Raw genomic sequence first — 43365 nt, 5'->3', positions numbered from 1 at the left:
TTTCTTGTCCGGTAGCGGGGGCGCTACGGACAGGCTGTTGCTACGGATAGGAGGGGGTTAGTTGAGTTTATTCCCCAAGTCCGTAGTTCAAAACTACTGACAGCTACCTTTTATTGAGGTTAAAGTACGGGAAATGAGGTTAGAGCCACTCGCTTGAATATGTGGCAGCTATCTATTTACAAAACTCTCTTTTTTCTTAAAATTTCTTTTTTAATCCTACTTTTCTTTTTTGATTTTGAGTGTTTTTGTGAATTAATATATTCACTAATTTTTTTTTCATCTTCTTTGGACAATGGTTTTTGCCCACCGACAGAATCTACATCTAATTCTTTAATTTTATTTTTTTTCATTTTCAAAATATTTATTGATTAGTTTTAAAGCTGCATCAGTTTGACTAATCATTATCTGATTACCGATATGGACTGCTTCTAATGTTTCAACGTAATGTTTGATAAGTTGTGATTTTGAAATGAATGAAACATTCCCTTCATGTCCTCTTTGAAAAGACAATTTACATGCAAAAGCAATCAAATTGCCTGGTACACCTTGATAAACTTTTGATTTACCTTTATTAAAAGGTGCATTTTCAATTAAATGAACAAATACATGGTCTGCTTTTACTTCAAGGCTCATTAAACCTTGTATAATGTTTGGATTGTTTAAAATAGAAAGTTTATAAATATCCCTTTCCGGTTGTTTAAACTCAAATTTCCAATCAAAAACCCAACCTTCTTTTTTGGCTACTAATTTGAAGTCTTCATTACTGCATAATATTACATCAGTTTGAAAACTATCACCGGTAACCACGTTTTGAATTGAATTTGTCAGATAATCAACTTCAAAATCAAGCCCTTTTGGATCTCTATGATTCATGTATAAATACAATTAACTTAAAAGAAAAACATCCCTTAAATATAACTAAAAGCTTTGAATTCTATAAAATTACAACTTTTACTCAATACATTCAACCATAGTTACCAAATCCCCAAGTCCGTAGTTCAAAACTACAGCTGTTGCTACGGACAGGCTCTGTAGCAATGGAAGTGGCAGCCCATATTCTAAATAAACTAAGTCTCAAAGAATTAGGAAAAAAGGAAAGCAACCCTCTACCTAAAAGCTAAAATTATACCCAAGTAAAAAATTCCTTCCGGGCATTGGATTATTTCGTTCAGTGACTCTGGTCAGGTGGTCTCGATAGGATTCATTCAATAGGTTTTCAGCGCGAACAAAAAACAAATGCCTGCCATGAAAATCAAGCCTGTACCCGGCATTAAGACCTAAAAGAAAGTATTCACCACTCGGCTCCTCCAAAGGCGCAGTCTCCATTTGTGATGCAACATACCTAAGAGCTACAGAAGCATAAAACCGATTGTTGTCAAATCCAAGCTCTCCTCCAAATCGAAAAGGTGGAATAAATGGCAGGTTTTTCTCAAATTCTTTGCCGCTTCTTCCTCTTACATAATCCGCTACAAAGTTTGCATATAGGTTCTCTGTCATATTCAATAATACCTGAAACTCTCCTCCACTCAAGTTTGCGCGATTACTTTCGTAAATAAAAATCGGCAAACCCGAACCGGAATCTATTTCCCCGCTTGGTTGATAGGTAATAAAGTTTTCAATAGTATTTGAGAAAACAGCAAACTCCAATGATAATAATGAATAATTCCATTTAATAAACAAATCTGAACCAAGAGAAGATTCTACTTCTAAATCCGGATTGCCAATTTCATAGGCTCCGGCACCTATATGCGCTCCATCAGAAAACAACTCTTCCGTTGTAGGGTTTCTAAATGAACGGGCAAACTGTCCGCCAATCTCCAGACCTCTAAGTGGTTTAAAGTTGAATCCGGCAGAAGCTGAATAGTTAAGCATTGATCTTTCAAAAACCGGCATGTCCGGAAAAATATCCCTGTTAGGCCGGGTTCTTAAAAAATTATATTCCAATCTGCCTCCAAATTGCAGCCTGAAAGTTGGAAAAAGTGGGATCTCCTGAAAAGTAAATAGCGCCACATTCATATTTCCGTCACCCGGTGAAAAAGCCTCGTCACCACCTATCTCCATTGTCCGGCCATACACATTCAAACCAATAGCCCCCTGATCGAAAATCCAATACGGTTTGTGTTGCAATATCAATGAAGAACTCAGGCTCAGCTGCTCAAATTCCAACTCAACATCTTCGTCTAAACTTCCGTCCGGCTCTATCTCCATTTCTATTTCTTCCTGATAAAAGCGGGAAGCATGTATTCTGAATTCAATGTTTTCTATAAAGCTGTTTGTCCGAAAAACCGTTTTTCCCTGTAATGCTTGTCTGTTAAGGCGAATTTCTACAGATTCATCCGGATCATCTATTGCTTCCGGTAATCCATAAACCATATCTGTTGCGCTAAAGCTCAATCCTGTACTACTATTTTTCCCTCTAAAACCGGCTCCAAGCGCACCTTCATACTGAACAAGTTCAGTTCCCGGCAGTCTCCCTTCAGGGGTATTCATTTCTCCGGCTGAGCGATACCCAATCCTACCAGTGATAGCTGCATTGTCCCATCCATAATTAAAACGTCCCATGCCACCAAACATATTATTGACCGTTGCTCCCTGCAATCGCAATTTGCCTCCGGTTCCCGGCTTCCAATTTTGAGGTATATCGGCACTTATCATGTTTACGATGCCTCCCAAGGCATTGGAACCATATAACAAACCGGCCGGACCTCTGATAATTTCAATACGTTCCATAGCCATTGGGTCAAGCGTAACTGCATGATCATGGGCGGTAGCTGATAAATCACCCATGCGCTCACCGTTTTCTAAAACCAAAACCCTGTCGCCATCAAATCCACGAATCACCGGACGGGCATTGACTACCCCGAATGAACGCATAGAAATCCCTGCCATCCCATCTAAAGCCATTCCCAAACTGACATTTGTATTTCTTTGTAACTTTTCTCCACTTAAAACTTCCGCTGCCTGAAATTGAAAGCCTGTGCCGGTAGGTGATGCTGATATGAAAACTTGATCCAGCCCAATTTCACCGGGCATCAAGGCTATCGTTAAAACCTCTTTATCATATGGTATAGTTACTTTAAACTCTTGAGGAACATAGCCAACATAGGTGAATTGCAAAGTATATTCTGCCTCTTCCGGGAAAAATAACTTTAACTTGCCGTTTAAATCCGTACTTCCAACTAATCTTGTTTCTTTTACCATGACAGAAACACCCGCTAAAGTTTCTCCCGAAGATTTATCTTTTGCCAGTATATTTAAAGTGTTTTCTGCTGAAACATTCATGGAAAAGGAAAACAAGAGGAAAAAAAATCCTGTAATTACACACAACATATTTTTCATGTCTATAAACTTTTTATTTCTTACAAAGTTAATAATAGTTTTTTTCATTGCAAAATATTTTTTTAGACTTGTCTAAAAATTAGCGCAGAAAATGTTTTTCTTTATCAATGCTTTGAAAAAAAGTCAGCTTGGTGCTACTAAAAGTAAAAAGAAAAAAAAGCAGTGTACTTATTCATATCGCTGCATGAACTTTTCATACAAACGTTTTTGCTTATCATCCAGGTCAACTACCCGGCCCTGAATAAAAGCATGAGTGATATCATTGGTGCGCATATCCATAACATCTCCTGTAGAAACAATAATGTTGGCATCTTTTCCGGACTCCAGACTACCGGTTCGGTCATCAATACCTAAAATTTGGGCAGGATAAAGTGTTAATGATTTCAGCGCTGCTTCTTTTGAGAGTCCGTGTGCAGCAGCAGAGCCTCCCATAAACGGAAGATTTCTTTGTTCCCAGGAACCGGTTAAACTAAGTGCAAAGGTTACGCCCGCTTCATAAAGTTTTGCAGGTGCACTGTAAACCATGGCTATATCATCATCCTGTCGGAGTGGTAATGAATGAATTCTTTTATAAATAACTGCCACATTCTTTTCTGCTAAAAGATCTGCAACCAAATGAGCATCGTCAGCACCTACAATTACTCCCTCCAGGTCAAACTCTTCCAAAAACCGCACAACAGCTTTAATTTCTCTGGCTGATGAGGCAGCAACAAACAGTTTTTTGTCCTTAGTAAAAAGGCCCCTCATTGCTTCAAACCTAAGATTCTTAGGCCGGTGGTCTTCTTTTTTTGCATATGCTCCGGCTTCTCTGAAGTAGCTAAAAATATCATCCACCTGTTCCATATAATCATCATTGGCGTGTATTCCACCCGGCTCAGCCCACCAACCTCTTCTCACATACATCGACGGCCAGTTAAGATGGACGGCATTGTCTGTCTCGTAGGCCGCGTCTTCCCAGTTCCAGGCATCCAATTGAACTACAGACGAAGTTCCCGGTATTCGTCCACCCTGAGGCACAATCTGAGCCAACAACATGCCATTATTGCGAATAGTAGGAATAATTCTGGAATCTGTATTATATGCTATTAATGAACGTACATTCGGGTTCAGGCTACCGGTTTCATCAAAATCTCTGGTCGCTCTGACAGCACTGATTTCCACTAAGCCCAAAGTCGTATTACATGCAATTAAACCCGGATAAATATGACTGCCCTGAACATCTATAACTTCAGCATTTTGGGTAGGAACATCCGCTGTTGGACCAACATGTGTGATAATACCGTTTTCGAAGCGCACAGCTCCATTGGGAATGATATCCCCGGAGACTGTGTGCAAAATCCCATTTCTAATAACAACAGGTTCTGTCTGTGGTTTTCCCGGAGCAGGCACCTCTCCTCCACCCTTTACTGAAGAAACTATAAGAAAACAAACTAAGGAAAAAAATAACTTGCGCATTAGTATATCATTGAAGAATCATAAAAACATGAAAAAGGCAATCGTCAAACAAATTTAACAGAAAGATTCAATATTTAAGTCCTACTTCAAAACTTTTAAATGAAAATCTAAGATATAAGCAGATAAGTAAGTTAAAAAATAAAGCAAAAATGATTTGCCCTTAAAAATTATATCCCGTCTGAATAAAAAAAGCATAAGATTTATTTTTTGCAAATGCGTTAATTTTATAACTTTATAGGAATATATTCTGTTTTATATATAAATTTAACACAAATGATAAACAGAGCACTTGAAAAAGAGATTTTAAAAGAGTTGTTTAAAAAGAAAACTATTCTTATTCATGGGCCGCGCAGAGCCGGTAAAAACACATTAATCCATAATGTTTTTATCAAAACCAATTACAAATGGTTGTTTTTGGATGGGGACGATTTTGATGTACGCAATTCTTTAGAGTCTGCAAATCCTGATTTTTTAAACGCCTTATTTAAAAAGCACAATGTCATTTTTATTTATGAGGCTCAGCAGATAAACAACATCGAATATTTAATAAAAACTATCCGCAAAAAATTTCCTAAAAAGCAACTGATTATAAACAGCTCTGTACAATTAGATCAACTAAATAATTTTATCGAAAAAAACAATAAACACCTTAAGACATATCACTTATGGCCTTTAAGCTTTGAAGAGATTCAAAAAGGAGAGGACATACAAGCGGAGGAATTAGATGAATTATTGATTTACGGTCTTTATCCGGAAATTCATCAGGATGATGTGGATAAGGATATCATACTTTACAATCAATTTAAGCAAACGCTATACAAAGACATACTTCCGTCTGCAAAAATCCGCAAACCGGACATCATGCATAAACTAATCAGGGAGCTGGCGAATAAAATAGGACAGGAGATAAACTATAAGCAATTGGGTTCTTTATTGAATGTAGATGCTAAAACGATAAGCAGTTATATCGAAATTCTTGAGAAGTCTTTTATCGTTTTCAGAATTCCGGCTTACAGTAAAAAACAGGAATATGAAATCAAAAAAAACCAAAAAATCTATTTTTATGACAATGGATTACGCAATGCAGTTATTGAAAATTTCAAGCCCTTAGCCGAAAGAAAAGATTTAAAATATTTGTGGGAAAACTTTCTGGTCAGCGAAAGATTAAAGCTGCTTAGCAACAACAATACAGAAACAGCTAAATACTTTTGGAGAACTAAACAACAGCAAAAAACAGATTATATTGAGGTTTCCGCTAAAAGCATGAAGGCATATAAATTTGAATGGGACCCAAAAAAGAAAATCAAAGCATCAAAAACATTTGAAAAAACATACCAAACGAAAGTATTGGGAATTACCAGAGATAATTTTAAAAGCTTTTTGCTCCGCCCCGTCAGTAAAGAAAAAAGAGGTCTTTTGGCTATACTTTCATAACTTTTTAGGCTCTTAATCCTTTATAGTTATGTTTAAAGTCGTTTTTTTCATTGCGAATAGCTTTTTTCAACAACTTTTACATTTCTCCTTTTCCGGAATCTTTTTGTTAAAAAAATCACTTTTTCCAAAAAATGTATTTATTTTACTGAATTGTATACCTTGCTAAATCAACCAAAACGATGATGAAAAATATAATTACAGCCGTTCTCATTTTATCCATGTTTAGTTTCTTTTCCTGTAATAAAGACGAAAATGATGAATATGGACCGAAAGACCCTATTTGTGATGATTCACGCACACCCATAGTTTTTATTCATGGCCTGCTGGCTTCAGGAGATACCTACGCCAATCAATTTATGCGCTTCAGCTCAAATAAATATTGTGAGAATTTGATGTTTGCTTTTGATTGGAACACCTTAAACCAAAATGCCGATCACGAAACGAAACTTGACTTATTTATTGATGAAATATTAGATAAAACAGGTGCAGACTTTGTTCATTTAGTTGGGCATTCATCCGGAGGGAATTTATCTTACAGCTACTTATCCGACACTCAAAGAGCTTTGAAAGTAGAAAAATATGTTCACATAGGAAGCGGGGAAAGACCCGGACCGGCCGGTGCTAATGAAGAAGTTCCTACTATGAATATATGGTCACCGGATGATAAAATTGTTTCAAGCAGTAATATTAACGGTGCAGAAAATGTTGTAATTCCGGGAAAAGACCATTATGAAATAGCCACTTCTTTTGAAACTTTTGAAGCTATGTTCACCTTTTTTAATCCGGATAAAACACTTGAAACAACGGGAATAACTCCGGCTACAAAGGCAGCTGTTTCGGGTAAAGTTGTTACTTTGGGAGAAAATAATCCGGTAAACGGAGCAACTGTTTCCATCTATGCATTAAACAGTAATACAGGAGAAAGAACAACAGAGGAACCTCTTTTTGTTATAAATAGTCAAAGTGACGGTAAGTGGGGTCCGGTGGATTTGCAACCGGGAATTCAACATGAATTTAAAGTCAACACAAACATAGCCGGTCAAAGAAACTTTCATTACTTCAGACAAGGTTTTGAACGCAATAACAGTCTTGTATATTTACGGGCACTCCCGGAATCAGGCTCCATACTTGACTTGGTTTTAAATGATTTGCCGGAAGATGACAATCAAAGCCTACTCATTGTTTTTTTAGCAAATCAGGGGCTTGTATATGGCAGGGACAATTTAAAGATAGACGGCTATGAGCTGGCAACAGAAGAGTTTGCCGATCCTGATGAAAATGTAATCGCCTTGTTTTTATATGATGGTAACAATAATGCTCAAACCGACCTGACTTCTCAGGGACTTTTTGGAAATTTTCCTTTCCTGGAAAGCATCGACATGTATTTTCAAACTCAGCAAAAACAGTTTATTGAGTGTGAGTTCAATAATGAAATACTGAGAGTGCCTAATTTAAAATCAGAATCGGAAGGAGTCGTGATAGTCGTCTTTGAATAAATCAATCAAAGCCCATTCTTTTTCGGGCATTAAAAAACTTTTCAGGAATTTCACCCTGACAAGCCATTAGATATTCATTGTAAGAGCAGGGTATCGTTTTGTGTTGTGAGAATTTTTCTGCCGGCTCTTCATAATGTTGTATCCACCAGCGGCCGCTTTTTTTACTTTTCCAAAAAACAATATCTCTGTCAAGCGTTTCATTCGTAACCATATATTGAATGAAGTTGTCCATATTTTCTTTTTCGGGATAGTCATTCTTTCGGTTGTAAAAACCTTCTATAAAATACCAACACATTTGAGCTGCAAGCATAGCCGTCTGAGCATCGGTATCCCTACTTTTATTATACTCAAAAATACTGATGGAACTGAGTTTATCACTAAGACCTGCATATCGACAAACGGCACATGCCTCTTCTCCGGTAAATCCGTTTGGAGTAGGCTCATTTACGCCCAAAGCATCTCCACTTTTTAAACTATTGAGATTAAAGCTTAGCATATCGGCATCTCTGACAATAGGCTCAGCCTCTTTAAAATCTTGTCTTAATTCCCCCAGACGATATGTGTTAAAACTAAGCTTTTCTAAAGTGTCAATATACTTAGGGTGTAAAAAATAACTTTGATACCCTAAAAGAGAGAAACTAAATAAAAAGTTAGGTTCAGAGATAAAAGTTTTTGTCAGATAAGAGTTGTTGTCAAAGCGCTCCATATAATCTTCGAGCTTTACATACTCATCTGCCAATACCATTTGGACATGTTTCTGCAATTTTACGTAGGCCAGATATTGGGCATAGGCAAAAAATTGAGCATTCCCCAATAAAATAACCGTTCCCTTTTTCTGTAAAACCTCAGCTAAAATAGAAGAAAGGTTTTCCAGATTTTTTTCTTCCCCCATATCAATCAGGTTTCCCAAATCAGCAATTTTGACTGACTTCCATGGTGCGACGAGTTCATAGAGTTTTTGCCGGATAACATTTGACTGAAAGCGATTGTTTTTTTCACCCTCAGCTTGCTTAAAATCCTCTGCTGCAATAATGTAAAGGTCAAATTGCTCGTTTTCTATGAGGTCATGGTCGAAAACCACTCTGTTTACCAGTTTGTTAATATCATTGTTACCATTAATTCGCCCGGGTTCAAATTCTTCTAAAAAGACTTTTAGCATAGGGATTTTTGGGTAAAATTAGTTTTTATTTACAAATAGGAAAACAAAAACCGAAACAACTAAATCAAAAATGATTAAATTTAGTGTATGAAATATTTTTTACTTCTTTTAAGCTTAGTTCTGAGTCCGATTTTTGCGCTTAATTTATATGCTGAAGATGTACGGGATCTTTTAATTTATAATTCAGATAAAGAGCTGATAGCCTATATTAAAGATAACAAACTCCACAGCTCAGAAAATAAGATTTTGTATAATGCTGTGGGCAAAATTATATTCACCGGTGACAATGACAGGCGGAGAAATATGAAATGGATGGTACAAATACCGAATTTTACGGGTTCCCGAAGTGGAAAACTCACCCGGCCAAACAGCTCCGGAGCTGACTATACTACTCATCGATCAGGATTTTTTTATGGCGACAGAATAATGGAGTTTAATGCAAATTTGATGCTTCGTTTAATTCAGGAAGAAGATTCTTTGTGGTTTAAAAAAGGACTTTCAGAAGAAAAAATCGGTTTTGGCATTTCATCGGCTGAGGAAATTCCGGTTACACACCTTGTAATGGCTTTTCAGTTTATAAAAGACTATGAAGTGCTGGATGCATTCGTAAAAGGTCAAATTGCTGAATGGAAACCTGAGGCAAAAAGCAGTATGGGCAGTGGTACTATAAGACCCTTGTGGGAAGGTGCCAGAGACGAGTTTATCTGGGACGGACAAGTTTTGAAAAAAAGATGGTCTGCCGGCGACCAGGAATGGACTTTTGACGGAACAATACTGAGAAATACCTGGACAGGCAGTGAAGATGAATATGAGTGGGATGGAAATATTTTAAAAAAACGCTGGGGAATGTCCGGTGAAGAATATGAATGGGACGGAAGAACTATGCGAAGAAGGTTTGACAGCAGGTACCAATATTCGAAAAGCGGAAACGTAATTCGGAGGGATTTCACCAGTGCAGACAGAGATGAATGGGAAATTCAGGGAGACATACCTATTCCGGTAATAATGTTAGTGATTTTCAGGATTGCTAAGTAATTTATTGCTTTACAAACTTTTTTTGAAAACTCTCTCCTCCCGAAATTACCTCTAAAAAGTAAACTCCTGCACTTAAATTATCGGTGTTTAAAGTAATATCGGTATTTTTTAATATCAGACTTTGCTCCTCATGAGCCAATACTTTTCGACCGCTAACATCTAAAATATTCATAACCACCGGTTCGCTTATTGAGAACAAAAAACGAACATTCAGTTCATCATTTGCCGGCACCGGATAAATCCGAAATGGATTTGCTCTTAGGTTGTTTTTTATATCCGGATCGGGAACGACTTCTTTTTCCATCACTAACCAAATATCCGGATCCAATTGGATAGAGTCTATTGAAAAGTTAATATTTTCAGCAAACACCTGTTCCGGAAAATTAGTATCAAAAACATAGTCTATACTATCTCCGGCCCCGAAAACCCTAACAGGTATTTTTAAAGGAAAAAAATCTACCGAGCTATGTGATGTTTTTTGTACAAAACGCATTGTCAGCTCTCCGGATTCATTTTGATGCCAATTAAGAGTTACTTGCGGGTGACCTTCAGAATATAACCAGTTTTCAAAAAATAAGCTAAGACTTTTACCGGATGTGTTTTCAAAATGATACTTTAAATCATCCGTAGTTGCAAAACCATAAGCAAGTTGCGGGTCGGAAATATAATTTCTGATGGCGTCAAAAAAGTCCTCGTCTCCTATTTTCCAACGAATCATATGAAGCAAAAAAGAAGCTTTGGAATAGGAGAGTCTCCCGTTAAAAATCCGCTGAACATTATCTGCCTCATATACATATACACTCCCGTCCGGCTCACTTAGTATTCTTTGAAGATGAAAGTTTTGATACGGGAGGCGATAAATTGGCTTTAAGAACTCATATGCCAGTCCGGCAAGATAGGTAGCAAAACCCTCATTTAGCCATATCTCACTCCAGGAAGCACAGGTGATTTTATTCCCAAACCATTGGTGTGCAAGCTCATGAGCTATCAGCTGATAATCATAACTACCCATAAAACTGATTGTTTGGTGCTCCATTCCTCCGGAAAAACCACATTGCACGTGGCCATATTTTTCATCAATAAACGGATATTCCCCAAATAAATCGGAGAAAAACTCTAAAAGGGCTATTGTTTCATCAACCTGAGTTCTAAAGCCGGCTTCAGAACTGGGATAAACATAATGCACCAATGGCATCTCTTTTCCATCGAGCATCACGGTATCTTCAAAAAACACATAGTCACCTACTGCAAAAGCAACCAGATATACAGCAATTGGGTATCTATGTGACCATTTCCAGGTTTGATAGCCGTTTGTTTCCGGTTTCACTTCTTTGAGCAAACCATTAGAAACAGCTTTGAAAGGTTCCGGAACACTTATATAAAAATCTAAGGAATCTATTTTATTAGCAAGATTGTTTACACTGGGCCACCAATTAGATGCACCAAAAGGCTGAGATAAAGTCCAGATTACGGGAGAGTTGTCTACAAACTCCCGGGAATAACTGCCAAATCCTCCGGAGGGCGGTTCACCACTATACCAAATGGTTACTGAATCTGTGATACCTGCCGGAAAAGTGGCAGAACCGGTAATTTCTATTTTATGCGCTAAATGTTGATACCCGACCGGCTGATTATTAATTTTTACCGAATCGACTTGCATTTCCTGATGCAAATCAATACTAAGAGTATTTGTATTTTCTTTCGGAATAAAATATTTGGTGACAGAGCCTTTCAAAAACGTTTCATTGGGATCAAGGGCGATTTCGAGTCGGGCAAAATGAATATTTAAATTCGTATTTGAGCTTGCCTGTCGTAAAAAGCTTTGAGTTTGGTATGTTGTTTTAAGCTCCGATTTTACAATATAATCAAAACCCCTTTCTATTTCCTTTAGTTTATCGTCAGCAATTAAACTCAGCGGAAAAATTGAAATGAAAAAAGTCAAAAAAAACAGGTCACAGAATTGCCTTTTAGCTTTTCCCATATATTTCTTTAAGTGCTGATTCTGCATCATCATATTTAAACTCAAAACCTGTCTGTGTTATTTTCTCGACAGAAGCTCTTTGACTACTTAACAATATAGATGCCATTTCTCCCAGAGCAATTTTTAGAACAAAAGCCGGGGTGGGAGCCAAAAGATGTCTTTTGTCAAGCACTTTTGCAATAATGCTTACCATTTCTTTATTCGTTACCGGGTTCGGAGAACCGGCATTATAGACTCCTTCAACTTTTTCTGTTTCCAATGTGTGTAAAAACATTCTTGCGAGGTCTTCAATATGAATCCAGGTGTAATATTGTTTACCATCTCCAAGATATGCTCCTATGCCCATTTTAATCGGCATATCTATTTTTTCCAATGCACCTCCGTCTTTTGCCAAAACAATTCCCATCCTGAAAATTGCAGTCCTCACTCCGGCTTCAGCTACTTTTAAAACTGCATTTTCCCAGCTAATACAAACATCTGATATGAAAGAGTTTTTCGGAGGTTTCTCCTCTTCGTTTATCCATTTATCTTTTTTATCACCATAATAATCGATGCCGGAGGCAGAAATAAACACCTGAGGTTTGAATTTTCCTTCTTTAATTAAGTCAGATAAAAAGTTCGTTGTTTCGACTCTGCTGCTTATAATTTCCTTTTTTCTGTTTTCTGTCCAGCGTTTATCAGCAATACCGGCTCCGGCAAGATGAATAACTCCAAAAACATTTTTCAAAGCCTCAGCATCAATTTCAGCTTTTTTTGGATTCCATTGAAATTGTTTTGGTTGAGCATTTATGTCGGGATTTCTACTTAACACACCTACTTCATAACCCTTGTCAGTTAGCATTTTACCGAGAAAAGTGCCAACTAAACCAGAGCCTCCCGTTATTAATATTTTTTGCTTCATAATTATCGACTATTTATCTAATTTTAAAAAATGATTTGAAGATATTTCAAAATTTCTATTTTTGCTTTATTATTTATGTACCTAAAATAGAAAAAAGTTAGACTTTTTATTCAAAGAATATTTTGTTAACTTTAGTTCACGTCAATTTTAGGTTATATTTGTTTGAATAAATTTTTAAGTAAAATCATCAGTAAACAATGAACAAGTTAAGAAGTGTTAAAGTTTTAGGAATATTAATGATTGCGGTTGCAGGCTTAATCCAAAGTTGTTCCACCGGAGCACAAAGAGATTTAAGCAAAAATGAAGTGGTTATTCATATGCTTGCAGATGCCGACATGCTATTGCCAATCAATTCAACCAGTGCAAACTCTACTTATATAGAGGGAAATATTTTTCAATCTTTGCTAGGCAGAGACCCCGAAACTCTGGAGTTAGTAGGAATTTTGGCTGTTGACCGCCCAATAATTGAAGAAATTGACGAAGGTGAATATGAAGGTGGCATGAGAATCACTTATGAAATTCGCCCGGAAGCGCGCTGGGATAATGGTGACCCAATCACGGCACACGATGTGGACTTTACTTTTAAAGCCATTAAAAACCCTAGAGTAAATAATGAACACCTTAAGCCTTATATGGATTTTATCAAGGAAATTGTCATAGACGAAGAGAACCCAAGGCTTTTCACTCTTTATTCTGACCAAAGATATATGTTGGCAGAAGAGTTTAGTGGCTACATCGTACTACCGGAATATGTTTACGATCCCAACGGCTTAATGAGAAATTATAGCTTAAAGCAACTTTCTGATCTAACAGAACTTGAAAAGATAAGAGGAGACAGGGCTATCATAGATTTTGCTGATAATTTCAACTCTGAGAGATACCAAAGAGAAATTGGATATGTTGTAGGTTCAGGTCCTTATGAATTTAAAGGTTGGGCAACCGGACAAAGAATTACACTTCAAAAGAAAGAAGACTGGTGGGGAGATGAACTGGCAGATCGTTACAGTTGGTTTCAGGCAAACCCACAAAGAATAGTCTATGAAATTATTAACGATATGACAACCGCCGTTACTTCTTTGAGAGATCAAGGTCTTGATGTGATTGCCGGCTTACGTCCAAGAGATTTTATAAACTTAACAGACGATAGCAGATTTCAGCAAAACTTTAACTTGTATTCTCCTATAGCATACAGCTATGTTTACATTGGTATGAATATGAGAATCCCAAAGCTGGAAGATGTTAGAGTTAGAAAAGCATTAGCTCATTTAGTTGACAAAGAACAGATTATTGAAGTAATTAATTACGGTTTAGCAGAGGAAACCATAGGCCCGATTCACCCGACTAAAGAATATTATCACGATGGATTGAGACCTATAGATTACAATGTAGAAAGAGCTCGTGAGCTTTTGGCAGAAGCAGGTTGGAAAGACCTTACCGGTGACGGTATTTTAAACAAAGAAATTGATGGTGATATGGAAACTCTCCGTCTTGAGTTTTTATACAATTCCGGTAATGATATCCGTAGAAATATTGGTTTGATTTTTAAAGAAAACGCACGCAGAGCCGGAGTAGATATAGATGTACAGGTAAAAGAGTGGACCGTGTTTATTGACTTAACAAAAAGTCATCAGTTTGAATTATTCTGTGGTGGCTGGATTAGTGGCCCGGGACTTGATGACCCTAAGCAAATCTGGCATACTGAATCTTCCAATAACGGCTCAAATTATGTGGGCTTTGGTACAGAGGAGTCAGACATGCTTATTGACAGCATTCGGGTTGAACTGGATCCTGAAGTTAGAAATCAGATGTACAGAAGGTTTCAGGAGATTGTTAGCGAAGAGGTTCCTTACATTTTCCTATATACTCCCAAAAACCTTTTAGCAATTCATAGCAGATGGGACAATGCGGAACCATCCATTTTACGTCCCGGCTACAACGAGACCTCTTTCAAGTTAAAGCCTGAATTTACAGAATCTTCAATGACTCAATAAATAAAGTGTATGTTTAATTATATCCTAAAAAGGATTTTAATATTTATTCCAACTCTTTTCATTATTTCACTTATTACATTTGCTTTAAGCAAAATGGCACCCGGTGACCCAATTGAGCAAATGCTTAGTGCCGGGTCTGAAGAAGGTTTGACAGACAGAATGGCCGGAGAAAGGCAGTATATAGAGTTGACCAGACGTTTTGGGTATGATTTGCCGAACTTTTATTTTTCACTAACAAGTGCCGCTTATCCTGACACCCTTTACAGAGTTTACAGAACACATGAGCGCAGTACGCTCTCCCGACTGATTGACAAGCATGGAAACTGGGAAGAGATACAGGAGTATTATAATTCAATTCGCACTTTGGAGTTTGCGCTTTTTAATGTTCCCAGAGTTGCTGAAAACTTTGAGGGTATCAGAACCATAAGAGATCAGGTAAACAGACTTTATCGTACTTATGATGACAGAAGAATTAATAACAGCATAAACCTCATTTTACAGGTTCAGGCAACCCAACCGGCTTTCGGAGCTATAGAGTCTGAGGTATTGGCTTTAAGTGAAAATTACAAAAATGTAGTAGAGAATCAAACACACTATAAAAAATATATACCAAGCATAAGTTTTTATGGTGTTAACAACCAATATCATCGTTGGCTATTCGGAGATAAATCCTGGTTATATTCTTTAACTTTCAGAGATGACAGTGCTCTGGATTTTCGATCAAAAGGGTTTTTCAGAGGTGATTTCGGTATTTCTTTTCAGGACAGACGACCGGTATCCTCCGTTATGTTCGAAGCTATAAAATGGACGTTTATTTTAAATTTTGTTTCTATAATTATTGCATACATAATCAGTATTCCTATTGGAGTATTGACAGCTGTAAAAAAAGACACAGCATTTGACCGGGGGGCAACCGCCATCTTATTTATTTTGTATTCCCTCCCCGGATTCTGGGTAGCAACTCTATTAGTTATTTACTTTACTACGAATGATTACGGGACATGGACGAACTTATTTCCAACTCATGGTTTAGGTAGTCTGCCCGATACAGCACCTTTCTTTGACAGATTCAGAGAAACTGCCTATCATTTAATATTACCTATTTTTTGTATCACCTATGCTTCATTTGCTTTTATAAGTCGGCAAATGCGGGGAGGCATGTTGGGTGTAATCCGGCAGGACTTTATCAGAACAGCCAAGGCAAAGGGTCTTGACGATAAAACTATTATTTGGAAGCATGCTTTAAGAAACTCTCTGATTCCAATTATTACAATGTTTGCTTCACTATTTCCTTTGGCAATCAGTGGATCAGTTGTTATTGAAACTATTTTCAGTATTCCGGGCATGGGACAGATTAGTTTCCTTGCGGTTTTAAGCAGAAATTATCCGATTGTATTTACTGTTTTAATGTTTTCAGCTGTTTTGACCTTAATAGGAAACTTAGTTGCTGATATACTTTATGCTATCGTTGATCCAAGAATTTCATTTACAAAGAAAGGCTAAATAAAGCTTTGAAAAATATATTTTCATGAAAGAAGAAAAATCAACAGAACCGGTAATAATACCGGCAAATCAAAACAAAACCGATCAAAGTTACTGGGCAATTGTCAGAAGACAGTTCAATAAAAACAGATTAGCTGTTTGGTCTTTACGGTTTTTATATTTTATTCTTTTTATTGCTTTAATGGCTGACTTTATAGCAAATGAAAAGCCCCTTTATGCAAAGTATGAAGGCAAAACCTATTTCCCTGTTTTTCGATCTTATTTAGTAAATGCAGGCCTGGCTGACTGGCAGGATGAAATCCGAAATGCTGAATGGAAAATTTTGGAATACGACCGGGTAGTTTGGCCGCCGGTACCATACAGGCCTACGAATATTGATTTTCTAAACAGTAATTATGTTGGTCCGTTTGACGATCAGGTAGTTCCTTCACCCCATTGGCGACATCGATTGGGTACAGATGAGCTTGGGAGGGATGTTCTTTCCGGCATGATACACGCCACCCGAATAGCCATGCTGGTAGGAGTGGTCTCCATGTCTATAGCTGCCTTTTTTGGTATTATTTTCGGAGCAATGGCCGGCTATTTTGGAGATAGTCGGCTTCAAATGTCGCGAATACGGCTTTTATTAAATATCTTTTTCTTAGTCATCGCAATTTTCTACTCCTTTGGTGTAAGAAGCTATATACTAAGTGATGCTCTCGGCGCCGGTCTAATGGCATTTTTGGGTCAGTTTTTAATAAGCTTGTTTATCTTCATGGGTATAATGCTGATTCCAAATCTATTGGCAATACCATTAAAGAAAGTTGCTGTGCTCGGTAAAAGAATAAATATAGCTCTGGATATCATTGTAATGCGATTTATAGAGATTTTAACCTCTATTCCTACATTGCTGTTGATATTAGCTATCGTGGCGCTAACACAACCCAGTATCATTATAATAATGGTAATTATTGGGATTACCGGATGGACAGGAATCGCCCGATTTATCAGAGGTGAATTGCTTAGAGTTAGAAGTCTGGAGTATATAGAGGCTGCTCAGGCTTTAGGTTATTCCGAAGCCAGAATTATTTTTAAACATGCGATTCCGAATTCATTGACGCCGGTATTAATTGCAATTGCTTTTGGTGTGGCCAGTGCAATTCTTATTGAATCTACATTATCCTTTTTAGGTATTGGTGTACCGGCAGAAGTTGTCACCTGGGGGTCTTTGCTATCAGATGCCAGAAACGTTCCGGATGCATGGTGGCTTGCAATATTCCCCGGTTTTGCGATTTTTATAACCGTAACTATTTTTAATTTAATTGGGGATGGATTAGCAGACGCTTTAGATCCAAGGTTGAAAAAGTAATTCTCAGCCTTTTTCTGAGGAGTATTATTTTTCTATAAAATTATAGAAGAAAGATTTTATAAATTCTTTCGTTATACAATCAAATGAGTTCAAAAGCCGGCTTTATTTATTTAATTCTCTTTGTGTTGATGTTCACTGAAATTTCAGCACAAGTCATCTCATACTCTTCTCCACAAAGATTATCTAACAGAAGTAGCGGAATTCGTATTTTAGGAGAAACAAAAGAAGGAATCCTTGTATACAAAGCCGGAAGAAGAACCGATGATATCGATATTTATGGAAGTGACCTTAGATTAAAGGCTGAAGTCCGTATTACTGCGAATTGTAACAACTGCTTTGCTCACCGTTTCTATATTTTTTACGATAGAGTTGTCATTTTCTTTTTGCAACAGGAAAGAAACTATTCAGTTCTCCACTACAGAGAATATACTGCAGGCTTAAACCCTATAGGCTCTGTTTCTGTGTTAGATACCATACCCGGAAATAAGGAATTCGTTTATGATAATTTGCGATTTTCGATTTCGGAAAACAGAGAATATATTTACTATGCTTATCCCGAACAAGAAAGCAGAAATACTACTTCCTATTATGTGCACGGCTTTACAAGAGACTTATCATACTTTGCCTCAGGCAGAATAGAAGCAAGTAAAATATTTGATTATGTGAACTTGCATTCTCTGCATGTAACGAATGAAGGAAAGGCTTTTTTGATTGAAGAAGCTTATGAAAACATTCGCTTAAGCAGAAGCCTGAATGAATTTGTTATCAATAAATTTAACCCGGAAAGTCCTCAAGCTATCAAAAGTTATACATTCATTCCCGAAAAAGAAAACAGAGGGAGAGTTGTTTTTAATGTAGACAATTTTAACCGGTCTTTCTTAGCCCATTCCTATTATAAAGATTCATCCGGCAATAATAATATTAAAGGAATTAACTATTTACGAATCGACAGCACATTTAGCATAGCTGTACAAACTTCAATTCCTTTTACAGGTGAAATAATTTTTAGCTTAACCGGAAGAGACACGCTGATAAGAAGCCAAAGTCTGTTAGAAACTTATAACTTATATCAGGTTGTTCCATTGTATGATGGCGGCTTTGTAACTATAGGTGAAAGCCGTCATGACAATTTGGAGTCATACAGAGGGTCTGCTACATCAAGCCCTTCACTAACACCTGGTTTCAGGTCTGTGAACATTAACTACTTCAACGATATTTTAGTAGTGGCATATGACAAAAATGGAAATTATTTATGGCACAATGTACTTATAAAAAAGCAGATTTCTGAAGATGACAGAGGCTTCTTTTCTTCATATTATTTGGTTAGAACTCCGGATAGATTACGTTTAATTTTTAATGAAGAAATATTTTATCAAACCAATATCAATGAATACATTATTGATGAAAAAGGTAGAAGCAATCGAAATAATATTTTTAATTCCGGTGACAGAAATATAATGCTGGCTCCTCGACTTGGAAGGCAAATCTCACCCAACACTGTAATTATTCCGAGTTTTAGAAGAAACAATTTCAGATTGGTGAAAATACGTTACTGATGATTTCACTGTTTAAAAATCAAGGTCCGCTCACTATCCCGGTTCTTTTCCTTTACACTCTTTGTCTTAAATTATTTTTATTTTTCTACAATGACGGTATTGCAGAAACACCTGAACTCAGTTCTCATTTATTTCTAACTCTGGTAACTCCTTTTAGTGAATATATTTTCATAAATACACTTTTCTTTAATTTTTTTTTCTCTGTGGTTTTGGTTCATCAGAGTATACTTATTAGAAATATAAATGATCAAGCAGAATTTTGGAGCAAAGGAACCTCTCTACCCTCCCTGTTTTTTGTAACATTCTGCGTATCTATAACTCAGTTTAATATTTTGCTAACACCTCTTATAATAGGCAACTATTTTATACTTTACGCACTTAAAAGCTATATAAACCTTTATAATGAGGTTAACTTCAAAGAGATTTTTTATCTCGGACTTTTTGCAGGAATTGCTGCTATATACCACTTTCCATTAGTTTTTATTTCTGTTACTTCAGTTCTCTACCTAATTGTCTATATAAATGCTTCAATTAGATTACATCTGGTTCTGCTAACAGGAATTGTTTGCTCCTTGTTTTTAATCTCCTCAACATACTTTCTTCTTGATAAGCTAGATTTGTTTGCAATTGAAAATATAATTCGGTTTACAAAAGCACCTTTTAGCCCTGAAGCTTTAACAACGGAAATTCTTTTTATCTTCTCATTCCTGATAATTCTAAGCTTTATAGGTGTTGGAAATGTAAGTAATTACTTCAACAGAATGAATGTCAGAACCAGAGCTGTATGGGGAAGCCTTTTTATAATGACAGTAATGTCTTTATTTGCAATCTTTTTAACTACAGACGGAAAAGTAGTTCATTTTTATTTTTTAGGAATACCCTTTAGTTTTTTAACCGGTAGAATATTTTATCTTTTTAAAAAAAATATTACAGGTGAATTGATTTTCTTAGTTTTGTTGTTTCTAATAATAAACTTTCAGTTCTCTTTATTCTTTTAAATCATAAATATGCGTTTTGGAGTTGTTACATTTCCGGGGTCTAATTGCGATTACGATATGATTCACGTTCTACGTGAAGTTTTACATCAGGATGTAGAAGCATTGTGGCACAAAAATGAAATTCCGGATTACTTTACTGAAGATGATTATCTGATATTGCCCGGTGGGTTTTCATACGGTGATTACCTAAGGTCGGGTGCTATAGCCAGATTTTCAAAAATTATGGAAAGTGTCATAAGCTTTGCTGAAAGAGGAGGAAAAATAATCGGCATTTGTAATGGTTTTCAAATTCTTTGTGAAAGTGGGCTTTTGCCGGGAGTGCTTGTTCGCAATCAAAATCAAAAATTCATTTGTAAAAACATTTACATTAAACAATTGGAAAATAACTCTGTATTATATAATGAAGAGTTGCAAAATACGGCATTAAAAATTCCTATTGCTCATGCAGAGGGTCGTTTCTATGCTGATAATCAAACGCTTAATGAGTTAAAAGAAAATAATCAAATAGTATATCAATACTGTGATGTAAATGGCGATATTATAGATTCAGCAAACCTTAATGGATCTGTAATGAATATAGCCGGTATTAGCAATAAAAAAGGTAATATAGTTGGATTGATGCCTCACCCTGAGAGAGCTGCCGAAAAGATTCTTGGAAATGAAGACGGGCGTTTAATACTTGAAACTATCTGCAAGTTGGCTTACTAAAAGTCAAAGTCATTTATTGTAATTTCAGATTCCCAATTTGCACGGACGTCAATAGTACCCGGATAATATAAAATTGGTTCAGGCTGTCTTTTGATGTTGAAGTTTCCCGGATTCCAATAACCACTCCTACTTAAATCTTGTATAAATCTCAATTGATAGCTTGCCGGTGGAATGTTTCTTAATCTTATACTTTCAATAAAAGGTGGGTTTATGATTTTTTGAAAATGTATATTTTCTTCTCCCCTGCTACTGGTAAAAAACTGCATTATATACTGATGCTCATCATCTGTAATAGAAAGATTAATACTAAATGCACCTAATGCATTCTCTTTGGCTACTGCTATATTAAAGGTATCGGTAGTTAATGGATAATATAAATTACTTTTACTTAAAAAGGCAGAGTCTAAAAACACTAATTTGTACTCTGTGCCTTCTTTTAAGTCTGCAGTCAGGATAAAACTCCAAGGTCTATTAGTTATTATATCATTCGATAAAACATCAATTTGTACCGGTATAGAGTCTTTGGTAAAAAGTTTTATAGCCTCTGCATTAAACATTTCAATTTCATCTGAGAAAAGAAACTTTAAACTAACATTTCCCGGTGATATTTTGCTAAAATTAGGCTGCTCCAACAATTCAAACTGAGCTTCTTCAAATGGTGACAATAGCAAGGTATCACTTCTTACATTATTGACTTCTACAACAAGGTTTAAACTATCTTTAACTATTGATTGAGTGATAAATAGAGTATCTAAATTGAGATAGTGATTTAAGTAATCAACTCTATCCTCTTGAGCCTCTTTAGTTTGTAAGCTAATTGTGTCAATTGGACGTGAGTAAATAATTTTCTGAATATGCTTGCTTAAGCGTTTTTGTTCTTTAATTCCCGGGCGTCTGGAAAACTCTTGAAATAAAAGTAAGTCTACGTCTGCTAAGGAAGTATCCGGATAAATAGCCAATGGTTCTTCTTTAAATGCAATTCTTTCGTCACTCAGGTCATATATAAGATTAAAGTTTTTATCTTCTAATGCAAAAATATAGTATTCCCCTTCTTTTATATTGCTTAATTCAAATCTTCCATTATCATCTGTTCTGGATATGTAAAGGGGCTTTTTCTTATATACGGCTGAATCTTCAAAAGATTCATAAAGAGATACGGTAATTTGCTTTTCCGGATTGTAATTAAAAGCATTTTTTACAGATCCTGAAATTGATAGTGAATCGATAAAGTCACCTGTTGAAAAAACAAATTTATAATTTTCCAGAACATTACCTTCCGTTATATCACGAATTGCTGCACCAAAATTTATAACATAAGTCGTTTCTTCTCTTAAGGTATCGTCAATTAAAATAACAAGATTTCTGCCCCGAATTCGATATTCAGGGTTATTTTTTAACAGTGGTGATATAATTATTTGTTGCTGAGGGTTATTTAATTCTACGAACTCATCGAATCGTATTCTTATTTCTTTAGGATTTATGTTTGTGGAATTATTCGGCGGGGATTCTTCCAGGACTTCAGGAGGATCTTTATCTATTGGACCTCCCGGGGGAGTCACTATATTCGCACAAGAATTTAATCCTATAAGCATTACAGGAAACAAAATTGTTTTCAAAATCAGGTTTGAATTCAAAATATAATATCTTTTCTTTATTATCATTATCTCCCTAAGTGCACCATTAAAACTGAAATATCTGAAGGGTTTACGCCACTAATTCTACTTGCCTGACCCAGAGAAGATGGCTTAATTTCTTTAAGTTTTTCTTTGGCCTCAAAAGAGAGTGACTTTATTTTATCATAATCAAAGTTTTGATTTAGCCTAATATCTTCCAGTCTTTCCATTTTTTCTGCATTCTCTCTTTCTTTCTCAATATACCCACTATACTTCAACTGAATTTCAGCAGCGGACAAATCATTATCTGAAAACTCACTCAATAGATTTTTCAAACCGGAGCAATTCAATGTTAAGTCTTTCAATGAAATGCGTGGCCTCATAAGAATGTTTTCCCATCTCAACTTTTGATTTATTGGAGCAGAATCCATTTCTTTCAAAAATTCATTAATTTCATGGGGAGCAACACTATTCGTCTTTAAAATTTTTTCAATAGCAACAATTGTTTTTGATTTTTGCATAACAGCCTCGAAACGCTCCTTTGTAACAATTCCCAGGTCATAGGCAATGGGTGTCAATCTGGTATCTGCATTGTCCTGGCGCAGCAATATCCTATATTCAGCCCTGGATGTAAACATCCTGTAAGGCTCATCCGTACCCTTATTAATTAAATCATCAATAAGAACACCGATATATGCTTCAGACCTTTTTAAAACAACAGGCGATTGACTTCTAACCTTCCTTACCGCATTGATTCCTGCCATTAACCCCTGACACGCCGCCTCTTCATACCCTGTCGTTCCATTTATTTGTCCGGCAAAATAAAGGTTTTCAACCAATTTAGTTTCCAGCGTATCTTTAAGCTGAGTGGGTGGGAAAAAATCATATTCTATAGCATAACCCGGCCTAAACATTTTTGCCTGCTCAAATCCGGGAATTTTTCTTAAGGCTTTATATTGCACATCTTCTGGTAGTGAGGTGGAAAATCCATTAACATAAACCTCAACAGTATCCCACCCTTCCGGCTCAACAAATATCTGGTGTTGGTCTTTATCTGCAAATCGATCAATTTTATCTTCTATAGAAGGGCAATAACGCGGCCCCAAACCTCTAATTCTGCCATTAAACATGGGAGAAAACTCAAAACCCTCTTTCAAACAGTCATGCACTTTGCTATTTGTGTAAGTAATATGACAACTCCTCTGCTCTTTAGGCAAGTCTATGTTTTGAAAAGAAAAACCGGATGGTACATCATCCCCCTTTTGCTCTTCCATAGCTTCATAATTCAATGAACGCCCATCTATTCTGGGAGGCGTTCCCGTTTTCATCCTCCCATACTTAAAGCCTAAAGAGATTAATTGCTCTGTAATACCTTCCGATGCCCGTTCACCGGCTCGCCCTCCACCAAACTGCTTCTCTCCAATATGAATCAGGCCATTTAAAAAGGTGCCATTTGTTAAGACAACAGCTTTGCTTCTAATTTCAATGCCCATTCCGGTCTTCACACCTGCCAAGTGACCCTTTTCTATTAAAAGCTCAGAAACCATATCCTGCCAAAAATCGACTCCGGGGGTCTGCTCAAGCATATTTCTCCATAAAGTCGCAAACATCAATCTGTCATTTTGTGTCCTGGGGCTCCACATTGCCGGACCCTTTGACTTATTTAACATCCTAAACTGTATAGCGGACCTATCTGAAACAACTCCGGAATAACCTCCAAGCGCATCTATTTCCCTAACAATTTGCCCCTTTGCAATTCCACCCATAGCCGGATTGCAAGACATTTGTGCAATTGTTGTCATGTTCATTGTAATCAACAAAACAGACATACCCATATTAGCAGAAACCGCAGCAGCTTCACAACCTGCATGACCGGCACCAACAACTATTATATCATATTCTTTAAACATAACTTTCAAAAGGTTTCACGTGAAACATCTAAATTTTATTCTACAACTTACCTTATTAATGTTCCACGTGGAACATCAAACTTCTTTCCAAAGCTCTAAGGCTTTATTCTCCATAATCGTCATGATCTCTTTATCTTTTGCCAACTTATCCTTAAATCCGAATAAATGTAATAAGCCATGAGCGACAACTCTTCTTAATTCTCTCTTAGGTGAGGTTTGAAATTTAATAGCATTTTCCAAAACCCTATCATAGCTTATAAATAAATCTCCGGAAATTAATTTCTTATTTACAGACAGATCGAAAGTAATTATATCGGTATAATAGTCGTGATTCAGATGCTTCCTATTAATTTCAAGCAGATAATCATCTGTACAGACGATCAAGTTTATATGCTCTATTTTCTTCATGTGGCTTTTAGCAAGGAGCTTTAGCCAGCTTTTGTACTTTTTCTTTTTCTTTTTCTTTAAGTCTAAGGTTTTATTCAAAAAATGAAACTGTATGCTCAATATATTCGACTTTATAATTTAAACGTAAGAGCAACGGTATTTCCTCCGTTCGTATACTCTACCTCATCACTTAATTGTTTCATCAAAAACACACCCCTGCCTGTCAGTTTCTCCAGATTTTCAGGAGAAGTCGGGTCAGGTAAATTTTCGTAATCAAATCCTTCACCTTCATCACTAACTAAAAAGACCATCTTTTCTCCATCGTATTTACACACGACTGTAACTAACTTGGAATCATCTAGTTCATTACCATGTATAATTGAATTATTAACAGCCTCGGTTAATGAAATAAGCATATTCCCAAAAATGTCTTCCTTCACTGAAAACTTATTATACATTTCATCAAGAAATGCTTCAACCTTATTTATATTCTCAGGTTTTGAGCTTATGCTTATTTTAAATTCGTCCATAGTTTTTTGTTGTGTCATAACTTCGCATATTTAATAGTAGGCAAATTTACTATATTATCATTAAAAACTTAATGACTGAAAGTATTTTTCTACCATATTTTTATAATAAGGTCTCAATGCAGGAGGTACAGTTCTGTAATAATCAAGCTGACTCTCTCTTTGTCTCAAATATTCTTCTATCTCCGGAGGCATTCTCCTTTCCTGTTCAGTAGCAATTTCACCTACTCTTTCTTCATCTTGTTCTTGTTTTCTTTCTGCATCAGCAGCCTCAAGCAATCTTACTAAAATATCTTCCTGCCTTTTTAACATTTCTTGTGTTAAGTTCCGGAAAACTAAATCCGTTTCTGTCTGATCCATCTGCTTTATAGCTTCCTGTATTTCGCGTCTAAGCCTACCCTCTTCACTATCTTCATCTGAATGTCCACCCAAATTTCTGGACTGCTCTTCAAGAGCACGCCTGATAGCAGCTTGTCGGGCAGCCATTTCTGCTAATTGTTGGCTCATCTGTTCCCCTTGCTGATCAGGTGTTTGACCTTCCTGACCTCCCTGACCTTGCTGTTCCATCATCTCTCTAAACATCTCCTGCATACCCCGATTCATTTCCTGCTGCATTTTACTGATTTGCTGCATTCCCTGACCTTCTTCTCCCTCTCCCGGTTGCTGACACATCTGAGTACCGGGCATCTGATTAGCCATTTCCTCCTGTAACTGATCCATGGTTTCCGTTAACATCAATGCTAGATTGTTATAGCCTGTCATAATAAATTGCTGGTTGGATCTTGCCTGACCAACTCTTCTCTCTTCCATATTATCTATAGCTGAAGACAAATTCCGATTTACTGCTCTGATTTCATCATTAATAAAGGTTTCTAATTGAAATACCCTTTTGCTCAAAGCAAATAAACTGTCTTCAATCATACGTGAATCATCGCGTAGAGCAAACTGCTCTTGTACAAGAGAAACATACTCAGGATTATTTGTATTAATTGAAGCCATTTTTTTAATTATATCCTCCTGTTCGAAAGACACTTTTAAAAGATTTTCTAAAAGTTGTCTGATAGCCTTGAGGTCCATTTCCATTTGTTCCATTTGCATAGATTGCTGCATCATGGCAAGGCTTTGTGCGATATCGTCAAGCTTTTTACCTGCGTCATCTTGTGAGCCGGAAGCACCCTGGCTATTGTTTTGCTGAAGTTGATCAATACTTTGTTGCATATCTTGTTCAGCGCCTTGCGACTGCTCTTTTACATCAGACATCTTGTTCTGTTGACCCATCTCGCCTGCAATATCCTCTAAACGATCTAAATCTTCTTGTAACTGCTCGAGCTTTTCTTTCAAGGCTTCCTGTTCAGCTGCCAGTTGCTCAGAATCTTTAGTGTCTGACTTGGTTTCTTCCGCTAATTGTTTTTGTTCTTCCGCTAATTCTTCATATTTGCTAATTGTCTCTTGTAGATTTTGTTCAAATTGCAATTGATTAAATAAAGACAAGAGCCTTTCCATTTCACGCTGTAAGTCCTGTTCATTCATTTCCATTTCACTTAACATCTCAATAGCCTGGTCCCTATTTAAGTCGTCAAGCATGTCCTGTATCTTTTTGAGAAGTTCTTTTGTCTCATCATCCAATAAGCTTTCAAATAAATCTTGCAACTTTTTATGCTTTTCAGCAATTTCAGGACTCATTTCTTTATAATCTTCCTGACGCTTTAGATTTTCTTCATATTCCTGCTGTAATTCTTCTAAAGTTTTTTGCTTATCCTGTTGACGTTTAACTAAATCTTCAATTTGCTGACGGTCATCCCAGTTTAAGTTAGGTCTTTGCATTAGCCTTTCTCGTAAAGATTGAATTTCTTCATTCATTTCTCTATTTTGTTCCATGGAACCCCCAAGGCTTTCTTTTATTTTTTCGTTAGACTTTGCTGTTGCTTCTTCCATCTCACGCAGGCTAGGCAATTGGTATGTTCTGGTTGCAGTTCTTCCTGCTTTAGGACCATTAATTCCATCATTATCCCAAACTTCAAAAAAATAATTTATCTGATCTCCCGGGCGAAGATTCCAATCTCTGAAATCTACATAATGTGTGAAATTGACCTGTCTTGAACCGGAAGGTATAGAAATGCGCTTTTTCTCATATCCACTGCCGGAACCACTATTTTCCTTTACAGTTTCCCACGCAAAATAAACATTCGTTATCCCATAGTCATCAGAAGCGTTACCATCAAAAAAAATATATGAATGTCGGGTTGAATCAACTATTTCCTCAACATTTATTCTGGGATACTCGTCTTTAATAACTGTAATCCCATATTTAATTGCATCGGCTTCACCAACTCTCTCATTTATTACAGCCAATCTATATTGACTACTTTCCATTAATTGTTTATTAAAAGTAAACAGGTCCTTGCCTGAGCGATTAACCTCTACAGGTGATTCGTTAAAGCTAAGGTCTACCATATCTGTATGCTGGGTAAAAAAGCTCCAATTAACTTCTGTTCCTTCAGGTATTCTTAAATCTCCAATATTTTTTAACTTTTCGTCCCTGCGGTTTGTATGAGCTGGATATTCTAATTCAACCTCAAAGTTTAAAACCAATGGTCTTGAATAAACTTCAAGACTGTATGTTTTTGAATTAAAGCCGGCGGCATGAAAGTGAAAGTCTCTGCTATCTCTGATATTTGATATTGTATATGTAAATTCGTTTTGATTCTTTTGCATTAATTGACTGTGATTTTCCGAACGGTAGTATACTCTATCGGGTAAAACATCTCCTTCGATAATAACTTTTAATTCCAAATTATCTCCTTCAGCCACAGACAGGTCCTCATTAACTAAAGTGAAAGTGAAAGGAGCAGGTCTTTCAAAAACCTGATTGTTGTAGATTAATCTGGTACTGCTGTCTGTTATAATATTGGGTGCGGCAAATAAAAGCACGAGAATGATGGAAAAAGGTACAGCAAAGTATTTCAGGTACTTTTTGTTTTCACCTAAATTTACTGCAAGCTTAAATGGAACGGGCTTTAAAGATTCAATTTTTTGATTTATACCTGCTTCCAATAAAGCTTTGTTCGTTGCAGTATCACTTTGTGTTTTTAACTGAAGTATATTTAATAATTTATCACTTACTTCTTCAAAATGAATCCCGATAATTTTGGCGGCTTGTTCATTACTGATAACATCACCTAATTTATAATAGCGCAACAAAGGCTGAAAAACCCAACTAAAAATGAGATAAAAGCTACTGCCCAAAAAACCGTAAAATAATACTTTTCTTCCTAAAGAAGATAAATAAAAGAAATGCTCTACTAATGCAATAATCAGAAAAGTAGCTAAAATAACTGAACCGGTATATATCAAACCACGATATAACTGATTCAGATAAAACCTTCTAATAAATTCATCCAGTTTAGATATTAGTAAACTGTAATTATCTGTATTCTTTTGCATAAAATAAGTTCACACCATTATCTTTAAAGAAACAATATCTTTATCAACCACATTAAAACGCGTAACATCCCAATATGTTGCTAAATTAAGAGATTTGAGTCCTTTTTTAAAGTTTAATCTGAACAACTAATAAATATACAAAAAAGTTTTTTTTTAATATTAAAAATTCGTCTTTAATTTATTTGTAGGTTCTATATAGAAGATAACAAATTATTCAGACTAGTTTTTTCGATAATGATCTGTTGAACCTTATCAATAGGGATTCTTTCCTGCTGCATGCTGTCTCTCTCGCGAATAGTTACAGAATTATCTTCAAGACTTTGGTGGTCGATGGTTATACAATAAGGTGTTCCGATTGCGTCCTGCCTTCTATATCTTTTTCCGATTGCATCTTTTTCATCATAACGACAAATCATGTCAAAACGAAGTTTACTGAATATCTCTCTGGCTTTTTCCGGCAATCCGTCTTTTTTTGTTAAAGGCAGTAAGGCGACTTTTACGGGGGCAAGAGCGGCCGGAATTTTAAGCACAACTCTTTCGGTATCGTTTTCCAGCTTTTCGTGTGTTAATGCATGGCTGAAAATACTTAAAAACATTCTGTCAAGCCCTATAGAAGTTTCTACAACATAAGGAATGTAATTTTTATTGACTTCAGGGTCAAAATATTGCAACTTCTTTCCGGAAAACTCCTGATGTTTAGATAAATCAAAGTCGGTTCTTGAATGAATGCCTTCAATCTCTCTAAAACCGAAAGGAAATTCAAATTCAATATCAACCGCAGCATTTGCATAGTGCGCCAGTTTTTCATGCTTATGAAAACGATATAATTTTTCAGGAAAGCCAAGTGATTTATGCCATTTCATTCTTTTTTCTTTCCAGTAATCAAACCATTTCATTTCTTCACCCGGACGTACAAAAAACTGCATTTCCATTTGTTCAAACTCTTTTGTTCGGAAAATAAACTGTCTTGCAACAATTTCATTTCTGAAAGCCTTCCCGGTTTGAGCAATTCCAAAAGGGATTTTCATTCGTGCCGTTTTTTGAACATTCAGGTAATTTACAAAAATACCCTGAGCTGTTTCCGGTCTTAAGTAAACCATGTCTGCATCATCTGCTACAGAACCCATTTGTGTGGCAAACATCAAGTTAAATTGTCTTACCGAAGTCCAATTTCTGCTCCCGGATACCGGGCAAACAACTTCGCTTTCAATTACCAGCTCATAGAGTGCTGACATATCTTCATTGGTTAGACATTCATTTAAATCTTTTAAAAGTTTTTCAGCTTTTTCTGACTTACCCTTTTTAATAAGTTGTTCAGCTTTTTCTTCCAGCAAAGTATCAACCCGATACCTTTTCTTAGAATCTTTATTGTCAATCATCGGGTCATTGAAATTATCTGTATGTCCGGAAGCTTTCCAGGTTGTGGGGTGCATGAAAATGGCGGCATCAAGTCCAACAATATTTTCATGCATCTGAACCATTGACTTCCACCAATACTCACGTATATTTTGTTTTAATAAACTACCGTAAGGTCCATAGTCATAAACCGCACTTAAGCCATCGTAAATATCACTTGAAGGGTAAACAAATCCATACTCTTTAGCATGAGAAATAATTTTTTTAAACTGTTCGCTGTCTGTCTTCATCTTTATATTTTTTTGGGGAGTAATGCAAAAATAGATTTAAATCTATTTTTTTGATAAATAATCGGTACAAATGCGCATAAATTAACCAATTTTGCAGAACGAAAATACATTAAAGCTGTTTAATAGCTGAAAAATGAAAAACAATATCAAATCTAAAGGACCCAACAGGGTTATCGGCATCTGGTTAATGATCGGAGTGCTTATGATTTTTATACAAATCATCGTAGGGGGAATTACTCGTCTGACAGGAAGTGGTCTTTCAATCACTGAATGGGATATAGTTCTGGGTACTATTCCCCCCTTGACAGATAGCAAATGGGTGGAAGAGTTTGAAAAATACCGGTCTACGCCTCAGTATGAACAAATAAATAAGGGTATGTCACTGAGTGAATTCAAGTTTATTTATTGGTGGGAGTATATTCATCGTTTCTGGGCGAGATTAATGGGCTTGGTATTTATAATACCGTTTTTGTTCTTTGTTTATAAAAAATGGATTGACAGCAAGCTTATGAAACAACTGTTAACAGTGGTTGTGTTAGCCGGTATAGTAGCTTCATTTGGTTGGGTAATGGTTGCCAGCGGACTTCAGGACAAACCCTGGGTGAGTCCATATAAATTGGTAATGCATTTATCACTTGCTTTAGTTACTTTTGGGTATTTGCTGTGGATAAGTATGCCTTTTTGGTTTAAAAAAATTGAGCAACCCATGTCCGGATTTTACAAAAAAAGCAAAAAACTACTTATCATTTTGTTGGTGGCTGTTAGTGTGCAAATTGTTTTGGGTGGATTAATGTCAGGTATGCGTGCAGCACTTTTTTATCCAACTTTTCCATTAATGCACTCCTCCTATATTCCTCCGGAAATCCTACAAGCTGAAAATTGGACTATATCATCCTTTAGTCATTGGTATGAAGGCACTTTTGCGGTAGCCGCAGTACAGTTTTTTCATAGAAATTTAGGATACCTGATTACTGCATTTGTGATTTTTATTGCGGTAATGGTTTTTAGAAAATCTACTGATAAACGCTTAAGCCTGGGTGTCTCAGTTTTAGTATTTGTGACTTTAACACAGGTTCTTTTAGGCATTATTACTCTTTTGCTTTCCGTTGGAAATATTCCGGTAAGCTGGGGAGTCATTCATCAGGGTGTGGCAGTAATTTTATTGGCCGTCATTTTTTACCTGATTTATATATTGAGTCATGTGGAAGAGAAAAGTGTAAAGTTAAATTGAGCTTATACCGCTAAGTTTGTCTGCACTTATTCACCATATCGAACATCGTCATAAAGTAATTCGCCATCTAATTCCCCTATTACTGTAAATTCTGTTCTTCTGTTAAATTGATGACACGGGCAATCCTCTTCGCTATCCATTGGGCAATCAGGATAGATGCTGCAATCTTCCAAAATTCGGGCTTTTCCATATCCGCGGGCTCTGAGCCTTTCTCTGTCTATCCCCTGCTGAATTAAGTAACGCATACAGCTTTCTGCCCTTCTTTGCGACAATACATTATTATATGCTTCACTTCCTCTTTGGTCAGTATGAGAAGATAGCTCTACAATTATATTGGGGTTTTCATTCATTATCCTTAAAAGAGTGTCAAGTGTTTCTTTGGATTCAGGACGTAAATCCCATTTATCAAAATCATAATAGACATTTTCCAGGCGATAAGCTTTCCCTATTTCCAGCTTTCGCAGAAAAACATCTACTACCAGAGTATCTCTGTTTTCCATACCAATTGTTGAAAAATCTGAAGATCCGCTTAAATATCCTTCATGAGAAGCCCTTACGGTATAATTAGTTTTTTCGTCAACTGTAAAAAAATAAGGGTTTATCCCGATGGTAGTATCCTTTTTTAAGATAATATCACTATTGAATTGATGCAAACTAACCGGTGAAGGTGATAAGGGTGACTTTGTGCGGTCATCAATATCATAAACTCTTCCTTTTACATAAATCCGAAAGCTGGTATCTTTTTCTAAAAAATAAATATTGTCGCAGCAGGTTGGCCCTCTTAAAGAAATAGTTTCACCCGGTCTGTTTGAAACAATCAAAGCCATGTTTTCCAGGCTGTCTTTCCATTGAAAATACATATCATCCTGAGCTGAATTTATGGGCTTTCCCATATTTACCGGTTCGCTCCATCTTCTCATATCTCCCTCGGAGTAGAAAACATCAAATCCACCTAAGCCGGGATGTCCGTTACTGCTAAAATACAGCTTTGCGTTTTCGGAGTCATACCAGGGGGTTTGCTCGTCTGCTTCGGTATTAATTACAGGACCGGCATTAATAGCGTCTCTGTATGTGCCGTCTCTGTTTATTAATGAAAACCAAATGTCGTTTCCACCTCTGCCGCCGCTTCTGTCAGAGACAAAATACAACACTTCCATTCCGCGGCTATTAAGGCCTATGGCCGGTTGGGTTTGATTATATCTGCTGTTATTTACTTCAGATGGTAGCTTTACAGCCTCCTGCCAAGAGTTATTTACAAAGTCAGACCTGTATATAGCACATAGAATGCGCATGTTTTTATCTTCCCGGCATTTTGTAAAATAGAAGCTTTTATTGTCTGATGAAAAAGCACCGTTTGCCGTATGGTAATTTATGTCATTAAAAAACTCAGTTAGTTCAGCTTCCTGCCATTGATTATTCTCAAAAACAGACATATAAAACTGCAATCGGTGGCCGGCGGGTTGATTTATATCCACAGTAATTACGGTATCCGTAAAAAGTGTTGAAAAAAGTAGAGTATCTGAACCCCACCATAACGGTGAAATATTACTGTAAGGATTATTTACTGAGCTTCCCGGTTCTTTGACAGTATAAGGAGCGGCAGCTAAAGTATCAAATAAAAGGCATCCTTTAATTTCATTAGTAGCTAAATTTCGATAGAATCTTTGATTTTCACCTCTGTAAGAATCGCGAATTTCAGTTAATACAGAAATCGCTTTATCACAATGGTTGTTCATCTTTAAAACTCTGCCATAATAGAAACCAATAGCGGGAAAGGTATTCTTAGCATTGTTGAATAAAAATTCATAAAACTTTTTTGCTGATTGGTAATCACGTGCACTAAAGTGAAGGCGGGCAATTTTCTCTGCTAACTCATAATCAGCTGTATCAATCTTCCAGGCAGATTCAAATGCATCAGCAGCTGAGTAAATGTCCTGTAATTTCAGCGCATTATTTGCTTTCCTTAAATAATCTGATTTTTCATTAGAAAAAGAAAAGTCCGGATTAATAAAGCTAACGAATAGAAAAAATAATACAAACTGATAAAATCTCATTATACTCCGGTTATTCAGAAATTGGTTTTTACAGGTGTCAAATATTACAATAAAGGTACAATTTTCATAATTATCAGTACAAAGAAAGCTATAAGATGAATAAATATAACGAAATTCGTTTGTAAAATAATGGTATTTAACTTTTTTAATAATGAAAAACGAGATAAATCAGTTTGAAAATATTGCTGATGAGTTAGCAAACAATGGCTTTGCCGTATGTGATGACTTTATTAGTAAAAAACATACAGATGATTTGCTCGGTATTATGAATGATGAAGAGATGAAATTTAAAAAAGCCGGCATAGGTACTCAGGATAATTTTCAATTAAATACTTCAATAAGGGGCGATTATATTAAGTGGATTCAATACAAAAATGCAGCGCCTGCAACAAAAGAATATTTGAGTAAGATATTGCAACTTATGGATTATATTAACAAAACCTGTTTTCTGGGATTAAAAGATTTTGAATCACATTATACCAGATATCCCACCGGCACTTTTTACAAAAGACATATTGATCAGCTGAAATTTAATGATCACAGAAGGTTAACATTTATACTATACCTTAATAAAAGTTGGATTCAGGGTGATGGGGGAGAGTTGAGGATTTATCAAAAAAATAATACATTTACAAATATAGAGCCTGTTGGTGGTAGATTTGTCTGTTTTAGAAGTGAATTACTTGAGCATGAGGTTTTAGAATGTAAAAAAGACAGATTAAGCATAACGGGTTGGATGCTAAATGAACTTGAATCATTAAAGTTTTTAAAATAATTTAGGACTGCTGTTTATCAAGGATTAGTAATAATAATAAAAGCTGATGTACCAATTTTAAATAATTCTTTTGATCAATTAAACCTAAAATAAACATTTGACGTTTTGTATAAGTCACTGAGATACTTTTTAGCATGCCATTTATAGACTATTATAATGTATTAGGGCTCAAGGAAGGGGCTACTGAGAAAGAGATAAAAGCTGCATACAGGCAGCTGGTTCTTAAGTATCATCCTGACAGGCATAACAATGACCCCTATTACCAGGATCGTTTCAAAGAAATTCAACAAGCTTATGAAATTCTGATAAAAAACAAAAACGGTAATTTTTTTGGTAATCAGTTCAGAAGTCAGAGAAAAAGGGTTATTTATGATAATAGTAGTATCAGAATTCGCACAAATAAAAATGTTGTTGGGTTAAAAGAGTCTTTTAATCTGGAAATCAGAGTAAAGGGAACGGGGAAAAATATTTTCATTACCGGCATAAATCAATTTAAAATAATAGGTGTACCTGAAATCAATTCAGATGTTGAGTTGGAAAATGGTGCTATGGCTTATGTCAGCTATTTTACTTATAAATTAAAGCCGATTAATAAAGGCTACTTACCTCTTGGACCGGTTTTTATTGATAAATCTAATTATCGTTTTGGTTCAAACAGCTTATTTATTAAATGTGGAAACGCTGTTGAAAAAAATAATAAAAGGTTTTTATTCAATGACAAAACGGAAACACTTATATTTTCAACTGTTTTTATTGTTTTAGGAACTATATTTTCACTTGTTTTATATAACTTATTAAACCCACCGGAAACTCCGGGCTTTGAATCTGCTACTCACAGTTTCAGAAACATTGAAGAAAGTCCACACCCGGAGTGGGATGAAATGAATCGTTTAAATACGGGAGATTACCCTTTTGAGGAATATTATGGGCGGGGAATGTTCGATTATAATAATGAACATGGAATTCGTTTTTTAACCGGTAATCGGCAGGATGCTGTTGTTATATTAGTAGATCACAATACTAAAGAAATAGTTAGAAATGAATATATACAGGCAGGTTCGGTTTATGAAATGAGTCATATTCCTGACGGGAGCTATTATTTAAAAGTAATTTTGGGCAGAGACTGGAGTGAAGAAGAGATAGTTTACGATGAAAATATAAAAGGTGGTTTTAAAGAAGCCTCTGTATATAAAATTTTTGATCATCCGGACTTTAACATACTAATAGGAATGGATGACCCCATGTCTGAAGAAACCTCTTTTTATGAAATAACATTATATCCTGTAAGGGATGGGAACTATGTTGGAAACCGGGTTAATCCTGATTCATTTTTTTAAAAGTACAGACTAAAGGCCTTTTTCCTTAGAAATTAACTACATTCTTAGTAATCTTGCACAAAAAAAATAATTAATTATGCAATCTATTTATAATAAATATGCTCAGTTATTAACTCATTATTGTTTACAGATAGAAAAGAACGAAAAAGTTTTTATTCGCTCAACTTATCTTTCTGAACCTCTTCTGCAAGAGATAGAGAAAGAAATTTTACTAGCCGGTGGAATTCCTGAGTTTACCGTAGATTTTAATGAAAAAGAGAGAATTTTTTTCGAAAATGCTGAAGAACATCAACTAAAACATACTCCTTTTATTATGGAGCATGTAATGAGTAATTTTGATGCATACCTCGCTATAAGAGCTCCTTTTAATTTACGCGATATGCAAAATATTGATTCTGAGAAAAAAAAGATTTTTTCTGCTACAATGAAGCCTGTTATGCAAAATTACAGCAGACGTACAGCAGACGGGCAAATGAAAAGATCGCTTTGTCAATTTCCTACACTAGCTTCTGCGCAGGATGCCGGAATGTCGCTTAGTGAGTATGAAAAGTTTGTTTACGGTGCTTGTTTTCTTTTTGAAGAAGACCCTGTAAAAGAATGGTTACAGGTAAGAAAAGATCAACAAACAATTGTTGATTATCTGAATAAATGCAATTCCATACATTACAAAAGTGATAAAATGGATATTCAATTCAGCACGAAAGGAAGAACCTGGATAAACTCAGATGGAAGAAATAATATGCCTTCAGGAGAAGTGTTTACTTCACCGGTTGAAGATTCCGGGAATGGCTATGTAAGCTTTGATTTCCCGGCAGTATACGGTGGCCACGAAGTTGAAAATGTAAGACTTGAAGTGAAAAATGGTGAAGTTGTTAAATGGTCCGCTGAAAAGGGAAAGAAAATACTGGATGAAGTTTTTGATATGCCGGGAGCCCGCTTTTTTGGAGAAATTGCTATAGGCACTAATTATCACATAGACCGCTTCACCAGAAATATACTTTTTGATGAAAAAATAGGCGGCACTGTTCATATGGCTGTTGGACAATCATATTTTCAATCGGGAGGAAAAAATGAATCCTCTGTACATTGGGATATGATATCCGGAATGGAAGATAATGGTGAAATTTATGCTGACGGAACCCTTATATACAAGGGTAGTAAATTTATAATTTAAAATAACATTTTGAAAGTAGGTCTTTTCTTTGGTACTTTTAATCCTATTCATATAGGGCATCTAATAATCGCTAACTATTTTGTAGAAAATAGTCATATAGATAAAGTATGGTTTGTCGTAACGCCACAAAACCCTTTTAAACAAAAATCTTCTCTCTTAAATGAATACGAACGCCTAAAAATGGTCGAAACAGCTATAGAAGATAATGAAAGATTGTCTGTAAGTAATGTAGAGTTTATGTTAAAAAAACCATCTTACACTATAGATACACTTACTAAACTGACGGAAATGTTTCCAAAGTATGAATTTAGTTTAATCATGGGTGGTGATAACTTAGATTCATTCCATAAGTGGAAAAACTATGAGACTATCTTAAAATACTATCATTTATTAGTTTACCGAAGAGAGGGTTTTGATTTAAATGAGTGGAAAAAACATCCTAAAGTTACCATCCTCGATGTCCCGCTACTCAACATATCAGCCAGTTTAATTAGAAACATGATTAAAGAAGAAAAATCTGTTAAATACCTTATACCCGACAAGGTAAATAACTACATAGAAAAAAATAGTTTATACCGGTAAATAAAACCCTTTTTTTTATTTCTTCTTTATTAACATCAGTGTTAAAAAATGTTTAATTGTGGTAAGCTAATTCACAATTATTAAGATGATAAAGTTAAATTCCGGTTTTTCTAAATAAAATGTTATTTAATGTTAAAAACAGTTGTTTAAATTAACAGTCTGAACACTAAAGAAAGGGGGTAAAAATTTATTTTTATATAAACAATCGAAAATTGTGTAAATGTGGATAAGAATATTGAAATCTATATTTTAAAAGAGAAATTTAAAATAAATAACTGTGTATAATTCGTTTAAAAATTCATCTTACTTAAAAATGCAAATTTTACATTAAAAATAAATCCACAAATCCACAGAGCCTATTACTACTATTGTTTTTAATTAATTAATAAATACAATAATAATAGTGTGTGTTAATAAAAGGTTAATTTGGTTTAAAATAATAAATTCCCATTTTGGGAAAACTTCTATTTTTTATAAAATACTGACTATCAGTTTAATCTTACCCTTTTTTGCAATAAGTTTTTATTGACATCTATTTAATAGAGTAGTTATTACACTTGTAATGTAATAAAAAAGCATAATTTTAGTATTTTCCCATTTTGGTATTAATATTTTCTCATTATGGGAAAATATGGTGGATTTTAACGAATAGTTTCGTTTTTACTTTTGGTAAAATTGATTAATTACTGTATTTACATGAATTATTTTCTCGTAATTAATACGGTAAAAAATATACTTACCTTCTCTTTCAGAAATAACTAACTCATTATCTCTTAAAATTTTTAAGTGTTGGGATGTTATAGACTGCTCTAACTTGAGTGTGTTATATATTTTATTGACGTTGGTTTTCTTTTCATTATCAATAAAACTAAGTATTTTGAGTCTTAGAGGATGAGATATTGCACGCATAATATCCGAGCAATAATTAAGATTAGTAGCATCTATTTGAATATTGGGGTGCTTGTTATCTCGTGTCATTTTTAACATATTTTCCCACAATAACAATGCTTATGCATATTTTGTTTATAATTATTTTAAGTTTTTATCAATAAAAAAAGCCGGTAGAAACTACCGGCTTTTTTTTTCTTAAAATCCGCTTTGCTATTATTGAGCAAGTTCTTCAACTAATGCTGAAACTTCTGCAATTCTAGGTCTGTTTAAAGAGTAATGGATGTATTTTCCATCTCTATCTGTTCTAACAACACCGGCTCTTCTTAAAATTGCCAGATGCTGAGAGGCAACAGATTGCTCTAACCTAAGTTTTACATAGATTTCAGTAACAGTAAGTCTGTCATGCTCCTCTAATAATTTAATAATCTGTTTTCTTAATTTGTGATTAACAGCTCTCAATGTTAAAACTGCTTTTCTTAATAGATTGTAATCTAAGCGAATGTCATCATTGTCGCCATTTTTCAAAACGATTACTCTGTCCTTTGCTGTGTTTGCCATAATTAAATTGTTTTATTTATTATAAATTTCAATAACTAATTATCAAACAGTGTGCCAATCTTATTTTTAAAAAAACATTATTTTTTACAGTATTTAAAAATTAGTATCATAATACCTAACAATAATAACTCGTAAAGTGTTTAATAAATACAATAATAATTTTATATTATCACTGTATTTTAATTATTTTAAATATATAGGATTTAGATAAGCAGAATCAGAAAAGATTTTTTCTATAAATTTTTTATAAGCTATTCGTATGTTATAAATAGCACAGGGTTTAATATTGGTTTCTATTTTAAAACTTTCTTTTGGCAAGACAGAGGATAATTTTTCAACGCCGTATCCGGACAGAATTATATTATTTTTACTATCTAAGAAATTAAAAACATCTTTATTTTCAATAATCATAGGTTTAAAATCAACTATTTTTCTTTCTTTTTCATAAACAGCAAGATAAACTTCCATTCTTCTTGCGTCAATGACCGGAATGTAATATTTAAAATCCGGATATCTAAAAAGCATTTCATTTGCAAGAGTATCCAACACAGGTAAGTCTATTACGGGAATTTTCAGGCCGTAGGCTAAACCTTTTGCAGTAGATACACCTATTCTTAGTCCGGTATAAGAACCGGGTCCTGTGCTGCAAGATATTGCATTAAGATATTTTAAAGGAACTTCACTTTCTTGTAAAACAGAATTTATATAATCCAAAATTATACTACTATGAGACTTATCAACATTTGTTTCCCTATGTGCTAATAAATTTTCACCTTTAGAAAGGGCTACAGAGCAAATAGAGGTGGAAGTTTCCAAATGTAAAATTATTGGTTCTTTCATAAAAGTTTAATTATCAAGAAATAAATCAGCTGCAACAAAATCAGAAATAAATAATCCCTTTTCTGTCAAACAAATGTAATTCTCAGAAATGTGAACTAAATCTGAGCTCAAATATTTTTTAGATTTTTTTATCAAATCAGATGTATGATGTTCACCAAAGTTATAGGTTAATTCCAGCAAATTGATTCCTTCAATTGTACGTAAAGACTTCATTATAAATTCATTAAATCTTGCTTTATCGTCTAAAATTTCCTCAGTAAAAAATTCCTTATTTTGATCTAATCGGTCGATATATGCTTTATTGGATGCAATATTCCAAGATCTTTGACGGCTGTTAAACGAATGAGCAGATGGTCCCACACCCAGATATATCATGTCTTTCCAGTAACCACTGTTATGAAAAGCTTTATAATTTTTTAAAGCAAAATTTGAGATTTCATAATGCTCATATTTATAATTAAAAAGCATGTTTCTTAAAGTAACAAACTCCTGAAACGCAATGTCATCATGCAAAGGAATTAACTTGTTCTCTTTTAAAAGCTTTCCGAACACTGTTTTTTCTTCTATGCTCAGGCAGTAAGCCGAAAGATGTGGAATATCTTCTTTCAGAAAAATAGTTATATTATTTTCCCAATTTTTTTCAACATGTTCGGGAAGTCCGTAAATGAGATCCAGGCTAATATTATTAAATCCGCTTTTTCTAATTGCATCCAGACTGCTTCGGGATTGTTTTGCCGTATGACTGCGATTCATAAAAACCAATTCAGTTTCATTAAACGACTGAACTCCAAGGCTAATACGATTTATGAAAGTTTCATTAAAAAGGTATTTCATGTAATCAGCATTAACATCATCCGGATTCATTTCCAGGGTAACTTCTTTTAAATTTTCGGTTAAAAAATTTTCATTTATGGCACTCATCAAAGTTTTGTAATGATTTTTTTTGAGTAGGGAGGGAGTTCCACCACCAAAATATACAGAGTCTAATTCATTACCGGGCATGTAAGAACTACGCAATGAAATTTCTTTACAAATGCTGTTAACCATCTGATCAAACAATGCATGGTTGACAGAAAAATGGAAATCACAATAGTGACAAGATTGTTTACAAAAAGGAATGTGAATATATAGTCCGTTCATCAATAAGTTTAATAGTCATAGAACAAAATAAAACAAAATAAATTTTAAAAGCGGAAATTTTTTTATACTTTTGCAGTTGGAAAGAGGGGGCGATAGTTCCCTCTTTTTCTTTGAATACTATATTTATGGCATCGGAAGCGTTATTTAAAAACATTTGGGAATACTTAGAAGAGCGGTTTGAAGGAACTGAATTTTTTCCGGTTGACATAAAATTTCCTAATCCACAGACAATTCAGGTTTTTTTAGATGGTGATTCCGGAATTCAGATAGGAAAATGCGCTGAGATAAGCAGGGATTTGGAAAATTTTCTTGAAACGAAAGGTTTGGTAGGAGAGAAGTATATACTTGAAGTATCTTCGCCGGGAATGACAAACCCGATTAAAGTATTGAGGCAGTATAAAAGAAGAATTGGCAGAGAGGTTGATGTACTTATGAAAAACGGGGTTAAATTAACCGGAATTTTGAAAGAAGTAGATGAAAATAAACTTAAAATAGAAGAACATAAACCGATAAAAAAATCAAAAGAAACGACTGTAATTGAGCATGAAATTCAATTTGAAGATATTAAGTCAACAACATTGGTTTTAAAATTTTAAAAAAATACGTAACTTGAGTGTAAAGACACTTAAAACATAAATCTGTAACAATGAACAGTGAAATATTAGTAGAATCGTTTACGGAATTTAAAGAACGAAAAAATATAGCTCGTCCGATATTGATGAAAATTCTTGAGGATGTTTTCCGTACCATTATCAAGAAAGAATTTGGTAGTGATGATAACTTTGATATAATTGTCAATACCGATAGAGGTGACTTGGAAATTTTCAGAAAAAGAGAGATAGTTGCAGATGAAGATTTAGAAGATGAAAACTTACAAATTCCCCTATCAGTAGCTAAAGAAATAGATGAAGATTATGAAATAGGAGAGGAACATTTTGATGAAATAGGAATTGCGGATTTTAGCAGAAGATCAACGCTTGTTTTTAAGCAAACATTACGCTCCCGCTTAAATGAGCTGGAAAAAGATGAAGTCTTTAAAAAGTATAAAGACAGAGAAGGTGAAGTTGTTATAGGTGAAGTATATCAAACCTGGAAAGATGAAATTTTGATTTTAGACGATGAAGGAAACGAAATGATTCTTCCAAGAAGGGAAAAAATTCCTACAGATTTCTTCAAAAAAGGGGATAATGTAAAGGCTTTGATAAAAGAAGTGAAGCTGATAAATGCTAACCCTAAAATAATTTTATCCAGAACACATCCTGACTTTTTAGCCAGATTGCTGGAAGAAGAAGTGCCGGAAATATATGATGGACTTATAATGATTAAGAAAATTGTAAGAAAGCCGGGTGAAAAAGCAAAAGTTGCAGTTGAATCAATGGATGAGAGAATTGATCCGGTTGGTGCCTGTGTAGGTATGAAAGGTTCCAGAATTCATGGAATTGTACGAGAATTAAAAAATGAAAACATAGATATCATAAATTATACCTCTAATTTACCGTTATTTATTACCAGGGCATTAGCTCCATCGAAAATACAGGAAATAAAAATCGATGAAGAAAATAAAAAAGCAGTGGCTTATGTAAATCCGGATCAGGTATCTTTAGCGATAGGAAGAGGGGGCTTAAACATTAAGTTAGCGGGTGATTTAGTAGGATATGAAATTGATGTTTACAGAAATGATATTGAAATAGGTTCTGAATTAGATGATGTTGACATCAACGAGTTTAGAGACGAAATAGATAATTGGATAATAGACGAGTTGATTAAAATTGGCTGTGATACAGCAAAAAGTGTTTTAAAACTTGAAAAAGAAGAATTAGTCAGGAGAACAGATTTGGAAGTAGAAACCATTGAAGACCTGATTAAGATTTTAAGCGCTGAATTTGAAGAGTAAAAGCTGAAAAGCTAAATTAATTTTGGAGGATTAATGACTGAAGAGATCAAACAACAAAGAGCTGTGAAACTTGCTTCCGAACTGGGAGTAGGTCTTAACACGATTCTTGAAGTATTAAAGGAAAATGGTTATGCAACTAGTGGCCCTAACACGAAAGTAGATGCCGTAGGACAAAACCTGCTGCGTGAGAAATTCAGTAAGGATTTTGAAGAAAAACAAAAAGCTGATAAAGTTAAATTAGCAGATGCTATCAAAACTGAAGTTAAAGAAACCAAGGAAAAGGTCGAAGACGTTCTGGACACCAAAGTTAAAGAGACGGTAAAAGAAACGGTTGTTACGCCTGAAATTGAAGTAAAAAAGGAAGAAACTGCTAAAAAGCCGGAAAAGGAAGTAAAAGAGCCGGAAGTTGAGAAAGAGGCAAAAGAGGAAGTTAAGAAGGAAGAGAAAAAGGAAGAGAA

34 protein-coding genes are annotated in these 43365 nt (G+C 35.2%); 17 read left to right on the top strand and 17 right to left on the bottom strand.

The window, feature by feature from the left end; all coding sequences use genetic code 11:
- Nucleotides 1–336: 336 nt before the first annotated feature.
- From EA412_10045 to EA412_10035, 3 genes are all read right to left on the bottom strand, one after another.
- Nucleotides 337–873 (bottom strand): hypothetical protein, encoded by a 537-nt coding sequence (locus EA412_10045; protein TVR77866.1) that lies wholly within the window; start codon nt 871–873, stop codon nt 337–339.
- Between the two features lie 237 nt (nt 874–1110).
- On the bottom strand, nt 1111–3387 hold the full coding sequence (locus tag EA412_10040) for a TonB-dependent receptor (GenBank protein TVR77865.1): 2277 nt from the start codon (nt 3385–3387) through the stop codon (nt 1111–1113).
- 120 nt (nt 3388–3507) lie between these two features.
- A complete protein-coding gene (locus EA412_10035; protein TVR77864.1) occupies nt 3508–4794 on the bottom strand; it encodes an amidohydrolase in 1287 nt (428 codons plus the stop codon).
- Nucleotides 4795–5067: 273 nt separating this feature from the next.
- Between EA412_10035 and EA412_10030 the strand changes: the two genes are divergently transcribed.
- Nucleotides 5068–6228, top strand: coding sequence for an ATP-binding protein (locus tag EA412_10030; GenBank protein ID TVR77863.1), 1161 nt, complete (start codon nt 5068–5070; stop codon nt 6226–6228).
- Between the two features lie 179 nt (nt 6229–6407).
- On the top strand, nt 6408–7724 hold the full coding sequence (locus EA412_10025) for an alpha/beta hydrolase (protein TVR77862.1): 1317 nt from the start codon (nt 6408–6410) through the stop codon (nt 7722–7724).
- Nucleotide 7725: 1 nt separating this feature from the next.
- Here EA412_10025 and EA412_10020 read toward each other — a convergent pair whose 3' ends face one another.
- Nucleotides 7726–8883 (bottom strand): formiminoglutamase, encoded by a 1158-nt coding sequence (locus tag EA412_10020; protein TVR77861.1) that lies wholly within the window; start codon nt 8881–8883, stop codon nt 7726–7728.
- Nucleotides 8884–8970: 87 nt separating this feature from the next.
- On the opposite strand from EA412_10020, the gene EA412_10015 reads away from it, so the two are divergent.
- Nucleotides 8971–9918, top strand: a complete 948-nt coding sequence (locus EA412_10015; GenBank protein TVR77860.1) for a hypothetical protein — start codon at nt 8971–8973, stop codon at nt 9916–9918.
- 1 nt (nt 9919) lies between these two features.
- Here the strand turns inward: EA412_10015 and EA412_10010 are convergent, their stop codons facing one another.
- Nucleotides 9920–11932 (bottom strand): T9SS C-terminal target domain-containing protein, encoded by a 2013-nt coding sequence (locus EA412_10010; GenBank protein ID TVR77859.1) that lies wholly within the window; start codon nt 11930–11932, stop codon nt 9920–9922.
- A complete protein-coding gene (locus EA412_10005; GenBank protein ID TVR77858.1) occupies nt 11886–12800 on the bottom strand; it encodes a TIGR01777 family protein in 915 nt (304 codons plus the stop codon). Before EA412_10005 ends, EA412_10010 begins: the two co-directional genes overlap by 47 nt.
- A gap of 197 nt (nt 12801–12997) precedes the next feature.
- Between EA412_10005 and EA412_10000 the strand changes: the two genes are divergently transcribed.
- The 6 genes from EA412_10000 (at nt 12998) to purQ (ending at nt 20904) form a co-directional block, all read left to right on the top strand.
- On the top strand, nt 12998–14791 hold the full coding sequence (locus EA412_10000) for an ABC transporter substrate-binding protein (GenBank protein ID TVR77857.1): 1794 nt from the start codon (nt 12998–13000) through the stop codon (nt 14789–14791).
- Nucleotides 14792–14800: 9 nt separating this feature from the next.
- Complete coding sequence (locus tag EA412_09995) at nt 14801–16294, top strand: ABC transporter permease (GenBank protein TVR77856.1); 1494 nt, start codon at nt 14801–14803, stop codon at nt 16292–16294.
- Between the two features lie 25 nt (nt 16295–16319).
- Nucleotides 16320–17642: an ABC transporter permease gene (locus EA412_09990; GenBank protein ID TVR77855.1), complete on the top strand. Its 1323-nt coding sequence runs from the start codon at nt 16320–16322 to the stop codon at nt 17640–17642.
- 83 nt (nt 17643–17725) lie between these two features.
- Complete coding sequence (locus EA412_09985) at nt 17726–19198, top strand: hypothetical protein (protein ID TVR77854.1); 1473 nt, start codon at nt 17726–17728, stop codon at nt 19196–19198.
- Complete coding sequence (locus EA412_09980) at nt 19198–20196, top strand: hypothetical protein (GenBank protein ID TVR77853.1); 999 nt, start codon at nt 19198–19200, stop codon at nt 20194–20196. Before EA412_09985 ends, EA412_09980 begins: the two co-directional genes overlap by 1 nt.
- Before the next feature lie 9 nt (nt 20197–20205).
- Nucleotides 20206–20904 (top strand): phosphoribosylformylglycinamidine synthase subunit PurQ, encoded by a 699-nt coding sequence (purQ, locus tag EA412_09975; protein ID TVR77852.1) that lies wholly within the window; start codon nt 20206–20208, stop codon nt 20902–20904.
- Here the strand turns inward: purQ and EA412_09970 are convergent.
- From EA412_09970 to EA412_09945, 6 genes are all read right to left on the bottom strand, one after another.
- Nucleotides 20901–22565 carry a hypothetical protein gene (locus EA412_09970; protein TVR77851.1) on the bottom strand — a complete coding sequence of 555 codons (1665 nt, stop codon included), beginning with the start codon at nt 22563–22565 and terminating at the stop codon, nt 20901–20903. The two genes, purQ and EA412_09970, sit on opposite strands and share 4 nt — an antisense overlap.
- Nucleotides 22565–24427: a tRNA uridine-5-carboxymethylaminomethyl(34) synthesis enzyme MnmG gene (gene mnmG, locus EA412_09965; protein TVR77850.1), complete on the bottom strand. Its 1863-nt coding sequence runs from the start codon at nt 24425–24427 to the stop codon at nt 22565–22567. The genes EA412_09970 and mnmG overlap by 1 nt, the downstream gene beginning before the upstream one ends.
- A gap of 75 nt (nt 24428–24502) precedes the next feature.
- A complete protein-coding gene (gene ybeY / locus EA412_09960) occupies nt 24503–24928 on the bottom strand; it encodes an rRNA maturation RNase YbeY (GenBank protein TVR77869.1) in 426 nt (141 codons plus the stop codon).
- Between the two features lie 17 nt (nt 24929–24945).
- The gene (locus tag EA412_09955) at nt 24946–25344 is read right to left on the bottom strand and encodes an ATP-binding protein (protein TVR77868.1); all 399 of its coding nucleotides are present in this window, start codon (nt 25342–25344) and stop codon (nt 24946–24948) included.
- Between the two features lie 60 nt (nt 25345–25404).
- Entirely contained in the window at nt 25405–28785 is a 3381-nt protein-coding gene (locus tag EA412_09950; GenBank protein TVR77849.1) for a DUF4175 domain-containing protein, read from the bottom strand.
- 191 nt (nt 28786–28976) lie between these two features.
- On the bottom strand, nt 28977–30431 hold the full coding sequence (locus tag EA412_09945) for a glycine--tRNA ligase (GenBank protein TVR77848.1): 1455 nt from the start codon (nt 30429–30431) through the stop codon (nt 28977–28979).
- A gap of 133 nt (nt 30432–30564) precedes the next feature.
- Here EA412_09945 and EA412_09940 point away from each other — a divergent pair, with 133 nt between their 5' ends.
- Complete coding sequence (locus EA412_09940; protein ID TVR77847.1) at nt 30565–31662, top strand: heme A synthase; 1098 nt, start codon at nt 30565–30567, stop codon at nt 31660–31662.
- A 26-nt stretch (nt 31663–31688) separates the two neighbouring features.
- On the opposite strand, the gene EA412_09935 is transcribed toward EA412_09940, so the two are convergent.
- Nucleotides 31689–33716, bottom strand: a complete 2028-nt coding sequence (locus tag EA412_09935; protein ID TVR77846.1) for an OmpA family protein — start codon at nt 33714–33716, stop codon at nt 31689–31691.
- 151 nt (nt 33717–33867) lie between these two features.
- On the opposite strand from EA412_09935, the gene EA412_09930 reads away from it, so the two are divergent.
- From EA412_09930 to EA412_09915, 4 genes are all read left to right on the top strand, one after another.
- Nucleotides 33868–34491, top strand: a complete 624-nt coding sequence (locus EA412_09930; protein ID TVR77845.1) for a 2OG-Fe(II) oxygenase — start codon at nt 33868–33870, stop codon at nt 34489–34491.
- A gap of 134 nt (nt 34492–34625) precedes the next feature.
- Entirely contained in the window at nt 34626–35828 is a 1203-nt protein-coding gene (locus EA412_09925) for a hypothetical protein (protein TVR77844.1), read from the top strand.
- Nucleotides 35829–35904: 76 nt separating this feature from the next.
- Nucleotides 35905–37002: an aminopeptidase gene (locus EA412_09920; GenBank protein TVR77843.1), complete on the top strand. Its 1098-nt coding sequence runs from the start codon at nt 35905–35907 to the stop codon at nt 37000–37002.
- 9 nt (nt 37003–37011) lie between these two features.
- The gene (locus EA412_09915) at nt 37012–37584 is read left to right on the top strand and encodes a nicotinate-nucleotide adenylyltransferase (GenBank protein TVR77842.1); all 573 of its coding nucleotides are present in this window, start codon (nt 37012–37014) and stop codon (nt 37582–37584) included.
- Between the two features lie 660 nt (nt 37585–38244).
- On the opposite strand, the gene EA412_09910 is transcribed toward EA412_09915, so the two are convergent.
- From EA412_09910 to hemW, 4 genes are all read right to left on the bottom strand, one after another.
- Nucleotides 38245–38562: a transcriptional regulator gene (locus tag EA412_09910; GenBank protein TVR77867.1), complete on the bottom strand. Its 318-nt coding sequence runs from the start codon at nt 38560–38562 to the stop codon at nt 38245–38247.
- 126 nt (nt 38563–38688) lie between these two features.
- Entirely contained in the window at nt 38689–39033 is a 345-nt protein-coding gene (locus EA412_09905; protein TVR77841.1) for a transcriptional regulator, read from the bottom strand.
- A gap of 183 nt (nt 39034–39216) precedes the next feature.
- Nucleotides 39217–39873, bottom strand: coding sequence for a tRNA (adenosine(37)-N6)-threonylcarbamoyltransferase complex dimerization subunit type 1 TsaB (tsaB, locus tag EA412_09900; GenBank protein TVR77840.1), 657 nt, complete (start codon nt 39871–39873; stop codon nt 39217–39219).
- 6 nt (nt 39874–39879) lie between these two features.
- Nucleotides 39880–41013 carry a radical SAM family heme chaperone HemW gene (hemW, locus tag EA412_09895; protein ID TVR77839.1) on the bottom strand — a complete coding sequence of 378 codons (1134 nt, stop codon included), beginning with the start codon at nt 41011–41013 and terminating at the stop codon, nt 39880–39882.
- A 125-nt stretch (nt 41014–41138) separates the two neighbouring features.
- Here hemW and EA412_09890 point away from each other — a divergent pair, with 125 nt between their 5' ends.
- From EA412_09890 to EA412_09880, 3 genes are all read left to right on the top strand, one after another.
- Nucleotides 41139–41609: a hypothetical protein gene (locus EA412_09890; protein ID TVR77838.1), complete on the top strand. Its 471-nt coding sequence runs from the start codon at nt 41139–41141 to the stop codon at nt 41607–41609.
- Nucleotides 41610–41659: 50 nt separating this feature from the next.
- Nucleotides 41660–42907, top strand: a complete 1248-nt coding sequence (nusA, locus tag EA412_09885) for a transcription termination/antitermination protein NusA (GenBank protein ID TVR77837.1) — start codon at nt 41660–41662, stop codon at nt 42905–42907.
- Nucleotides 42908–42940: 33 nt separating this feature from the next.
- Nucleotides 42941–43365 (top strand): hypothetical protein (locus EA412_09880; GenBank protein TVR77836.1); only part of this gene is annotated, 425 nt, incomplete at its 3' end.

The sequence above is a fragment of the Chitinophagaceae bacterium genome, assembly GCA_007695095.1.
In the GTDB taxonomy this organism is placed as follows: Bacteria; Bacteroidota; Bacteroidia; order Chitinophagales; family REEL01; genus REEL01.
This window is presented reverse-complemented; position numbering and strand designations above follow the sequence as displayed.

Bases quoted from the DNA above. Each gene is read 5' to 3' on its own strand.
- EA412_10045 (TVR77866.1), bottom strand. From the start codon at position 873: ATGAATCATAGAGATCCAAAAGGGCTTGATTTTGAAGTTGATTATCTG.
- EA412_10040 (TVR77865.1), bottom strand. From the start codon at position 3,387: ATGAAAAAAACTATTATTAACTTTGTAAGAAATAAAAAGTTTATAGAC.
- EA412_10035 (TVR77864.1), bottom strand. From the start codon at position 4,794: ATGCGCAAGTTATTTTTTTCCTTAGTTTGTTTTCTTATAGTTTCTTCA.
- EA412_10030 (TVR77863.1), top strand. From the start codon at position 5,068: ATGATAAACAGAGCACTTGAAAAAGAGATTTTAAAAGAGTTGTTTAAA.
- EA412_10025 (TVR77862.1), top strand. From the start codon at position 6,408: ATGATGAAAAATATAATTACAGCCGTTCTCATTTTATCCATGTTTAGT.
- EA412_10020 (TVR77861.1), bottom strand. From the start codon at position 8,883: ATGCTAAAAGTCTTTTTAGAAGAATTTGAACCCGGGCGAATTAATGGT.
- EA412_10015 (TVR77860.1), top strand. From the start codon at position 8,971: ATGAAATATTTTTTACTTCTTTTAAGCTTAGTTCTGAGTCCGATTTTT.
- EA412_10010 (TVR77859.1), bottom strand. From the start codon at position 11,932: ATGATGATGCAGAATCAGCACTTAAAGAAATATATGGGAAAAGCTAAA.
- EA412_10005 (TVR77858.1), bottom strand. From the start codon at position 12,800: ATGAAGCAAAAAATATTAATAACGGGAGGCTCTGGTTTAGTTGGCACT.
- EA412_10000 (TVR77857.1), top strand. From the start codon at position 12,998: ATGAACAAGTTAAGAAGTGTTAAAGTTTTAGGAATATTAATGATTGCG.
- EA412_09995 (TVR77856.1), top strand. From the start codon at position 14,801: ATGTTTAATTATATCCTAAAAAGGATTTTAATATTTATTCCAACTCTT.
- EA412_09990 (TVR77855.1), top strand. From the start codon at position 16,320: ATGAAAGAAGAAAAATCAACAGAACCGGTAATAATACCGGCAAATCAA.
- EA412_09985 (TVR77854.1), top strand. From the start codon at position 17,726: ATGAGTTCAAAAGCCGGCTTTATTTATTTAATTCTCTTTGTGTTGATG.
- EA412_09980 (TVR77853.1), top strand. From the start codon at position 19,198: ATGATTTCACTGTTTAAAAATCAAGGTCCGCTCACTATCCCGGTTCTT.
- purQ (TVR77852.1), top strand. From the start codon at position 20,206: ATGCGTTTTGGAGTTGTTACATTTCCGGGGTCTAATTGCGATTACGAT.
- EA412_09970 (TVR77851.1), bottom strand. From the start codon at position 22,565: ATGATAATAAAGAAAAGATATTATATTTTGAATTCAAACCTGATTTTG.
- mnmG (TVR77850.1), bottom strand. From the start codon at position 24,427: ATGTTTAAAGAATATGATATAATAGTTGTTGGTGCCGGTCATGCAGGT.
- EA412_09955 (TVR77868.1), bottom strand. From the start codon at position 25,344: ATGGACGAATTTAAAATAAGCATAAGCTCAAAACCTGAGAATATAAAT.
- EA412_09950 (TVR77849.1), bottom strand. From the start codon at position 28,785: ATGCAAAAGAATACAGATAATTACAGTTTACTAATATCTAAACTGGAT.
- EA412_09945 (TVR77848.1), bottom strand. From the start codon at position 30,431: ATGAAGACAGACAGCGAACAGTTTAAAAAAATTATTTCTCATGCTAAA.
- EA412_09940 (TVR77847.1), top strand. From the start codon at position 30,565: ATGAAAAACAATATCAAATCTAAAGGACCCAACAGGGTTATCGGCATC.
- EA412_09935 (TVR77846.1), bottom strand. From the start codon at position 33,716: ATGAGATTTTATCAGTTTGTATTATTTTTTCTATTCGTTAGCTTTATT.
- EA412_09930 (TVR77845.1), top strand. From the start codon at position 33,868: ATGAAAAACGAGATAAATCAGTTTGAAAATATTGCTGATGAGTTAGCA.
- EA412_09925 (TVR77844.1), top strand. From the start codon at position 34,626: ATGCCATTTATAGACTATTATAATGTATTAGGGCTCAAGGAAGGGGCT.
- EA412_09920 (TVR77843.1), top strand. From the start codon at position 35,905: ATGCAATCTATTTATAATAAATATGCTCAGTTATTAACTCATTATTGT.
- EA412_09910 (TVR77867.1), bottom strand. From the start codon at position 38,562: ATGACACGAGATAACAAGCACCCCAATATTCAAATAGATGCTACTAAT.
- EA412_09905 (TVR77841.1), bottom strand. From the start codon at position 39,033: ATGGCAAACACAGCAAAGGACAGAGTAATCGTTTTGAAAAATGGCGAC.
- tsaB (TVR77840.1), bottom strand. From the start codon at position 39,873: ATGAAAGAACCAATAATTTTACATTTGGAAACTTCCACCTCTATTTGC.
- hemW (TVR77839.1), bottom strand. From the start codon at position 41,013: ATGAACGGACTATATATTCACATTCCTTTTTGTAAACAATCTTGTCAC.
- EA412_09890 (TVR77838.1), top strand. From the start codon at position 41,139: ATGGCATCGGAAGCGTTATTTAAAAACATTTGGGAATACTTAGAAGAG.
- nusA (TVR77837.1), top strand. From the start codon at position 41,660: ATGAACAGTGAAATATTAGTAGAATCGTTTACGGAATTTAAAGAACGA.